A 57,072-nucleotide genomic window follows, 5' to 3' on the forward strand; every position below is an offset into this window, starting at 1 on the left:
TGACCCATGAGAAACAGTCATAAATAATTTGTCCACGAATCGGCTCGAAGACCGAGTCTGTGACCGGTACCGTAACCGCAAATGATTACTGGCTCGCAGCACGAGTTCGTGACAATGTTGCACACGGAGGGGCCACTGCGCAGTGTTGACCTCGACTCACGAGAGACACGGACCGAGACCATCGACGACGTGCTCGAATCGTACATCGGCGGGCGGGGCGTCGCCACGAAGCTCGCCCACGACCGCGTCCCGTTCGACGCCGAACCGTTCGGGCCGGAGAACCGCGTCTACTTCACCACGGGCCCGATGCAGGCGTCGGACATGAGCTTCACCGGTCGAATGAACTGCACCGCCGTCTCGCCGCTGACCGACGGCCTCTGTTCGTCCAACGCTGGCGGCTTCATGTCGCGCCACTTCGCCGACACCGGACTCTCCGCCCTCGAGATAACGGGCGAAAGCGACGAACTCGTCGTCCTCCACGTCACCGACGAGGGAATCGAGTTCGAACCCGTCCCCGACCTCGCAGGTGCGACGGTCCCCGAGACCGTCTCCTATCTCGACGACGAGCACGGTATCGGCGCTGACCAGACCGCGGTCGTCGGTCCCGCGGGCGAGAACCAGGTTCGGTTTGCGTCCATCATGACGAGCGAGGAGCGGGCGTTCGGCCGCGGCGGCCTCGGCGCGGTCCTCGGTTCGAAGAACGTCAAGGCGCTCACCTTCGCCGGTGACTCCGCCCCAGACACCGAGATTCCCTCGACCCAGATGGAGATACACCGCGAGGCCGCCACGGAAGACCACATCATGAAGCAACAGGGCACGGTCGCCGTGATGGACCTCGCCAACGAACTCGAGGGACTGCCCTCGTACTACTTCTCCGAACGGCAGTTCGAGGGCGTCGAGGGAATCAACGGCGACGCGGTCGCGGAGAAGAAGTACAAGAAGGGAACCTGCTCCGCCTGCGCGTTCGCGTGCAAGCTCCCGACGAAGGACGAAGAACGTGGGGTCGAGACCGAGGGTCCCGAGTTCGAGGTCGCGATGGCGTTCGGGTCGAACTCCGGCGTCGACGACATCGTGGACGTGATGAAGTCGAACGAGCTGTGCGACCGGTACGGTCTCGACGCTATCTCCGCGGGGAACACCGTCGCGGCCTACCTCGCCAGCGAGGACGAATTCGGGAACGTCGACCTCGTCCACGACCTCGTCGAACAGATCGCCCACCGCGAGGGTGTCGGGGACACCCTCGCGGAGGGAATCGCTCGAGCTCACGACGACCTGGGTGTCGAGGACTGGACGGTGAAAGGGATGGATTTCGCCGCACACGAGGGCCGCGTGCTCCACGGGCAGGGGCTCTCGTACGCGGTGGCGAACCGCGGCGCCGACCACATGTACGCCGTCTTCTACTCCCAGGAGTACCCGCTCGTCGAGGAAGACGACGCCTATCCCCCCGAGGGCTTCGACGGCAAACCGAAGCGCCTCATCGAGAAGGAGAACCAGATGGCGCTCAACGACAGCGGTGTCGTCTGCAAGTTCTCCCGCGACTTCATGACTCCAGAACGGTACGAGCTGCTGTTCGGTGCAGAGTTCGACGACCTGCTCGCAGTCGGTGACAGAATCGTCCGACTGGAGCGCCACTTCAACAACGAGCGCGGTTTCGACCGGGCGGACGATACGCTCCCGTACGCCGAGCAGCTCGACGGATTCGAGGCGGCACTCGAGGAGTATTACGAGCGACGTGGTTGGACCGACGACGGCGTGGTCCCGTCCGAGAACGTTCCTGCCTGAAGGCCCGACGCCTCAGTCCTCTCTCCTCGCAGTCCCGCGCGTCTGGTACAGCTCTGCGATACCCTGCTCGAAGCGTTCGGCTCCCTGTTCGAGCAGTTCGACCTGCGTCGCTTTCGTCTCCTCGTCGACGGCGTAGGCCGGCCCACTCAGGTTGAGCGACCCATAGACCTCGCCGCGGGGCGATTTCACGGCTTTCCCGACGGCCCAGAAGCCATCGATAGCCTCCCCGTTATTCTCGCCGTAGCCCAACTCGCGGACACGCTCGAGTTCCTCGAACAGTTCGTCCTCGCTCGTGATGGAGTTCTCCGTGGACGCCGGGAGCCCCCAGCGGTCGATGATCTCCCGTACTCTGCTGTCAGGATACTCGGCGACGATGGCCTTCCCCGAGGCGGTCGTATGAACGTGGAACGGACTCCCGTCGATGAGGAACCGTGGTGAGTTCGCGAACTCCAGGTCACCGTAGAGCGAGACCATCCGGCCGTGCTCTTCGACGGCGAAGTCGGCCTCCATGGACGACTCGTTGCCGAGCCAGGAGACGGTCTCGGTCGCGATGCGGTAGTACGCCTTCCGCGTCCGTACGTAGTCTCCCAGGTGGGCGAACTTCGCCCCGAGCTGGTACTGGTTGTCGACGTTCACCACGTACCCGTACTCCGCGAGCGTCGAGAGGTGGGTGTGGACGGTGCTCTTCGCGAGCCCCGTGACCTCCGTCAGTTCGGTCATCGTCGCCCCTTCCAGCTCGAGGATATGGTCGACCAACTCGAGCGAGATGGCGGTCGTCTTGAGCCCGCGCGTGGCGTCGTGTTCACCCATGTCCGTGGACTCGTGGGGTGCCCTATTAGATGTACTCCTCCGGCTCATTGTTCAGCGATAGACGCCACCGGATACCGCGCTGAGTAGATGTTGGAACGCCTGTCCACGGCCCCCATACCTCTGTTCGGGAGAGCCGAATATTTATATCCACACACCCTATGTGAATAACTTGCACATTTATCATGCTAGTTAATTCTGTTCGTCTGACCGCGAAATATTCCTGTGTGGATTCGATTCTACACATTTCGTATATACTGATTCGTGGTTCGGGAACGTGATTTTTGCCGCTTGTCTGAGAACAGGGCCCACACACCGTGAGAGACAGGAACACGCCATGCTCACCAGCATAGTTCGGGAGAGCCGTACATTTAAGTGCGAACGGGTCGCTCGCTTGATATAGGATGCTGTCTGGTTTTCATAGTCCCTGTGCCCATTCTGTTACGATAATATGGGTGTAACAAATTTGTCGTCACAACCACGGTGTCCACTGCCGTGCAGTGTTTGGAACTCGTGGTTGGTCGTGGTCTGCTGACTCGTATCGCGAGAGTACCACTCTATGCTCCACCGTCATCGAGGTCCCGAGACCGGTTCGTCGATATCGTGCCAATCTGCAGTGCGTCCCCATCGAGCTGTGACCGAAAGTGTATGAATCGAATTGTGTTCGTAGATATCAAACAAGCCGCGAGTGATATCGGAGATCGTTCCCACTCATCCTCGTTGTTCACCGGCATGGTAGTCCGGTCCGAACACAATCTCGAAATTATAATGAAAATCCACCGTGAAAGAACTCGGGAGCAACCGACGTTCCCGAGATCCACACGATTCATATTAATTTGCTCATGAAAATTGGTAAAGACCAACTCTATACTACAACAGAGTATTTTGGTTGTTTGTGTTCCTCAAACAAGGTCTGGTCCGAAGTCGAGTGGGAGTTCGATGATACTGGGAAAGATACCTGACGACGCTGCGTGGACGACTCTATCCCGGTCTCACGAGACAGTCGTCCCACTATAGACGTCACTACACAGCTACGCACAGCCGCTGATACGAACACACCCACTGCATTCGAGAACGAGAGAGAATAGCAGGAACCTCGGCCGGGAACCGGGTAGAACACGGCAGGGAGGTAATCCGGTTACGATTTCTTGACGTCCACCAGCTGTCCGATGTACTCGCTCTGTGGTGTAATCTCGAAGCCAGAGACCGAGTTCTGATGTGCGATGTAGAGGTTCGGGTGGAAGATGAACGCATCCGCAGCCGTGCGAGCGATGATGTCCTGTGCTTCTTTGTATATCTCTCGCTGTTCGTCCGGGTCGAACGTCGAGCGGGCCTTGTCGGCGAGTTCGTTCACCCGGTCGTTCGAGTAGCCACGGTATTTGTTCCTCCCGCCATCTTCGTGATACTGGTAGACGTACGAGTCGGCTGCGGTGAGTCCTTTCCAGCCCCAGCTGATCATGTCGTAGCTGAGCTCATCGACCTGCGTGAACGCCTTCTGGTAGGGGATCGACGTCACCGTGAACTCGGTATCGAGGGTGGCCCCGATCTGCGTCGCCGCGATCTTCGCGAACTGGTACCAGAAGCCCGACCCCCAGGTGAGCATCTCGAGGTCCATCCCCTGTATCTCGGAGAGACTGTAGCTCGACTCCTCGATGAGCTCCAGCGACCGTTCGGGGTCGTACTTCTGGTGGTGTGGGAGCTCCGAGTACATCTCGTGGCTCGTCGGAATCGGTCCCGTCGCGTTGACCGCTTCGCCGTTCATCACGTTGTCGATGATGTCCTTGTTCCGGAACCCCTTGGCGAAGGCGAGTCTGACCTTCTCGTCGTCGAACGGCTCGGTGGTGTTGTTGAACATGATGCACCGGAACGCGAGTCCACCCTTGATGGTCGGAAGCGAGATGTCACCATCCTTCCGCAGCGTGTCGAGCGTCTGACTCGGGACGCGGTCGATCATGTCCACGTCCCCGCTCCGCAGGGCAGAGACGGCCGTGCTCTTCTCGGGGATGATAGGGACCTCCACCGTGTCGACGTGTGGAACCCCGTCGACGTGGTAATCGTCGAACTTCGAGAGGACGATCTTCGACTGTTCCTGGTACGACTCGAACTGGTACGGGCCCGTCCCAACCGGCTGAGTCGAGAGGTCCTCCGGGGAACTCCCCTTCGGCATGATGTGGCCACCACTCCGGCTGTTGCCCGTCAGGAAGGACAGCAGCGGAGCGAACGGCATCTCCGTCGTGATGACGACCTCGTGGTCGCCTTCGACCTCGACGGATTCCAGCGTCGACCAGTATGAGTACTTCTGCACGTCCGGCGACGCGTAGCGCTCGAGCGAGAACTTGACGTCCTCAGCTGTCATCTCGCTTCCGTCGTGGAAGGTCACGCCCTCTTTCAGCGTGAAGCGGATGGAGGTGTCGTCGACCTTCTCCCACTCCGTGGCGAGCTGCGGCTGGACACCCATGTTCTCGTCGTAGGTAGTCAAGCCCTCGTAGACTCCGTAGAGGGCACGCATTGTGGCGTCGAGCGATACGTTGGGTGGGTCGAACGTTCTGATGTTCACAGACCCGACCAGCGCTGCCCGAAGTTTCGACGACCCACCACTGGCGGATCCACCCGTCGGCGAGTCACCTTTGGACGTCTGTTCGGACGAGTCACCGCCCATACAGCCCGCAAGCGTTGCGAGCGCGAGACCCCCTCCGATCTGTTTCAGCGTCTCCCTGCGGCTCCGGCTACCAGAAACTGGCCCGTCATCAGGTACCATACTACACGTATCTGTAGCTGCCTGTATAAATAGTTTTCTAGCGAATCGATAGAGGAACGAATCGATTCCCGCTAATCGGTGGTTATCGAGTACCCACCATCGACCGTGAGGACCGAGCCCGTCGTGTACGCTGCTGCAGGGCTGGACAGGTAGATAGCCGCACCGACGAGGTCGGACGGTGTTCCGATGCGCTCTGCAGGCGTCGTGGTCAGGACGTCGGTGTAGACGTCGTCGTTCGCAGGCGCACCCCGCAGCAACGACGTATCGATGAACCCAGGTGCGATCGCGTTGACCCTGACCTCTGGACCGAGGTCCACTGCGGTTGCTCGCACGAGGCCGTTGATCCCGGCCTTGGTCGAGCAGTTCGCAGCGCGCTGCGCCCGGGCGACCTGTGCCGAGATGGAGGAGATGACGACGATGCTCCCTTCGTCGATGACCTCGCTAAAGACCTGGATTGCGCGGTATGCACCGGTGAGTCCGATCTCGAGAGTCCGTTCCCACTGGTCTTCGGGTAACGTGCCGATCTCTCCACCTGCGATCGTCCCGACTGAGTACACGAGCACGTCGACGCCACCCATCGCCTCGACTGCAGCATCTCGAACCGAGACCAGCGAGTCCCGGTCACGAACGTTGCACGTTACTTCGGTAGTCGATGCACCCAGTTCTGACAGTGACGCGGAGACCTCCTCCACCTGCTCCGCGCTACGACCTGTTGCGACGACGTCCGCCCCATCCGCGGCGAACCCGAGTGCGATCTGGCGGCCGATACCACCGGTCCCACCGAGGACGACTGCAGCCCTGTCTCTCACAGACACCGGTGTGTGAGTGTACTCGTTCGGCATGGACGGTCAATCGGCCCTCCGCAAGATAAGTGCTCGGGAGAGACACCCGGACTGGCCGAGGATGCTGTGGATTCGGACATTCGAGGGTCATCTCGGCTCGAATCGGTTCACCAGCACATCCGGTCCCTGCCGGCCGCTTGGGGAGGGGCGTCCACGTTTTATCACTTCGAGTACCAAAACACTTTAGTTCAAGTCCGTGGCCAATTTGCTATGGACGACCGCTCGCTAGAGACTGATGTAGTAGTCGCAGGCTCGGGAATGGCCGGCCTGGTTTCGGCAGTTCGAGCACTCGAGTCCGGTGCTGATGTCATCGTACTCGAGAAAGCACCGCGGCCGGGAGGGAAGACCCGCTGGTCCGACGGTGCGATACTCGTCGACGAAGACGCACAACCGCAGATAGACGTCTACGAACCGCTCTCGAAGGGTATCGACTGGCTCGAATCGCACGGGGTGACCGTCAAGGAGCTCATGCACGAGTACTCCGGGACCGGAAAGCAGATCGACCCCGTGGACTTCATCGAACACATGGTCGGCGTGATAGAGGAGCAGGGCGGAGAGCTCCGCCTCGAAACACCGCTATCGAGTCTCCGCATGGGCGACGACAACTCCATCGCGGGCGTCGTCGCAGAGGGCCCAGACGCCCGGTTCGAGATCGAGGCCAGGAGCGTCATCCTGGCGACCGGTGGTTACGGCGGCAACGAACGTCTCATCGAGCAGTACATCACCGATAACGCGGACAAGTTCGTGCTCCGCTCCGACCCCTGGAGCACCGGCGGTGGCTTCCTCGCCGCACAGGACGTCGGTGCGAAGACGACGACGGGCCTCTCGAAGTTCGACGGTCACTCGATGCTCGCACCGCCGGCGAGCTACACGCCGGACGAGTACATGGAAGCGACCCAGTACTACGGCCCGAAGGCGATTGCAGTAGACCGGAGAGGTCGCCGCTTCACCGACGAATCCGCTGGAGACCTCGAGGGCCCACTCATCCGGGACATGTTGAAGCGAGCCGAGGGTGAGGCGTTCTACATCCTCGACCATCGCCTGTACGACGAGTCGTTCGTCAGCGGTAACGTCGGGGCGATGGTCGAGCGCGCGAGAGAACTCGGCGGAACCGTCCTCGAAGCACCGACGCTGGACCAACTCGGCGACCAGCTCTCCGACCAGGGAGTGAATGGGAAGAAGGCGATAGAGACGGTCGAGGCGTTCAACGCTGCCGTCGAAAAGCCTGGAGAGGAGCCACTGGACCCGCCCCGCGAACGGTTCCGCGACCCGATAGACTCAGCACCGTTCTACGCTGTCGAGGTTCGTCCCGGCATCACCTACACCATGGGTGGACTGGACGTGAACGTGAACGCAGAGGTCCTGTGTCGGACGACGAGCTGTACTGCGCTCTCCGAGCAGGCGACGCTGGACCCCAAGGACGTCTTCTACAACCCGATTCCGGGCCTCTACGCTACCGGAATCGACGTCGGAAACCCGAACGAGCAGTACTACATCGGTCGCCTGTCGCAGGCGCTGGCGAGTGGGAGAATCGCCGGGAAACACGCGGCCGACCGAGCCACTGCCGAGCAGCGATAGGACTCTACCCGCTATCCCATCCTCCTTCATCTCGCACAGTCAGAGGTCGCTCCCCCGTTTCGAAGGAGTCGGACTTATCTAACCCCGTACTGAGACGGTTGATCTAGCTCGACTGTCGTTCTCTCTGTCATCACGCCGTACGTGAGCAGTGGTTTCAGAGTCGTCAAAATCGTTCGAGTGCCGTTCGAAGCGTCTGGGTGACCACTGTTCGCTCTGAGAGTCGTCGTCGGAACAGGAGAGGCTGGTCAGCGAACCTCGCCGTCAGGAATCGTAGAGGTGGCAGGCGACTCGCTGGTCTTCGACGTCCTGTAGCTCCGGGTTCCTCCCTTCGCACTCCCCGCCGATGTACTCTGGGCATCGCGGGTGGAACTTGCACCCGGACGGCGGGTTCGTCGGGTCCGGAGGTTCCCCCTCCAGGACCGTCTTGTCCGCGATAGACCGTCGTTCCTCGGGGTTCGGAATCGAGTCGAGGAGCGAGCGGGTGTACGGGTGCTGCGGGTTCTCGAAGATCGCTTCGGAGCTCCCGATTTCTGCGAGTTCACCGAGGTACATCACGGCCACACGGTCGCTTATGTGCTTGACGACCTTCAGGTCGTGCGCGATGAAGAGGATGCTCAGATCGAGCCGTCGCTGGAGGTCCTTCAGCAGGTTGATTATCTGTGCCTGCACGCTGACGTCCAGCTTCGAGACGGGTTCGTCGGCGACGATGAGGTCCGGTTCGACGGACAGCGCACGTGCGATACCGATCCGTTGGGCCTGCCCGCCGGAGAGATCTCTGGAGTTGCGCGATTTGAACGACGGGTCGAGGCCGATGGTGTTCAGTAGTTCGTCCACCCGCTCGTCCAGTTCGTCCCTGGGAACGATGTCGTGTTTAACAAGCGGTTCCCGGAGGATCTGCCCGATCGATTTTCGCGGATTGAGGCTCGAGAACGGGTCCTGGAACACGAGCTGGATGTTCCGCCGTTGTCTGGCTCGCTCAGGTGAGTCGATGTCGGTTATATCGACGCCATCGTACTCGATAGACCCCTCGGTCGCTTCCAGGAGTCCGACTATCATCTTGCCCGTCGTCGTCTTTCCGCATCCGCTCTCTCCGACGAGTCCGAGAACCTCACCCTGGCGTATATCGAACGAGACGCCGTCGACTGCCCTGACGGCCTCCGTCGGCCGCCAGAAGTCGAGGATGCTATCGTTCTGTGTGAAGTGTTTCTTCAGCCCCGAAACTTCGAGTATCGGGGGTCGTGCTTCGGTCTCTGCGTGCGTTCTCTGGGTCTGTTGGTTACTCATCGAAGTTCACCTCCTCCTGCTGTGAGGCAGAACCATCCGATGGGTACAGATGGCATGCCGTCGTTCCGTTTCCGACCGTCCGCATCTCCGGGTCGATCTCGTGGCACTCCTCGGTCGCCGCGGGACACCGCGGGGCGAATCGGCACCCCGCCGGAAGGTCCAGCGGAGAGGGGACGGTTCCATCGATCTGGGTGAGGAACTCCTCGTCGCTGTCCAGCCGCGGAATCGAACGGAGCAAGCCCTGCGTGTAGGGGTGCTTCGGCGCATCGAAGATGTCCTCTAGCGGCCCCTCCTCCACGATCCGACCGGAATACATCACGATGACGCGGTCGCAGAGTTCGGAGACCACGCCGAGATCGTGGGTGATGAACAGGATCGTCGTCCCGAGCTCCTGCCGCAGCTTCCAGAGCAGCTTCAGTATCTGGGCCTCGACCGTGACGTCGAGGTTGGTGGTCGGCTCGTCCGCGATGATCAGGTCCGGCTTGCAACCGAGGACCATCGCGATGAGCGACCGCTGGAGCATCCCGCCCGAGAACTCGTGCGGGTAGTCCTCACGACGTTCGCTTCCACCCGGGATACCGACGTCGGTGAACAGCTCGGCGATCGCTTCGTCGATCTCATCGCGCGGGTGGGCGGCGTCGCCCTTAAGTCGGGAGAACAGCGATGGGAGGTCGCTCTCGAGGTCGGTGTTCTGCTCGACGATGTTCCGCAGCTGCCACCAGACGGTCTTCGTGGGGTTGAACGAGTTGGACACGTTCTGGAAGACCATCCCGGTATCTCGCCCACGTGCCTCCCTGAGCCGCTGTTCGTCGAATTCGAGGACGTTCTCTCCCCTGAACTCGATGGTGCCATCGGTGATTTCACCCGGGCTCCGGATGAGCCGCAAGATCGACTTCGCAGTGACGGTCTTTCCGCTGCCACTCTCACCGACGATACCGACGATCTCGCCTTCGTCGACGTCGAAGCTGACGCCATCGACGGCAGTGACGTCCCCCTGATTCGTCTTGAAGACCGTGCGCAGCCCGTCGACGCTGAGGATCCGCTCGCTCATTCTTTCGCCTCCCCGACCTCCTGTTCGAGGCTCGGATCGAGCGTGTCGCGCAGGCCGTCGCCGATGAGGTTGAACGAGAGGATCATCACGGTCATATAGAGCCCGGTCATGACGATTATCCAGGGCGCATTGGTGATGAACTCACGTCCAGCGGCGAGTATCAGCCCGAGAGAGGCGTCGTCCTTCGCGACACCGAGGCCGAGGAACGACAGCCCGGCTTCGACGATGATCGCGTAGCCTGCGAGGATCGTTCCCTGGACCATCACGGGCGTCAGGATGTTCGGGAAGATGTCCGAGCGCATGATCCTCCTGTCAGAGAAGCCGAGACACTTCGCTGCGTCGATGAACGCCTCCTCTTTGACGGTCAACGTGCTCCCACGGCTTATCCGAGCGAAGTTCGGCGAGAAGACAAGGCCGATGGCGACGACGACGCTCACCAGTCCACCACCCAGGGCCGGTGCGAGCATCAGTGCCAGGACGAAGCTCGGGAACACCATCAGCGCGTCGATGATCCGCATCAACAGCTCGTCCAGTCGGCCGCCGAAATAGCCGGCAGTGACGCCCATACTGGCCCCGATAGTGAACGCCATCAGGACGCCCGAGACACTGATCATCAGGCTGACTCGGCCACCGTAGAGGACACGGGCGAAGACGTCTCGACCGAAGTTGTCCGTGCCCATCGGGTGGTCGATCGACGGTGGATGGTTCGCGTTCTGGAGGTCCATCTCGCCGGGGTCGTACGGAGAGACCACTGGCGCGAAGACGATAGGCAGTATCGTCGCGAACATCAGGACGAGCCCGATGGCGAGGAGGCGGTTGTTGCGAACGATACGATGTGCTCTCGTGAGCGATTGCGAGATTCGGAGGTTCTCTGATGCAGTCATTGGTATCAGTTCAGTAGTTCACCCGCGGATCGAGCACCGCGTAGGCCACGTCGACCAGGAGATTCGATGCGATGACGAACACGACGAACACGAGTACCGTACTCTGTATCACCTGGAAGTCGTACGCGAAAATCGCCGACGCCAGTAGCCGTCCACTCCCGGCGATTCCGAACACCTCCTCGATGATGACGGCCCCGCCCAGAAGATATCGGATCTGGACACCGAGGACCGTGACCACGGGGATGAGGGAGTTACGTAGCCAGTACTGTACGAACACCTGCTTGCGGTCGATTCCGAACGCCTCCGCGACTTCGAGGTACTCTTCGTCACGCTTTTCGAGCATCTCCGACCGTAACATACGCGCCAGAACCGCCGAGATGGGTAAGCCGATGGTCAACGAAGGGAGCAGGATGTGTCGTAGTCCCTCCACCGGGTGAGCCCACGGTGAGACGTACTCGAACGACGGGAGGAGGTTCAGATTGACCGAGAGGATGATGATGAGCATGTAGCCGAGCCAGTAGTTGGGCATCGACACACCCAGCACCGAGATCGATGTCGCGATATAGTCGGGGAAGCGCCCGTGATACGTCGCGGCGATCGTGCCGGCGACGACAGCGATGACGATGGCGAACAGGAGGGCGAAGAGCCCCAGCGTCAGGGTCACCTGTAGCCGACCGATCAGCATCGGCAGGACCTCCGCGCCGGAAGAGATGACGATCGACTGACCGAGGTCTCCCTGCAGCACGCTCGTTATCCAATCGATATACTGCATCGGGAGCGACTGGTCGAGTCCGAACTTCCGTTCCATCTCTCGAATCGTCTCGTCCGATGCTCCTTTCCCGAGCATGATGACGACTGGATTCCCCGGTCCAACCCGTACCAGGAGAAAGATCGCGATCGTCGCGATGAATCCCACGGGGATAACTGTGAGAAGTCGCTTGAACACGTATCTCCACAAGTCTGTGCGCATACTTTTTAAAAAGCCAACGCATAGCCTATTGAAGCTTTTGGTCAATCATGATATATGTCTGGGGCTGGTTACGGAACCTGCCAGGGCGTGGGTTGTATGGAAATCCACGATACTGTCTGGTCGGAAGGTATAACCAGAGGAGTCCCATCTCTGGGGCCAATGCGCATCGGTATCATCGGCGGCGGAATCTATGGATCTGCCATCGCGTACTTCCTGCAACGGTTCGGGGCCGACGACGTGGTGCTCTTCGAGAAGGGAACAGCTGGTGGTATCTCCACAGCACGGTCCGTCGGCATCGTCCGACACCACTACTCCAACCGGAACCACGTGAAGATCGTCAAACGTGCCCGTGAGATACTGGAGAACCTCGAGGACCACGTCGATCGCGATGGGGGGTTCAGGAACAACGGTTTCGTTGCGGTCGCCGGGGAGGAGAACGAAGCTGCGTTCAGGGACGTCGTTCGTCTGCAACAGCAGGTGGGCCTCGACGTGGAACTGCTGTCACCGGACGAACTCGCATCGTCTCTGCCCGGACTCTCTCCCGACGACGTAACCGTCGGTGCGATCGAGCACGAAGCGGGCTGCGCGGACCCGTACCAGGTCGCCACCGGCTTCTTACAGAAAGCGCAGGAGCTCGGCGCAGACGTACGGACGAACACGGAAGTCGTCGATATCCGCACGGACGAGGGTGAAGTGACCACTGTCCGCACACCGACAAACGAGTATCAGGTGGATCTCCTGGTCAACGCGGCCGGGCCGTTCGGCGGGCACATCGCCCGGATGGTCGGGTGTGACCTTCCCATCAGCTGGCACGGAGCGACGATCGCCGTGCTGGAATCGAGTGAAGAGTACTCGTCGAACTATCCTTCGTTATCCGATATGGACTCGGGGCTGTACACGAAGCCCGAACCGAATGGTCGCTTCGTCGCCGGCGGTTTCGGTCGGAAGGACATCGCCGACCCGCGGCACGGTTCGGGGTCGGTCTCGGGAGCTGAACTTCGACACCTCTCGTCTCTTATCGAGCACCGGCTTCCTGGGTACGACGATGCACAGGTCGTCACCACGTGGACGGGAGTGGTCACCGATACTCCCGATGGGTACCAGATACTCGGTCCGTCGACGGCGTGTGAGAACTTCTACAACGCCGTCGCCGGGAACGGTCACGGTTTCAAAGAGGCGGCAGCACTGGCTGAATCGATTGCACAGGATATCCTGGGTAGGACGCCCCGGTTCGACCTGACCCCATACAGGCACGAGCGGTTCGCTGTCGGTGACGAGTTCGTCAGTCGATACTCCGCCGACTGGCTCGGATGAGTAAGTAAATAGCCATATTTGATGTACACAAACGATTCTCGGGTGTAAGTCGAGTATGACCGTCCGAGTCGTGTGGTGTCACGTCCATATTTAAGCAGTTACATCGCTACGTGTGTAATCCTCGTAATGAATCTCTCGATGGATTTCTTCCGACCATCGACCAGAACAGGAAGTTGAGTGTGCTGAGAGTCGCGTTAACGGCCTTCCCCTCAGATTTTTCGTGACATCGAGAGAGTCCTGTGTCGAGGCGGTTGATACCCCAAGCTGGCTATCAATTGTATCTGGGACCGTATATTGTTTGAGTATTCCAAACATATTTATCGTCACGGGTGCCTTCTCGACCATGGGCGGAACCGACGAGAACGGAACGCGGAAGATCAAATCGGTCATCACCGCGAACGAGATACTCCGACTACTCGTAGAGAGAGGTGATCTGAGCGTTACCGAGTTGGCGACGGCGCTCGACGTAACGAAAGGGACTGTATCGGTCTATCTGTCGACGCTGCGGGAGACCGGCCTCGTCGTCGAGACCGAGAGAGGACACAGACCGAGTCTTCGATTCCTCGATATCGGCAATCTCGTCCGTGAAGAGTTCCCACTCTACAAGCACGGTAAGAGCGTGGCAGACCAGTTGGCGCTCGAAGTCGGTCACGTGGTCCACCTCGCCGTCGTCGAGCAGAACCTCGCGGTCGTCATCTACATGACCGAGTTCGGCAATCCAGCCATCCAGTCGATTACGCCCATCGGAACGACCGCACATCTTCACTCGACTGCGATCGGGAAGGCGATGCTCGCACAGCTCCCCGAGAGCAGGGTCGACGCGATAATCGAGGAACAGGGACTGACGAAGCATACCGAACAGACGATTACCGACAAGCCGACGTTGATGGCGGAGCTGGAACAGATTCGCGAGAGAGGGTACGCGGTCAACGACCAGGAGAACGCCGTCGGGTCGTGTTCGGTCGGTGCCTTCGTCCGTCAGCCGAACAGTTCGATGCTCGGCGCCATCTCGACGAGTGGCTATGCGACGACGTTCACCGACGAGTACATCGACGAGATCGCTCCGATAGTCATGGAGAAAGCGAACGAGATAGAGGTCAACCAGTCGTAAAATATTGAATCCGCATACATGACATGAGGTAGAATGTATGTAAACCGGACACTCATTCATTGGCCAGATATCGAATAGTAAATGCAGAGATTGAGAACCTATTCGCATCTACTTCCTCTGGGTTTCCAGTATCACTGACCAGTTATACTGAACGGCAACATTTTATTTTTGCCAATTCTCTTTCTATCCATTTCTATAGGTAGTCAAGACTGTGCCACGGAGCCAAGCTCAATCTGGCGGGAATCACTGATGCTGCTTGGGCAGGGACACCAGTACCCGATCTCCCAACCCGTTATCAGTGCGACACCACGAGCAGACCGATGACCGAGGGGAATCCGAGCTGCTGCGGTGGGTCACGCGATGACGAACCAGACGGATACTCTCCGGACTCGATAGATGGTGAAGAGTGGTCTGAATCACACGACAGCCGACGGACCAATTCCGCGACAGCAGAGGACGAACGAACCAACCGAGGCCTCGGAATCTTCGCCAGCACTGGTGCGACCTCGACGAAGGTGCCGGATGTCCTCATAGCATCACACAGACACCCGATACCTTCTGAGAGCACTTCCGCCGCCAGCGAAGGTCGATCCCGGACCGACAGACAGTAGCAAGGATTATGCCATCCGCGTTAGAGAACCCGAACGATGGCTACCACTCCCCTGGCACTCGCCGAAATCGACTCCGACGCTGAGACACACTCTGTCGTCGATGGCGAGGATGCCCAGCTCGTCGCCGGATCGTGCCGAACCGGGTCGATTGGTCGTGACTTCGCGGCCGAGTTCGGCTGCGCTCACTCCGCGAACGTAGCCAATATGCGTGACTGGACCTCCTTCCACGTCCGGCCCGAAGACAGGAAGGTCGTCGACGTGAACGAGTCCGCAGCCACCGACCAGCCGGTCAGTCTGGAACGAGGCAGATGAAGACTGCTATCAACCTCTACAGCGTCAGAGACCTCGAGGAACCGATGGAAGCCCTACTCGAACGAGTCGCTGACGCGGGCTACGACGGGGTGGAGTTCGCCGGTGGATTTCGCGACGCGACGCCGACAGCGGTGGCCGAGACGCTCGACCGTCTGAACCTCGAAGTGGCCGGTGTCCACGTCGGCATCGAAGACCTCGAATCGGACTTCGGGGCGGCGTACGAAACGTACGCCGAGACGCTCGGGGCTCCGAGTGCCGTCGTGCCGTGGCTACCGCCAGAGGCGTTCTCGGATACCGAGTCGGTCGCATCGACCGTCGACCGGCTCGCCTCCCTCACCGTGACGGCCGACGCGTACGACTGGCCGCTTCACTACCACAACCACGACCACGAGTTCCGGGCCGTCGACGGGACGCGCCCCATCGACCGGCTGCTCGAGTCGGTCCCCGGTCTCGGCTTCGAGATAGACGTCGGCTGGGTCGCGACGGCCGGCGCCGACCCGGTCGAGTACATCGACCGGTACGCCGACCGTATCGAGCTGGTCCACATGAAGGACATGGCAACCGAGAGCGGAGCGTTCCGCGAAATCGGTCAAGGAGACGTCGACATGGCGGCCTGTGCGGAGGCTGCCGAGTCCGCCGGTGCGGAGTGGCTCATCTACGAACACGACGAACCCGAAGATCCCGCAGCCTCTATCGAGACTGGTTCGGGGTTTCTCGAAACCCTCTGAAGGTAACCGAGCGTTCAGTTTCCTTCCCCAGCTGGGGCGACGCCCCGGGCCCTGGCGGAGGACTCTTGTAGACGGTACAACAACAGTCGATGAAATGAGCCCCTCCATCACGGTCTGGAACGAATACCGTCACGAACGGGAAGACGACGCGGTGGCTGACATCTATCCTGAGGGAATCCACGGTACCATCTCACATGCGCTCGAGGAACGAGGATTCGAGACACGGACAGCAACGCTCGATGAAGGGCCGGATCATGGCCTCACCGAGGCGGTCCTGTCACAGACGGACGTGCTCGTCTGGTGGGGGCACACCGCACACCACGAGGTCAGCGACGAGGTGGTTGCCCGTGTCGAACGACACGTCCTCGAGGGGATGGGATTGATCGTCCTCCACTCGGCACATCACTCGAAGCCGTTCACGGCACTAATGGGTACGAGCTGTGACCTGAAATGGCGGGAGGCCGCCGAGAAGGAACGGCTCTGGGTCGTCGAGCCCAGCCATCCCATCGTCGATGGCATCGAGGAGTACATCGAACTTCCAGAGACGGAGATGTACGGCGAACACTTCGATGTTCCCCAGCCCGACACTCTCGTCTTCACGTCCTGGTTCGAAGGAGGCGAGGTCTTCCGCTCCGGGTGCTGCTACACCCGGGGACAGGGACGGATCTTCTACTTCCGCCCAGGCCACGAGACCTACCCCATCTATCACGACGACGATGTCCAGCAGGTCCTGGCGAATGCGGTCGAGTGGGCAAAGCCGTTAGCTGATGGTCCCGATATCGTCCGGGGGAACACCACGCCGCTCGAGGGTGCCGAGTCTGTCACCGACGAGTCAGCCGACTGAGCCGGTCTCAGCGCTGGGCGTCGACGACGGCCACGCTCGCCAGGTTGACGATGTCCTTGACCTCGTCGCCGCGCTGGAGCACGTGGACGGGTTCGTCCATACCGACGAGCATCGGGCCGATGGCCTCCGCCCCGCCGAGTCGCTGGAGGAGCTTGTACGCGATGTTCCCCGCCTCGAGGTTGGGGAAGACGAGGACGTTCGCGGGGCCGTCCAGCTCCGAGAACTCGTACGTCTCGGTGAGGATGTCCTCGACGACGGCCGTGTCGGCCTGCATCTCGCCGTCGACCTGGAAGTCGACGGTCGGGTCGTCGCGAAGCAGCTCCGCGGCACGACGCGGCTTCCGGGTCCCCTCGTTCTGGACCGAGCCGAAGTCGGAGTACGAGAGCAGTGCGGCGCGGGGTTCGACGTCGAATCGACGCGCCAGTGCGGCCGTGTGCTTCGTCACCTCGGCGAGGACGGTCTCGTCGGGGTCCTGATTAACCGTCGCGTCCGCACAGAAGACGACCCGGTTGTCGAAGGTGAGCATGTAGACGCCGGCCGCGTACTCGGCGTCGTCCGCGGTCCCGATGACCTGCAGCGGCGGCCGGAGGGCGGACGGGTAGTGGTTGGTCAGCCCCGTGAGAAGCGCGTCGGCGTCGCCTTGACGAACCATCATGCTCCCGAAGTAGTTCGCGTCGCGCTGAATGAGCTCGCCGGCCTCGCGCCGGGTCAGACCCTTTCGTGCCCTGCGCTCGTACAGTTCGTCCGCGTAGTGGTCGTAGCCCGCATCGCGCGGGTCGACGACGGTGGGCTCGAACTCAAGACCCAGGTCCGCGGCGGTCCGGCGGATCTTCGACCGGGGACCGATGAGGACGGGTTCTGCGAGCCCCTGCGAGTCGAGCTGGGCGGCTGCGCGGACCATCTTCTCGTCGTCCCCGTCGGCGAGGGCGACGCGTTTCGGGTCCCGCTTGGCCTTGTTGTAGACGATGCGCATCATCTCGCGGCTCTTACCGAGCCTGGCCTCGAGCCGTTCGCGGTACGCCTCGAGTTCCAGGTCGGTCCGGGCCGCGCCCGACTCCATCGCCGCTCCAGCGACCGCTGGGGCGACCTCGAACAGCACCCGCGGGTCGAGCGGCTTCGGGATGAGGTACTCGGGGCCGAACTGGAGCGCCTCGTCGCCGTAGGCCTTGACGACCGCGTCGGGAACGTCCTGTCTGGCGAGGTCGGCCAGCGCCTCGGCGGCGGCCCGCTTCATCGCCTCGTTTATCTCGGTCGCCCGCGCGTCGAGGGCTCCCCGGAAGAGGAACGGGAAGCCGAGGACGTTGTTGACCTGGTTCGGATAGTCCGAGCGCCCCGTCGCCATGATGACGGTGTCGTCGCGAGCACCCTTGGCTTCCTCGTAGCCGATCTCGGGGTCTGGATTGGCCATCGCGAAGACGATTGGGTCGTCGGCCATCGACCGTATCATCTCCTGGTCGACGATGCCGCCGACCGAGAGGCCGACGAACACGTCCGCGCCCACCATCGCCTCTGCGACCCCGCCGGCCGGGACGTCCTGTGCGAACCGCCCGTTGTACTCGTCGGCGTTTCCGTTCTCGACCCGCTCGGTGGTGATGATGCCGTCGATGTCGCACATGGTGACGTTCTCGACGGGTACCCCGAGCGAGACGAAGAAGTTCGCCGTGGCGACGGCGGCCGCCCCCGCCCCCGCGAACGTCACGGAGAGGTCGTCGAGGTCCTTTCCGACGATGTCTGCGGCGTTGAGGAGCGCGGCGCCGGAGATGATGGCGGTCCCGTGCTGGTCGTCGTGGAAGACGGGGATGTCCATCCGGTCACGGAGACGTTCCTCTATCTCGAAACAGTCCGGTGCGGCGATGTCCTCGAGGTTGATACCGCCGAACGTCGGCTCCATCGCGGCGACGGTGTCGACGAACTGGTCCACGTCGTCGATGTCGAGCTCCACGTCGAAGACGTCGATGTCGGCGAAGCGCTTGAACAGGACACCCTTGCCCTCCATGACGGGTTTCGACGCCTGCGCGCCGATGTCACCGAGGCCGAGGACGGCCGACCCGTTCGAGACCACGCCGACGAGGTTGCCCTTCGCGGTGTAGTCGTACGCCGCGCCGGGGTCGGCGGCGATGTCGCGGCAGGGGGCGGCCACGCCCGGCGAGTAGGCGAGCGAGAGGTCGTGCTGGGTGTTGGTCGGTTTGGTCGTGGATATCTCCACCTTCCCCGGTGGGTCGGCGCGGTGGTATTCCCGGGCGTCGTCGTCGAGCGTCATTCTTGACTCTACTCTCGAGCGAACGGTAGAAATGTGTGGCGAACCCGCGTCACGCGACGTGTCACGATGGGGGAGAAGCGAACCGACATTTGCCACCGACAGCACTTATTAAATCCCTCGGTATGTATCACCTCACCATGGCAAATCGTCGTGCCTGGACAGCCGTGTTGTTCCTGTTCGTCGCCTGTCACGGCGTCCTGCAACAGGCACGGGGAGCGCTCTTACCGAGCTTCGAGAGCGAGTTCGTCGTCACACAGGACCTGCTCGGAATGGTCGGCCCGGCGGGGACGCTCGGGCTCCTCCTCGCCGTGATGGTGGTCGGGATGCGCTCGGGTTCCCTCGACGTCAAACGGATGCTCATCCTCGGGACCGCGGCCACGGTCGTCGGGTCGTTCCTCATCGGCGTGACCTCGTCGTTCGTCACGCTGCTCGTGTTCCTCTTCGTCCAGGGTGCGAGCATCGGAACGGTTCGCGCGCTCGACCGACCCTTGCTCAGCCACCTCTATCCGGACGGTCGGGGGCGCCTGTTCAACCTGTACGCGCTGCTGTGGGCGGTCGGCGCGACGACCGGCCCGCTGTTCGTGAACGCGGTCCTGAAGACCGCCGACTGGCGGCTGGTCTACACGTTGATGGGACTGGCGTTCCTGCCGCTTCTCGTCGCCATGTGGCGTTTCGACCTCCCGTCGGAGTCGTGGTCGGAGGCGTCGATATCGGTCGAGGGACTCCGGGGCGTTCTTCGGAAACCTGCCATCCTGGGCATGGTCGCCGCGCTCGTCTGTAGCGGCGCCATCGAGGGGACTGTCTTCACGTGGCTCCCCTTCTACGCGTCGCAGTTCATGCCGCGGTCGTCGGCCAACGTCCTCCTGTCGAGCTTCCTCGTCATGTACATCCCGGCACGCCTCATCTACAGCGTGCTCGTCGACCGGTTCCATCAGCTCGACCTCGTGGCAGTCGTCGGCCTCGCCTCGCTTCCGCTACTCGTCGTCGCGTTCGTGCTCCGCATCGAACCACTCTTCCTCCCCGCCGTGATGAGCCTCGGGTTCTTCGTCGCCGGTTTCTTCCCGACGCTCTCGGCGTTCGGCGTCGACTCGACCCCGGCGTTCAGCGGCCCCGTCAACGCAATCGCAACCGGGGCGAACTTCCTGGGAATCACTGCTGGACCGTTCGTCGTGGGGATTCTCGCGGGGCAGGTCGGTATCACGCAGGCCATGCCGGTCATCGTCGCCGTCATGGGCGGCCTGGTCGTAGCGACGGTCATCACCCGCCTCACGGTCGACGAGTCTGGCCACTCTCACGCGAGCGAATCACTGTGACCGGCAATCTGACCGGCCATCCCCGACTGTGCGCCGACCGAAGACCAACCGAATAACTCCCGGCAGATCCGGGCCGTCCGATATTGTCTCCATCGCAATAGCTACAACCCGGGGTACCGTTCACTATTGCTGTATGCAACCAGTCCGCATAGCGGGCGTAGCGGTGACTCCGTTCGGCGAGCACCCGGAACAGACGGGGAGAGCGCTGTTCGCCCAGGCGACACGTGGGGCGCTGGCAGACACCAGTGTGCCGCGTGAGGACATCGACGAGGTACTGTACGGCAACTTCATCGGCGAGGTCACCGAGTCGCAGGGACATCAAGGGCCGCTCGCGGCCGAAGTCGCCGGGACGACCGCGGCGGCGACCAGGTTCGAGAGTGCCTGTGCGTCCGGCGGGGTCGCGATGCGAGCCGGGGTCCGCGCGATACGGAGCGGCGACGCGGACGTCGTCCTCGTCGGCGGGATGGAACGGATGAGCAACGTCGACGTGAACGAGGCGACCGACGCGCTGGCACTGGCCGCCGACGACCTCCACGAACGTCGCGTCGGGATGACCTTTCCGGCCGCGTACGCGCTGTTGACCGAGGCGTACTTCCGCGAGTACGGCGGCTCCCGGGAGGACCTGGCGGCCATCGCGGTCAAGAACCACGACAACGCGCTCGACAACGAGAACGCCCACCTCAGACACGAGATCACGGTCGACGACGTGCTCGATGCACCGTCCATTTCCGACCCCATCGGACTGTACGACGCCTGTCCCATCAGCGACGGGGCGGCAGCCGTCGTCCTGGTCAGCGACGAGTACGCCGAGGAACACGACCTCGACGCGCCGGTCGCAGTGACGGGGACGGGTCAGCGGAGCGACACGCTGGCGCTCCAGCGCCGGGCGAACCGGGCCTACACGGCCGCGACGGAACAGGCAGCATCCGACGCGTACGACCAGGCGGGTATCACCCCAGCGGACGTCGACCTCGTCGAACTCCACGATTGCTTCACCATCGCGGAGGTCCTGGCGCTCGAAGCGCTCGGGTTCTACGAACCGGGGGCGGGTATCAGCGCGGCCGCCGACGGCGAGACGACCCGAGATGGACAACTGCCGGTCAACCTCTCGGGGGGACTCAAGGCGAAGGGACATCCGGTCGGCGCGACCGGCGTCGCCCAGATCGTAGAGCTGACCGAACTCCTTCAGGGCGAGCACCACCACAGCGACGCGGTGTCCGACGCCCGGGTCGGCCTCGCCCACAACGCCGGTGGCACCGTCGCGAGTGCAGTCGTGCACGTGTTGGAGGTGGTCGCATGAACGAACGAAGTGAGCGAATGCGAGTACGCCGGGCCGAAGGTCCGGAGGTAGTCGCAGAATGAGCGAGCCCAGCGACCACGGCGGAGACGCCGGGTTCGACGAGTTCCTCGACGCAGTCGCGTCCGACGACGGCTACTATCTTCGCTGTGCGTCCGGCCACGGCGCGGTCCCGCCCACGCAGCGCTGTCCGGTGTGCGGCGACGAAGCGCTTACCCCGCATCCTCTTTCCGAGGCCGGCGAACTCGAGGACGCGACGACGGTCCACGTCGCCCCGACCGGCTTCGAGGACGAGACGCCGTACGTCGTCGGCATCGCTCAATTCGGCCCGGTCACGCTCACAGGGAGAGTTCGCGGGCTGGACGCGAACGCCGGCACGACCGGAACCGCGGTCGTCCCCACCGTAGAGGACTCCCCGACCACTGGGAAACGGCTCCTCGTGTTTCGGCCGAGGGAATAGCACTATACCACCCGCCCACACAACCATCCGTATGCAGAAACCACTTCGAGATACGAGCCCGATGGTCGCCGACTCCGCCTTCGTCTCCGAGATGGCCTACCTCGTCGGCGACGTCGCAGTCGACGAGCGAGCGAGCCTCTGGCCGTTCGTCTGCCTCCGGGGCGACGGCGCACCCGTCGACGTCGGCAAGGAGACGAACGTCCAGGAGTTCACCATGCTCCACGGCGCGACCCTCGGCGACGAAGTGACCGTCGGCCACAGCGCGGTCGTCGACTACGCGACCATCGAGGACCACTCACTCGTCGGGATGCAGAGCTCCGTGCTGCGGGGTGCGACCGTCGAGTCGAACTGCATCGTCGCGGCCAACTCGGTCGTCCTGCAGGACCAGACGATTCCAGAGGGCCACCTGGCGTACGGGACGCCTGCGAAGACGAAGCCCCTGAGTGAGGCCCAGCTCGACGAGATATCGCGAACGCACGAGCACTACGTCGAACTCGGCCAGGAGTACAGGGACGAAGGGCAGTTCGAGTAGCGACTGATTCTCCGTCCTCACCGGCCCGTCGCAGGCACTACCGGCATCCGGGCCTCTTATAGTGTGGGATGCCGTCACAGTAGGACAGACGCCATGTCAGACCAGCCCACGGACTCTGCAGCGATAGCGCATCAGCCGTCACAGGCCTTCGTCGAGTCGACGAACGTCTGGACGTTCATGCAGGAGTACGATATCGACGACTACGACGAGCTCATCGAACGGACCACGAGCGAGGTCGACGGGGTCCCCGAGTCAGGGGTCGACTGGTTCTGGGACGAACTGGTCGACTACCTGGATATCGAGTTCTACGAGGAGTACGATTCGGTCAGAGACGATAGCGGGGCGCACCGCGCCACGGAAGACGCGAGCGGTGAAACCGCGAGCATCGGCGGACCACAGTTCACTGACTGGTACCACGGCGGCACCATCAACACCGCCCATAATGTCGTCGACCGTCACGCGGAACGCGACAGCGAGACGCGGAACAAGGTGGCACTCATCTGGGAAGGCGAGCCGGGAGACGTCTCCGCGAGCAGCGCGAGCGGAGGCTCGTCGGGCCGGCGGTCCGACGGTGTTCGAGAGATAACCTATCACGAGCTTCATCGCCAGGCGAACAAGGTCGCGAACTACCTCGAATCGGCCGGCATCGAGACCGGTGATACGGTCGGCCTCTACATGCCGATGGTCCCCGAGGTCGTCTCCATCCTCTACGGCTGCTTCAAGGTCGGCGCCATCGCCGTTCCCATCTTCTCCGGCTTCGGGGTGGACGCCGCCGCGACCCGCATCGCCGACGCGGAATGTTCGGTCCTGTTCACCGGCGACGGGTTCTACCGCCGCGGCGGCGAGATACAGCTCAAAGGGGCCGCCGACGAGGCCATCGAGGAGGCCGGCTACGTCGAACACACCGTCGTCTACGACCGCCTCGGTGGGTCCGACGCGGAATCTAGCGTCGACGTGCCCTGGACCGACGGGCGAGACGAGTGGTGGCACGAGGTCGTGGAGACCCAGGACGACGCCTACGACACCAAGGAACTCGATTCGGGTCAGGCGTCGATGCTCCTCTACTCCTCGGGCACCACAGGGACGCCGAAGGGCATCGTCCACACCCACGCCGGCGCACTGATGCAGTGCGCCAAGGAGCTCCACTTCGGCTTCGACCAGCAGCCCGCAGACCGGTTCTTCTGGGTCTCGGACATCGGCTGGATGATGGGCCCCTGGACGCTCATCGGGAACCACGCGTTCGGCGGGACAGTCTTCATGTACGAGGGCGCACCCGACCACCCCGAGCCCGACCGGTTCTGGGAGATGATCGACCGGCACGACCTGACGCAGTTCGGTATTTCGCCGACTGCCATCCGCGCCCTGCGAAAGCATGGGGACGACTGGGTCGAGAAGCACGACCTCTCCAGCCTGCGTATCCTCGGCAGCACGGGCGAGCCGTGGGACCCGGAGTCCTGGCAGTGGTTCTACGAGAACGTCGGCGGCTGCGAGGCACCCATCATCAACATCTCCGGCGGCACGGAGATCTGCGGCTGCTTCCTCATGCCGATGCCCATCAACGACCTCAAACCGTGCAGCCTCGGCGGGCCGGGGCTCGGCATGGATATCGACATCGTCGACGCAGACGGTGAGAGCGTCCGCGACGACCACGAGCGCGGCTATCTCGTCGCGCGCGACTCCTGTCCGAGCATGACGAAGTCGCTCTGGTCCGGCGACGAGCGTTACCTCGAGGAGTACTGGAGCACCTGGGACGACCTCTGGGACCACGGCGACTGGGCCCAGCAGGACGAGGACGGCTTCTGGTTCCTCCACGGCCGTGCCGACGACGCCCTCAACGTGGCCGGCCGGAAGGTCGGGCCCGCGGAGATAGAGGGCGTCCTCTGCGAACACGAGGACATCAACCAGGCCGCGGCCGTCGGCGTCCCCGACGACACGACCGGGACCGCCGTCGTCGCGTTCGTCATCACCGAACCGGGCGTCGAGCCGAGCGACGAACTCGCCGGCGAGCTCCGCGAACTCGTCGGTGCGGAACAGGGCAAACCGTTCCGTCCCCGCGAGCTTCTGTTCGTCGACGACCTCCCTCGCACGCAGTCCGGGAAGGTCATCCGGCGGGCGGTCGAGGCCGTCTATCGAGGGGAGGACCCGGGCGACCTCTCGTCGATGGAGAATCCGGCGGCACTCGACGATATCGAGTCGGTTGTACAGTGAGACGGTAGCGGTCGCTGTTCGGTCTATTTTCGGGAGAAGCGGCGAGACGGTGAGCGGCCGGGAGGCCGCACGGTGGATAGCTGTGGTGGGTGCTGGAACAGACTCGTCTCGGCCGCGCGCACGGATTCGGGTTGGCTGTCGTTTTCGTGTCTGTCCGGTTCGTCAGCTGGTTCGCTCCGCGTACGGCGTGACGCCAGCCTCGTCCATACGGTTCAGGAACCGCTCACGGCGCTCTCTCCGCTCGTCTTCGGCCATCCGCTCCTGTGTCCAGACCTGGCCGCTGGTGTCCTGGTGGACGTCGACCGTCTCGACACCGTCGAGCGCTTCGACGCGCTCGATGATCTCGTCGTTCATGTCGATGAAGTACGTACAGAGCTGCGAGGTCAGCAGCAGCGTGACCTCGACGTGGCGGCCGCCGTCTCGCGTCTCGATGTCCTCGACGAGACCGAGGTCGAGGATGCTGACCGGGTGGTTGCTCATGCAGCTGCACGGGTCGAGCACCTGGTCGAGTTCCGCCTTGATGGCGGACTTGAGCGGGTCGTCGAACTCCTGGTCGGCGGTGATGTGGCTTGTCGTGCTCATGCGTCGGTGTCGTAGGTGGACCACGGGTCGGCCGGGAACGCGTCGTCCTCACGGAGTTCCCGCCGCTTCTGATCCCACTTGTCGCCCTCTATCTGGTTGCGCACGTCCTCGGGATCCTTCCCCAGGATGCGGAGTGCGTTCCCGCCGAGGATCTTCTCCTTGTCCTCCTGGGTGACCTCGGGGTAGTCCTGGTTCATGCGGAGGTCCTCCGGCATCTCGAAGTTCCAGATGCCCTCGATGGGCGGCTGCGGGTGCAGCGCGGTCGCCCCGCTCGCGAACAGGATGCGGTCCGGGCCGGCCCAGTACAGCATCTCGCCGAGCGACTCGGCGAACTTGCGCGGGCGCGTGTTGACCATACAGGCCGTGTTCTCGAGGTTCGCCCAGACGTTCTCGTGGCTCGCCATCGCGAACACTGTCTCCTCGAGGAACGAGAAGCCCGCGTGGATGATCTCGAAGTTCAGGTCCGGGAACGACAGTGCCGCGTCCTCGACGTCGGCCATCCGGAAGTACCGGACCGGCGCCGTCGCGAACGGGATGAACTTGTGCATCGCCACGGTGTCGACGTCGCTGTCGGCAGCCGCCTCGAGGATGGGCCAGACGGCGTCCTCGGTGAGCTGCAGCGAGAGGTCCTGCCCGTTCTGGTAGCGCGACGGATAGAGCTTGATGCCCTTGACGAAGTCCTTCGACGCGTAGTGGTGGACCTGCTCGACGGCGTCGTCTTCGAGCGGGTTGATGTCGACGTACATCGACGTTCGGGTCGGGTTCTGCTCGCAGAACTCGAACCCTTTCTCGCGCGAGACGTATCCGTCGTGGAAGTAGTCGTCGAGCGGCAGCGAGTGGTACACCGTGTAGTCGATCTGACTCTCGAGGAAGATGAGCCGGGCCAGTTCCTCGGGCGAGTGGTCACGGTAGAAGACCTCTTCCGACGGGACGTGGCTGTCCGGTAGAAGTTTCGCGCCGAGTTCGTAGGTCTCGTCGTCCCACCGCTGGGCGTGTGGATGCTTGTGGTTGTCGGGTGTGTGGTTGAAACAGTGACTGACCGAGTCAACCACTAATGCGCCAGACTCTAGCATACAGTGTGTTGATTCCCGACATACCGTATTAAAGTTATGGATGTTTCCAAACATTGTCGGGTCACACTACTTGCATCTCCTCGACGTGGGGCCGGGCAACACTTATTGAATCACAGTCGGTTGGTACGATGAAGCATGAGTGGTAGACTCACGGATAGCGTAGCACTGGTGACCGGTGCCGCATCGGGCAACGGTCGAGCCATCGCACGCCGCTTCGCGGAGGAGGGCGCGAGCGTGACGGTCGCGGACCTTCAGGAAGAACCGCGACTCGGAGGCGAGCCGACGCACGAACTCATCGAATCGGACGGCGGTGACGCCCAGTTCGTCCAGACCGACGTAACCGATGTCGACGCCCTTCGTCACGCCGTCGACCGAACCGTCGAGGCCTTTGGCTCCCTCGACGTCATGGTGAACAACGCCGGCGTCGACCGACAGCTCCCCGTCGAGGAAGCGAGCGAGGAGGACTTCGAGTTCCTCATGGACATCAACCTCAAGGGCGTCTACTTCGGCTGTCAGGCAGCTGTCGAGGTGATGCTGGAGCAGGACGATGGCGGCCGAATCGTCAACATGTCCTCCATCGCCGGCATCCGCGGGCTGCCGAACTCCTCGCTCTACTGCACCTCGAAAGGCGGGGTCACGAACCTCACGCGTCAGCTCGCCGTCGAACACGGCGAGAACGACATCCGCGTCAACGCCCTCAATCCCGGCCTCATCGAGACGGCGATGACCCAGGAGGACGGCGACACCGCGGGTGGCCTCCTCGAACAGACTCCCCTCGGCCGCGCTGGCCAGCCCGACGAGGTCGCCGACGCTGCCCTGTTCCTCGCGAGCGACGAGTCGTCGTACATGACCGGCCACAACCTCGTGCTGGACGGCGGGTTCACGGCCTGAAGAACGCGCCTGCCGGTAGCGGCTGTCGGAACGAAGTTGCGCCTGTCGTAACGATTTTGTAGCGCGTTCGAGACTGTACTCTGTGTATGCTTCACACTGAGGGGCCCCTGCTGTCCATCGACTGTGGGGACCGCACGACCACCACCGAGAACATCGACGAACTGCTTACGGCGTTCGTCGGCGGCCGGGGTGTCGCGACGAAACTCGCGCACGAGCGCGTGCCGTTCGACGCGGACCCGCTCGGGCCCGAGAACCGGGTCTACCTGAGCACCGGCCCGATGCAGGTCTCGAACATGAGCTTCACCGGCCGCATGAACTGCACGAGCGTCTCTCCGCTGACCGGCGGCCTGCTCTCGTCGAACGCCGGCGGCTTCATGTCCCGGCACCTGGCGGACACGGGCTACGCAGCCGTCGAGTTCACCGGTGCCAGCGACGAGCTGGTCATCGTCCACGTCTCCGACGACGAGGTTCGGTTCGAGGACGTTCCCGAACTCGAACAGGCCACCGTCCCGGAGACGGTCGACTACATCGAATCTGAGCACGGCCTCGACGCCGAGCACACCGCCTGCATCGGGCCTGCCGGCGAGAACGGGGTCCGGTTCGCCTCCATCATGACCACCGAGAGCCGGGCGTTCGGCCGCGGCGGACTGGGTGCAGTGCTCGGGTCGAAAAACGTCAAGGCGGTCACGTTCGACGGCGACTCCCGCCCCGAGATAGAGATTCCGCCGGTCCAGATGGACGTCCACCGAGACGCGGCGACCTCGGACAGCCTGATGAAGCGCCAGGGGACGACCAACGTCACCGACCTCGCGAACGAGGTCGAGGCGCTGCCGACGCGGTACTTCTCCGAACTCTCGTTCGAGGGCGTGGAGGGAATCAACGGCGACAGCGTCGAGCAGAAGAAGTACAAGAAGGGCACCTGCTCCGCCTGTGCCTACGCCTGCAAGCTGCCCACGAAGGACGAAGAGCGCGGGGTCGAGACCGAGGGTCCCGAGTTCGAGACGGTCATGTCGTTCGGGTCGAACGCCGGCGTCGACGACGTCGTCGACGTGATGAAGTCGAACAGCCTCTGCGACGAGTTCGGGCTGGACACCATCTCCTGCGGGGACGTCATCTCCGCGTACCTCGCGAGCGAGGACGAGTTCGGCAACACCGAGCTCATCTTCGACCTCGTCGAGAAGATCGCCTACCGCGAAGACGTCGGCGACCTGCTGGCGGAGGGCGTCGCCCGCAGTCACGAAGAGCTCGGCGTCGAGAACTGGTCGGTGAAGGGACTGGAGTTCGCCGCCCACGACGGCCGGACGCTCCACGGCCAGGGGCTCTCGTACGCGGTGGCCAACCGCGGTGCCGACCACATGTACACCACGCTCTACTCCTGGGAGTATCCGCTGGTCGACAGCTCCGAGGCGCTGTCGAAGCACGGTCTGGAGGACAAGGCCCCGTTCGTCGTCCGCCAGGAGAACGCACGGGCGTTCGAAGACTGCGGCATCGTCTGTCGCTTCGCGCGCGGGACGATGACCGTCGACCGGTACGAGGCCCTGTTCGACGGCGACTACGACGACATGCTCGCCATCGGCTCTCGCATCGTCGAACTCGAGCGTCACTTCAACAACCAGCGCGGCTTCGACCGCACAGACGACCGCCTCCCGTACGAGCTCCCAGACTTCGAAGCGGCACTCGACGAGTACTACGCGGAACGCGACTGGAACGACGACGGCACCGTTCCCGACGACCACGTCTCAGCACTCCCGGCGGACGACTGACGCTGACTGCAGCAGACGTCGTCTCCCTACGTACGGTCGCGAGGATTGACAGAAACGAACGCTTTTGTGCATGGTCCGTGTTACTACGCCCCATGAGGGTTGCAAATTACTACGGCCCGGGAGACCTCCGTGTCGAATCGGTCGCCGAACCCGACCTCGGTGCCGACGACGTCCGGATCGAAATCGCCGCCTGTGGCATCTGCGGAACCGACCTGCACGAGTACGAAGACGGCCCAGACCTGATACCGGGCGAGGGAGACAACCACCCGCTGACGGGGGTCTCCTTGCCCATCCCGCTCGGCCACGAGTTCAGCGGGACCGTCACGGCAGTCGGGAACGACGTCACTGGCGTCGAAGTGGGCGACGCAGTCACGGTCAACCCCGCGATGGTCTGTGGCGACTGTCGGTACTGTGACGAGGGGCGTCACAACCTCTGTGAGTCAGTCGCGAACGTTGGCCTCTCGGCCGAGAGCGGGGGGTTCGCTGACGCCGCGGTGGTGCCCGCAGCGAACGTCGTCCAGCTCCCCGAGAGCGTCCCCGTCGAATACGGCGCACTCGTCGAACCGTTCAGCGTGGGCGTCCACGCGACCCGACGCTCCGGGATGCAGACCGGCGACAGCATCGCCGTCTTCGGTGCCGGCCCCATCGGAATCTCCATCGTCCAGGCCGCGAGAGCAGCTGGCGCGACGGAGGTGTTCGTCTCCGAGCCACGCGCGAAGCGACGGGAGATAGCCGAGTCCGTCGGTGCGACGACCACGCTCGACCCAACAGCGACTGACGCCGTAGAGGCCATCACCGACGCGACCGACGGTGGCGTCGACGTGGCGTTCGAGGCGGTCGGCATCGAACCGACGTTCAAGGCCGCCATCGAGGCGACGAAACGCGGCGGACAGATAACCTGCGTCGGAATCTCCGACGACGACGTCGGGCTGACCCCGAACGAACTGGTCGTCGTCGAACGGACCATCAACGGCTCGAACGGCTACCTGAGCGGTCCGCTCGCAGACCGCGAGTTCGAGATGGTCACCAGTTTCCTCGAATCCGGGGAGTTCGACCCGGAGCCGATGATAACCGCCCGTATCGATCTGGCGGACATCGTCGAAGATGGGCTCGAAGAACTGCTCGACCCCGAGAGCGAGCACGTCAAGATTCTCGTGGAGCCGTGACGATGACTGCAGACGACATTCCCCGGCTCGGTTTCGGCACCGTCGGCGTGACCGACCCGGCGACCATCGAGACCGCGCTCGACATCGGGTATCGACACATCGACACCGCGCAGTGGTACGAGAACGAGGACGTCGTCGGCCAGGGCATCGCCCAGGCCCCTGTTCCTCGAGACGAGGTGACCGTCGCGACCAAGGTCCTCCCCGAGAACCTCGGTGCCGACGACGTCCATCGGACGACCGACGAGAGCCTCGAGCGACTGGGACTGGACAGCATCGACGTCCTCTACGTCCACTGGCCGACGAACGCGTACGACCCTGAAGCGACGCTCGGTGCGTTCGACGAGCTCTACGACGCGGGCAAGATCCGTGGAGTGGGCCTGAGTAACTTCACGCCCGCACTGCTCGACGACGCGCGCGAGATACTTGACGCACCCGTTCTGGCGACACAGGTCGAGATGCACCCGCTCCTCCACCAGGAGGAACTGGTCGAGTACGTCCAGCAGGCGGGGATGCAGCTGGTCGCCTACTCGCCGCTGGCGCAGGGGCAGGTGTTCGACGAGCCGGTCCTGCAGGAGATAGCCGCCGCCCACGACGTCAGCGTCGCACAGGTCAGCCTCGCGTGGCTGTTCAGCAAGGACGACGTCGCCGCCATCCCGAAGGCATCGGGAGACCACATCGCGGACAATTACGCCGCACTGGACCTCGAACTCACCGACGACGACATCGCCCGCATCGACGCGATCGACCGTGAGGTCCGGACCGTCGACCCCGACGACGAGGAGAAGGTCGACCGGACGCCGTGGGCCGAGTAACGCACCGCTCGACTCGCTGAACCCGAATCTATTTGCTGTTGTGTGCCATCTCTTGGCACTGAATGTCCGCAAACCCATATCCGCGTGGCCTCGCCCACGTCGGACTCACCGTTCCGGACCTCGACGAAGCGATCGACTGGTACTGCGACGTCCTCGGCTTCAGCCACGTGAAGGGACCAGACGAGATAACCGCGAACGAGGGCTACGGCGGTCGGCAAGCCGCGAACCTCCTCGGCGAGTTCGAGACGATGCGGTTCGCACACCTCGCGACCGGGAACCAGATCGGCATCGAACTGTTCGAGTTCACGTCGACCGGGGACGCGTCGGAGCCCGACCCGACGCGAGCTGGGCTGTTCCACCTGTGCGTCATCGACCCGGACGTCGAAGGGCTCGCCGCCCGCATCGACGAGAGCGGCGGCGACCACTACTCCGACGTGTGGGAGATATTCGAGGACGACGACGAGTACACGCTGACCTACTGCAAGGACCCGTACGGCAACCTGCTCGAGATATACTCGCACAGCCACGAACGCATCTACAGCAATCAGGACGACTAGCGACTCACGCACCGGACCTGCCGAACGAGACCGAGATGGCGGCACCGAGTGTGTGCCGGCAGAACGACACTCTGTCCACTATTCTTCGACGACGGTGACGCGACGCTCTCCAACTGTAGAGCACGTTGGAGCTGGTAGCGTGGTGATGGCCGTGGCGACAGACGTGCATGACCGAGCCAGGAACGTACGTGATAGAGCCAGAAACGTGCGTTGACCCAGCGACCAGCTCGACCGGGGCGACAGAACAGAAACGGTGAAAGTCGAACTACGGTCGACAGCGGTACGATGGAGCGCCCGGTGCGCTCACTTCACCACGTCTATCTTGCGGCGGTCGATGGACAGCGCGACTGCCGCGACGACGACCACGCCCAGGACGATCTCCTGGATGAACGGGTCGACCGCGGTGAGGTTCATGCCGTTCTGCAGCACCGCGATGACGAGGACGCCGAGGAGCGTCCGGTGTGGGCCGCCCACACCGCCGGTCAGTGCGGTACCGCCCATGACGATGGCTGCGATGCTCGGCAGGAGGAACCCCTCGCCCATCTGGGCCGAGCCCGAGGAGATACGGGCGGCGAGTAGCGCGCCGGCGACCCCGCAGAGCAGCCCCGAGAGGATGAACGGGTAGATCTTGTAGCGGTCCACCTTCGCGCCGGCGAGTTCGACGACGCGCTCGTTCTCCCCGAGTGCGTAGCAGTACCGGCCGAACTTCGTCCGCCACGCGAGGAAGACGGTGAAGCCGTAGAACAGCAGGCCCCACATCACGAGGTTCGGGACGCCGGGAATCCATTCGCCGGTGGCGATGTTCCTGACCGTCTCGCTCCGGAACGTGATGGACGACCCGTCGGTCACGATGAGCGCGAGACCGCCCATTATCGACAGGGTCCCGAGGGTGACCAGGAACGACGGAACCTTGAGCTTCGTGAACACGAGGCCGTTGATGGCGCCTGCGACCATTCCCACGAGGACGGCGATGAGCAGTGCGAAGACACCGTAGTCTCCGACGAGGACGGCCGCGACGACGCCGGTGAGCGTCACGAGCTGTGCGACCGAGAGGTCGATGCTCTGTTGCAGGATGGGGAACGTCCCGGCCAGCGCGACGAGCAACAGGAACGCACTGTTCTTCGCGACGTTGCTGACGAGGTTTCCGTAGGTGAGGAAGTTCTCCGACTGCAGGGAGAAGATCACACCGAGGACTATCAGCATGGCGAACGGGCCGACGTCGATGATCCAGTCCTGAAGTGTCCGCTCCTCTCGTTGCTCGGCTATCCACTGCGAAATCGCGTTTGCGTTCGTGCTTCCACTCATTGTTAGATCATCCGCTGTATCAGTTGTTCTTCGGTCGGTTTGTTACCCGGCGATGCGTCGAGGATGTTCTCGTCGAGCCGTCCCTTCCGCATGACCGCGATGCGGTTCGACATCCCGATGACCTCTTGCAGTTCGTCGCCGATGAACACGATAGAGACGCCCTTCTCGGTGAGTTCGCGGCAGAGGCGGTACACCTCCTCCTTCGCGCCGACGTCCACGCCTCTCGTGACGTTGTCGACGACGAGCACCGACGATTCCTGTGCGAGCCACCGTGCCAGGACAACCTTCTGCTGGTTCCCGCCACTCAGTCCGTGGACGAGGGCGTCCCGGCTCGGCGTCTTGATGTTCAGTTCGTCGATGGCGTCGTCGGTCATCTCCTTCTCCCCGTCGAGGTCGAGCAGGGGTAGCTTTCCGTTCATGGTTCGCACGGCGGCCAGCGAGGTGTTCTTCACCACGGACTGGAACAGCAACAGCCCCTCCGACTTCCTGTCCTTCGGGACGTAGCCGACGCCGGCCTCGACCATCTCGGAGACGGAGCCGGTCTCGACGACGGAGCCGTCGATCTGGACCGTCCCTTCGGTCGCCGGGAGGTCCCCGGCTAACATCCTGCCGAGGCGCTCTTTCCCGGAGCCTTCGACGCCGACGATGCCGAATATCTCTCCCTCGCGGACGGAGAACGAGACCGGGCCGATGTCCTCGTGCTCCGTCCGAAGGTTCTCGACGCGCATCGTCGGCTCGCCGAGGGATTCCTGGTCGCGCTGGTCCGGAATCTTGTAGTATTCGGACGAGCTCTCACGACCGACCATCTTCTCCTGGAGCAGGTCCTGGGTCGCGTCGGCCGATGCGACCTCGTGGACCAGTTCACCGTCTTTGAGGACGTACACGCGGTCCGTGACCTCCAACACCTCGTCGAGTTCGTGAGACACGAAGACGAACGTCGCCTGGTCACGGAGGTCGTCGATACGTTCGAACAGCAGTTCGCGTCCAGCCTCCTCGAGCCCAGCCGTGGGTTCGTCGAGCAGGATGACAGGATTGTCGGATTTACTGGAACGGTGGAACGCCTTCGCGATCTCCAGCATCTGCCGTTCGTTGAACGAGTAGTCCTTGACGTACTTGTCCACGTCGAGGTCGATACCGAGGTCGTCGACGAACTCCTGAGCCGCCGCACTCATCTCGCTCTGCTTGAGCACACCGAGACGGGACGACTCACGTGCGAGGAACAGGTTCTCGTAGCCCTTGAGGTTCGGAATGACGTCCTGTTCCTGGTGGACCAGAGAGACGCCGTACTCGGCCGCCTCCCGTGGACTCGACAGGGAGACCGACTCGCCGTCGATGGTTATCTCCCCGCCGTCCGGCTGCAACACCCCGGTGAGGATGTTGAGAAGCGTGCTCTTTCCAGCGCCGTTCTCGCCCACGAGACCGACGACCTCACCCTTGTCGATGTGGAGCGAGACCCCGTCGAGGGCGGTGACGTGCCGGAAGGACTTCGAGATGTCGTGGACACGGAGGCTCGACGTCCCCTCCGGTGGGTCGGAGAACGTGTCGTCGGGTGCTGCGGTTTGTGTCATCTTATTTGCCATGGTTCTCACAGAGCGAGGTAGTGGTGATCACTCGAGGGGGTTGGTCTGGTAGTGGTCCGCGTACATCTTCTCGACCTCGTCCAGTGCGGCCGAATCGGAGTACACGGACGGTATCTCGTAGCCGCTCGGACGATTATCTTCCTTCCAGCTGAGAAGCCCCGGCGCGACCATGTCCTCCTTCCGGATGGGGACGAGCGAGTTCTGCGGGTCCCAGCTGTCCTCACCGGCCTCGACGACGGACATCTTCTTCCAGTCGTACGGCGTGGAGTCGCCCTCGAAGATGAGTTCGTTGAAGTTGCCCGCGTCGATGACGGGGAGCGTCTCTATCATGTCGAAGTCGCTCGTCTCCTTCACGAGCAGAGGACTGCCGTGCAGCATCATCCGCTCGCCGGGCTTCGGCCTCCACCCGTTGGCGAAGTCGTGCGCCTTGACCAGACACCAGCCACCCTGCCACGGACCGAGCGAAGACACGGAGGCGGTGAACCGGCCCTCTTCGACCAGCTGTAGCGCCTCCGGAATGCCGTCGATACCGACGACCTCGACGTCGAGGTCGTTCTCCTCGGCGATGGTGAGCGCTCCGAGACCGACGGCGTCGTTCTGTCCGAACACGCCGTCTATCTTGTCCCCGAACTGGGAGACGAAGTCGGACATGACCTTGCGGGCCTCGGACTTCACCCAGCGACCCTGCTGGGGCGGTGCGAGGAGATTGATGTCCGGGTACTCCTTCATCGCCTTCTCGAGACCGAGGTTACGACCGGTGTTGGCGGCGTTCCCGCGCACGCCCTCGATGTGGACGATGTTCCCGCTTCCGCCCATCGATTCGAAGAGCGCCTTCGCGGCGGTGTAGCCGTTGTTAATCGCGTTCGGCATGAAGAACTGGACGAACTCGTCGCCGGCGTCCTGTGGAGTATACCACTTGTCGATGGTCCAGAGCATCGTCAGCGGGACACCGGCATCGACTGCTGCCTCGGCGATCGGGGGGACACCGGAGTTCGTGAACGCCTGCCCCATGATGAGGTCGACGTTGTTCGCGATTCCGGAATCGACCTGCTGAATCTGTTTACTCAGTTTACCCTCGTTGAGCTGCACGTTCGTCTCGTACCCGAGCGCGGCTGCAGCTTCCTTGTAGCCCTTGACCCAGGAACCCCAGTACGCGTTGGAGAGTCGCGTGATGGTCGCCATCGATTTGCCACCACCACCACCGCCGCCACCGGAACTTCCACCGTTACCGCCGCCACCGCCGCCATCGCCGCCACCGCCGCCGCTACCTCCGTCACCGCCGAGGCAGCCAGCGAGTCCGCCGAGGCCAACCGTTGCCCCGCCGAGTGCAGTTCTACTCATGAATCTCCGCCGTGATTGGTTCCTGCTATCTCGTGCCATGCTTCGAACAATACGTAGATTCGAGGGGTAGCATTTATAATTTATGTATATGTTATTATGGTTGGCGGTATGTACCCGACGGGGGTGAGCGAATACGGGGGTACAGGATACACCGGAAGAAACGAGTTACGAGGTCGGACCTGCCAGGCTGATGGTCAATACATCACCTTCCCGGCAGAGACGTTGATGTCCTGCCCGGTGATGCGGTTCGCGTCCTCCGAACAGAGGAATGCGACGACGCCCGCGATGTCTTCCTTCTGCACGAGCTCGTTCCGCGGACTCTCTGCTTCAGCATCCCCACGAACTGCTTCGTAGGTCCGTCCCGAAGCCTCCGCCTTGGCCTCGAAGACCCGTTTGATTCGAGGACCGTCGACCGACCCCGGACAGATCGCGTTGACGTTGATGTCGTGCTTGCCGACCTCCGCGGAGAGCGTCCTGGTGAACCCGATGAGGCCCATCTTCGTTGTCGCGTAGGGAAGTCGCTGTGTGAGCGGCCGCTTCCCGGTCACCGATGCGATGTTCACGATACGTCCGTACGACTGCTCCTTCATCGCGGGCAGTACCTGTCGGCACATGTAGAACGGTCCGCGGAGGTTGACAGCGAGCGTCTGGTCCCAGTCGTCGGGGTCGACCGACTCGCATTCCGCGGTCGGCCCGGCGATACCCGCGTTGTTGACCAGAATCTCGATGGTCTCGAACTCTGCGAGTGCCTCGTCGACCGTCGATTCGACGTCCTCGAACGAGCGAAGGTCCGTCTGGATAGTGTGGGCACGTACGCCCTCAGCCTCGACGAGTTCCGCCGTCTCGGCCATCTCCTCGGCGTCGATGTCCGCGATCACGACGTTTGTACCCTCTGCAGCCAGCGCACGACAGATAGCACGTCCGATTCCTCGACCGCCACCGGTAACGATGGCAGTGCTTCCTGATACCATATATCAAAAGCTACGAGAGACGTGATATAAAGATTGTGTATATATTCATAGAGTATTTTCGATTGCCGAACCCTCGGAACCACCCAAAATTATAAATCTTGGATACCCGCTGGTTGTAGCATATGCCGTACCGTGGCTACAGCGACTACTTCGAGAAGAAGCTCGTCATCAGCGTCGCAACGACCGGCGGCCATCAGGGGAAGGAGGCGAACCCGAACCTGCCAGAACAGCCAGAGGAGATAGCCCAGGACCTCGCAGAATGCGAGGAGGCGGGAGCGTCGATCGTCCACATCCACGCCCGTGACGAAGACGGAGACGGGACGAAGGACGTTGCGCGCTTCCAGGAGATTCGCGACTGCATCGACGAGTACTGTGACGACATCATCGTGAACTTCACCACCGGAGGCGGCGGAATCTACTCACGGGAAGAACGGATCGCACCGATACTCGAGACCGAACCCAGACCGGAATTGGCGACCATCGACCTCGGTCCCATCAACTTCGGGCAGACGAGAACGGCGGTGAACACGCGCGAACAGAACGAGGAGTACGCCGAGCGGATGCGCGATGCCGGTGTGAAACCCGAGCTCGAGCTGTTCAACCCAGGCCAGATTCCCGAGGCGGACCACCTCATCGAGGAGGGGCTCCTCGACGCACCCTACTGGGCGACGGTCATCTTCGGGATGCAGAACGGGATGCCGCCCGGTCCACGAAACCTGATCAACTTCGTCGACAACCTCCCGGACCCCGTCGAGTGGCAGGCCCTCGCCGTCGGGAAACACCAGCTACCCATGACGACCGCGGCGATCACGATGGGCGGTCACGTCCGCGTCGGTATGGAGGACAACATCTACTACCGCAAGGGGGAACTCGCGGAAAGCAACGCACAACTGGTCCGACGGACGGCCAGGATCGCAGAGGAACTCGAACGTCCGATCGCTACACCGGCCGAAGCTCGCGAGATGCTCGGCCTGTAAGCAGCTGTCTCGCTCTACTCTGACTTCTACTAATACTTCTGACGTCAACAGGACCGTCGGGTCGGCCGTGTATCCCACAGAGAAGCCGTCTACCGTCGTCATGTGCCCCGTTCACACGTCACGAATCGCTGTTCCTCCGATGGACCTGTGGAGTGACGCGATTCACAGGCCATCGCCCCACGTGGCGTGACAGGCCCGCAAACGCACGTATTCGGTATCGTGAATGGTGTGCCCATCTGGAATCGTCAGGTTACGATTCCCGTGGTACTCGTCGACTCGTTAGCTCTCTTTATCAGGTCAGAACAGCTAGCAGACATCCACTGGATTTTACCGATAATTCGTGTACAATACGGTCGAAATACACCTGAATCCCCACATATCGGAGCTTCCAATGAAATTACTACTATTGTACGTAATTCGCTTCACCATAATCTTATATACGGAGTAGCCGTCGGAACCGGTGACTGACCGGCTCTGTGCACGGTGATAGCTACCATAGGACGGGGATGGTCGCATCCATTCGGCCAGGGTGAATATTATAACCCCCCTTCCCATTGGCATAGGCATGGGAACGCAAGGTACCGGACGAACGCTGCAAACTACGCAGACATCACTCGAGGTCATCGAGAAACTGCGAGAGATGGACGGCGGCCGCGTCACCGAGATCGCCGAAGAGATGGGCATCGCTCCCAGTACGACGCACGCACATCTTACCACGTTGAAGGACAACGAGTACGTCGTCAAGAGCGGCGACGTGTACAACCTCAGCCTCAAGTTCCTCTCGTTGGGGAACTACGTCGGCACCCGAAAGGAGGCGTATCGGACCGCGGCGTCGTATACAGAGCAACTCGCACAGGAGACCGAGTGTCGGGCGGTGTTCGTCGTCGAAGAGAACGGTCGAGGCGTCTACATGCACACGGGCTCGGGGAAACACGCCGTCTGGAAGTACTCGACCATCGGCAAACGATTCCATCTCCACCAGACCGCCTCTGGGAAGGCTCTGCTGTCTGAACTGCCCGAGAGTCGCGTTCGAGAGATCGCGGACGAGTGGGGACTCCCCGGGCGAACCGAGAACACGATCACGGATATCGACACGCTCCTCGACGAATTAGCGGAGATTCGCGAGACCGGAATCGCGTTCAACGAGGAGGAACAGCTCGACGGCGTGAAAGCGGTCGGCGTCCCCGTGATGGGGCCGGACAACCGTGTCGTCGGAGCCTTCAGTGTCGCGAGTCCGGCGAACAGGGTGGACGAGAACCGTTTCCGGAACGAACTCCCACAGATACTCCTGGGCGTCGCGAACGAGTTCGAACTCGAGATATCGCTCTCCTGAGTCCGGCCACATTCACCGTTACACCAATATATCCGTAACACCGTCCGTAGCGGTCTCCGCATTCACGAGGGCCGAATGCGGTGAGACGGGCCCGTGATGGCGTAGAATAGAGCCAGTTTGAACCCTCGCGCCTCCATCAGGACTGGCCCATATTCTACCGAGGATGGGCTGCGACGACGCTCGTCGCTGACCTCCAACTTTTATGTATCGCATTCACCTACCCAGACGTAATGACCGATTCACAGGACGAGACCTCGACGACACCGAACAACAAGGTGGACCGCGTCATCCAGAAGTACGACCTCGGTGACGTCGGGGCAGAGCTGGAACGCCGGTGGCTGGGCGAGGAGGGCGACCAGCTGAGTGTCAGGGACCTCGCGGCCCTGTTCAACAAGCGGATTCTCCGGACGCAGCTCGAGTCGAGTGACGTGTTCACCGTCGGAGAGAACGTCGACCACATCTACCAGGGGCTCACCGCCGACGGGGACTCGGGGCAGGAGGACCAGACCATCATCAGGGCACGGCTTGAACAGAGCGGCGTCGACGTCGACGAGCTCGAGTCCGACTTCGTCTCCCACCAGACCATCTATCGATACCTGAAGAACCAGCGGAACGCGGAGCAAGCGGAACCCACCGACGAAGAGCGAATAGAGAAGGCCGAGCAGACGATACAGCGGCTGCGGGGCCGGACAACAGCCGTCACCGAACGGTCGCTCGAGGGATTACAGAAGAGCGGGAGTATCTCGCTCGGTGAGTTCAGCGTCCTCAACGACATCCAGGTGTTCTGCGAGCGCTGCGGCCGCAGCTACGACGTCGCCGACCTGCTCGAACGCGAGGGGTGCGCGTGCGAGACGGGATGATGTTACAACAATATACACGTAACATCTGAGACAGGGGCTGGTGGTGGGAATAGTTTTAAATAACTTCGGTATTAAGAGACTGACATGGCTCAGGTTTCGAAGTCTGATACTACTGTGCGTCTCAACGTGCAGAACATCGGTGGGATCTCCGAGACGAACGTCGAGTTCGAACCGGGCGTCAACGTCCTCTCCGGACGGAATGCGACGAACCGGACCTCGCTCCTCCGCTCGATAATGGCAGCACTCGGGAGCGACGACGTCTCGATCAAAAGCGACGCCGAGGAAGGGTTCGTAGAGCTCGAAATCGGCGACAGAACCTACTCCAGACATCTCTATCGAGAAAACGGTACCGTCCGGATGGAGGGTGACCCGTACCTCGAGGACGCCGAACTCGCGGACCTCTTCGCGTTTCTTCTCGCGACGAACGAGACCCGGCAGGCGGTCCTGACCGAACAGAACCTCCGGGAACTCATCATGCGGCCGGTCGATACCGACGCCATCAAGAACGAGATATCTTCGCTCGAGAACGAAAAGAAGCGCGTCGACGACCGGCTCGAGGAGCTCTCCCAGCTCAAACAGCAGCTTCCCAAGCTCGAGAAGAAGCGGGCGGACATCGAAGACGACATCGACGCGAAGGAGTCCGAACTCGAGGAGAAACGCGACGCCATCGAGTCCGCCGACAGTGACGTCAGCGAGTCCAAAGAGGAGAAGGAAGCACTCGAATCGAAGATGGACGAGCTCAGCGACGTCCGGGGTGACCTCAACGACTGTCGCCAGGAGATAGAGGTTCAACAGCAGAGCCTCGAAGCACTTCGCGACGAGCGCGAGACGCTCGAGAACGACGCCGCGGACCTTCCGGACGAGCCGACCGGCAACATCGACGAAATCGACGCCGAAATCGACCGGCTCCGCAAGCAGAAGCAGGGCCTCCAGTCGGAGGTCAGTACCCTCCAGCAGATCATCCAGTTCAACGAGGACAACCTCGACGGAACCAGCTCGGACATCCTGCAGGCGCTCACCGCCGACCACTCCGACTCGGGCGGGGCTCTCACGGACCAGCTGGTCGAGGACTCGGAGACGGTCGTCTGCTGGACCTGCGGTCACGAGGTCGACCGCGAGGACATCGAGGCGACCATCGACCGGCTGAAGGAGCTCCGCAAGGAGAAGATGAGCCAGACGCGGGCCATCGACGACGACATCGACGAGCTGGAGAACGAGCGCATCACCTACGAAGAGAAGGAGCGCCAGCGCAAGCAGGTTCACGAGCGGCTCCAGCGGACCCGAGAACAGATAGACTCGCGCGAGGAGAAGATAGAGCGACTCGAGGACGAGCGAGAGGAACTCGAGGCTCGGCTCGAAGCCGTCGAAGACGACGTCGAGTCGCTGCAGACCCAGAAGGACGACACGATCCTCGCGCTGCACAAGGAAGCGAGCCAGCTGGAGGTCGAGCTGAACCGTCTGGAGCGCCAGCGCAACCAGGTGGACAGGGAGATCGAAGACATCGACGAGGCCGTCGAAGAACGCGACGAACTGGAGGAACGACGCGAGGAGATAAACCAGGAACTGGCGGACCTCCGGACGCGTATCGACCAGATAGAGGCCGAGGCCATCGAGTCGTTCAACGAGCACATGGATACCGTTCTCGACGCGCTCGGCTACGAGAACATCGCCCGCATCTGGATCGAGCGGAACGAGCGCGAGGTCCGCGAGGGTCGGCGGAAGGTGACCAAGCGCGAGTTCGAGCTGCACATCGTTCGTGAGTCCGAGTCCGGCGCCGCGTACGAAGACACCATCTCGCACCTCTCCGAGAGCGAGCGAGAGGTCACCGGGCTGGTGTTCGCCCTCGCCGGCTACCTCGTCCACGACGTGTACGAGGAGGTCCCGTTCATGCTCCTCGACTCGCTCGAGGCCATCGACTCCGACCGTATCGGAAAGCTAATCGACTACTTCGAGGACTACCCAGACTTCCTCGTGGCCGCCCTGCTGCCGGAGGACGCAGAGGCCGTCGACGCATCCAATCCGCGCATCAGCCAGATATAGGTCCGGCCCAGCGGCCGAATATCCCTTCCTTCCGTCGTTCCGGTCGACCCCGGTAGAATGAGAGAGTGTTCGATGACATCGAATTGCTCTGGCCGCGGTGCTTCGTCATCGGGTTCTACAATCCTGAGCCGCCTCGAATCCGCTGCCGTACTGGGTAATGCCGTCGACCGGTTCAGATCGATTCTATCACGTCGAACGATGACGAATCAATGCAGACCGGCTATTACGCTGGACCACATCGGATGAGATAGCATGACCGATCGCACGTCCGGCTCGATCCGGAGCGACGAGACGCTGTTCAGCATCGTCGAGGTGCTCGAGGCGCTCGGCGAAGCCGGCGTCACCGAGATAGCAGACCGGGTCGACGTCTCGAAGAGTACCGTACACGGCCACCTCAGTTCGCTCAGACAGAACGGATACGTCGTTGCCGACGACGGGCGGTACCGTCTCAGTCTTCGGTTCCTCCAGCTCGGGGAGCACGTGCGGACCCAGACGGGAATCTACGACCTCGCGCGCCCGCACGTCGACGACCTCGCACGCGAGACGAACGAACTGGCGAACCTTGCGGTCGAGGAGGAGGGCCGCGGTGTGTATCTCTATCGGACCCAAGGGGACCAGACCGTCCAGTTCTCGACCGATGCCGGCGACGTCCACCAGCTCCACTGCAGCGCCACCGGGAAGTCGATGTTGGCGCACCTTCCCGAGGACCGGGTGGACCAGATACTCGACAGGCACGGCCTTCAGGCCCACACCGACCAGACGATTACGGACCGCGACGTGCTGCGGGAGGAACTCCGTGACGTCCGCGAGCGGGGTGTCGCGTTCGACGACGAAGAGTACGGAGAGGGACTGCGCTGTGTGGGAGCGCCGATACGAGGTGCGGACGGGACAGTTCTCGGCGCAATCAGCGTCTCTGGGCCCGCGACGAGGATGTCGGGAGAACGGTACCGCGAGGAGCTACCCGACCTGCTCCGCCGGGCGGCGAACCTCATCGAGATAAACCTGAAGCAGTATTGAGTAGCTGTTCGACGTGGTCGAACGGATTCTGGGGACGGTCAGTAGTTGTAGTAGACCGTCTTCGTCGTGGTGTAGAAGTCCAGGCCGGCGTCGCCCTGCTCGCGGTACGTCTCGCTCGAGGACGCCTTCATCCCGCCGAACGGGACGTTGAGCTCCAGCCCGGTCGTCTTCTCGTTCACCTTGACGACGCCCGCTTCGACCTCGTCGACGAACCTGTTCGCCTCGGTCAGGTCCTGGGTGACGATACTGGCCGAGAGGCCGTACTGGGTGTCGTTCGCCACAGCGACGCTCTCCTCGAAGTCCGAAACGGGGATGACGGCGACGACCGGACCGAATATCTCCTCCTGGGCGATGCGCATCTCGGAGGAGACGTCCGAGAAGACGGTCGGTTCGACGAAGTAGCCGTCTTCGTACTCGCCCGATTCTAGGGCGTCACCACCGGTTTCGAGGGACGCACCCTCGTCCTTCCCGACGTCGATGTAGGTCATGGTGTCGTCGAGTTCGCTGGCGCTGACCTGAGGACCCATGTCGTTGTCCTCCAGCCCTGGGCCGATGGAGAGGGCCTCGGCGTAGGCGACCAGTTCGTCGACGAACTCGTCGTAAACCGACTCGTGGACGATGGCTCGAGACGTGGCGGTACAGGCCTGCCCGGTGACGTCGAAGGCACCGCTTCCCACGATCTCGGCGGCTTCTTCGACGTCGGCGGACTCCGAGACCACGGTTGGGTTCTTCCCACCCATCTCGAGCTGGACCCGCTTCTGGTCCTCGGCAGCCTGCTCGTAGACGACGTCACCGACCTGTCCGCTCCCGGTGAAGGAGACGGCGTCGACCGCCTCGTGCGTACAGATGGCCGTGCCGACCTCGCTTCCCGGCCCGGTGACGAAGTTCAGGACCCCGTCCGGGAGTCCGGCGTCGTCGAGCGCCTCGACGAGCTCCTTGGCGACGGTCGGTGCCAGCGAGGCCGGCTTGAGGACGACGGTGTTGCCGGTGACGAGCGCCGGCGCGAGCTTCCACGCCGGGATGGCGATGGGGTAGTTCCACGGGGTAATGAGCCCGGCCACCCCGAGGGGTTCACCGACGGTGTACAGGGTGGTACCGGAACCGCTCGACGCTTTGACGTCACCGCCGAGATCGCGGGCCTTCTCCGCGTAGTAATAGAAGATGTCGATGGCCCGCTGTACCTCGCCCGAGGCTTCGGGACGTGCCTTCCCCTCCTCGCGCACGAGAGTCTCGGTCAATTCGTCCTTCTTCGACTCGAGCTGCTGGGCGGCCGTGTTCAGGATGCGGCCACGCTCGGGGGCTGGCGTCGCAGCCCACTCGTCCGTCGCTTCGGCCGCCGCTTCGATGGCGCGCTCGGTATCGGCCGCGTTCGACTGCTGGAACCGCGCGACCACGTCGTCCGGGTCGGCCGGGTTCTCGACGGCGAACGTCTCGCCCGTTTCTGAGTCTGTCCACTCACCGCTAACGAAGTTGCCGACGGTCTCTGGCATGCACACCAAGATGCACAGTTCTCCTATTTATTCGTGTTCCTGTCGGTAACAATCTCTGTCGCTCTGCGGCTTCGTGTGCGCATGTGTGAACGGGCGCGTGAAAGACTCTATGCCCCGATTTTTGTCGTTTTAGCTCACAGCTTGCCCAAGTTTTTTGTGTCAGGCCTCGAAACTGCTCCGGTGAGTCATGAGCGGAACAGTAGTCGTACTCGGCGGTTCCGGAGCGATGACCTCGTCCTGTGCATACGACCTGCACAAGACGAGTGGTTTCGACGAAGTCGTCGTCGCAGACGTCGACGAAGCCAACGCACAGAAGCTGTTAGACACCATCGACGACGAACGGTTCAGCTACACCGACGTCGATGCTACCGACACCGACGACCTCGTCCGCGTCCTCGAGGACGCCGACTACGTCGTCAACGGCCTCCCGTACCAGTTCGAGGACAACGTCCTCGACGCCATCGTCGAGGTCGGCGACATCACGGGCGTCGACCTGAACGCGTTCGACTTCGACCGCATCCTCGCCCGGTCGGAGGAGTTCGAAGAAGCGGGTTGCGCCCTGTGGTTCTGTAACGGTGGCGTGGTCAGCACCATCATGCTGGGGATGCTCGCCTGCCAGGACATGGACCAGGTGAGCGAGGTCGACTTCTACTGGGGGATGTGGCGGCTGCTGACCCAGACGACCGCGGGCCTCACCGACACGGTCACCTACGAGCACGACCCGGCCGTCGACGAGCGCGTCGTCTGGCAGGACGGCGAGGTCACGAAGGACCTGCCACCGTTCGGCCTGCGCAAGGAGTTCAGCTTCCCGGACCCGGTTGGAACCCAGGAGACGTACGTCATCACTCACCCGGAATCCATCACCTTTCCGTGGTCGGACATCGCCCAGGAGAAGGGCGTCGAACGCATCGTCACCCGTGGCGTCTGGCACCCCGAGTGGCAGGATTACGAGGAGACCCTGCTCAACGCGGGGCTGTTCGACGCCGACCCCGTCGAGGTCGACGGAGCCGAGGTCGACGCGCTCGAAGCGATGCAACAGGCGATTATCCAGCAGGGCGCGGAGGACGAGTGGCGTGACCCGAGCGAACTCTCACCGGAGACGGACTGGACGCCCCAGACCATCCTCTCGGCAGAGGTCGTCGGAACCGCCGGTGACCGCGGTGCTCGTTCGGTCTACCACATGACCCAGCCGTTCCCGTTCTTCGACGGGAACGACATCACGCTGATGCGCGAGTACGGCTGCTACGTCGGCGTCCCGCTGTCGGTGACGCTCCAGCTCATGGCTGCGGGCGAATCATCCGGATCGGGCATCTTCACCACCGAGACCAGTGGCGTCTCGCCAGAGAAGTACTTCGCCGCCATGGAAGAGCGTGGCTTCGAACTCGTCGAGGAGACGACGCCGGCGAAGTGATGGACCCGTGCCGGTGAAGTGACGCGACCGTCAATGTGAGGAGAGCGCCATCGTGACGTCGCGACCGGAGTCGTATTGCCTGCAGAACGAGTCTGTCCCTTTCTGGCGCGCTGTCACTGCGCACCGTAGTTCAGCTCGACGATGTTGATCGCCGAGAGGAGCTTGTTGGTCAGTTCCGCTTCGACGTCCTCTTCGCGCATCCGGTGTGCCGGTCCCGAGACGCTGATGGCTCCGAGGACAGCCCCGTCGTCGTCGGAGATAGGCGCTGCGTAGGACATCATCCCCAGCTTGTACTCTTCGCGTTCGAAGCTGAGTCCCCGCTCTCTGATAGTGGATAGTTCTTCGAACAGCTCGTCGCGGTCCGTGATGGTGTTCGGAGTTCGTGCTGGCATCCCGTGCTGGTCGAGTATCTCGTCCACCCGGTCCTCGGGCAGGTGCGCCAGCATCGCTTTGCCCGTAGCAGAAGAGTGCAGGTGGAAGTGCATCCCCGGGAAGGTGTTGTACTTGATGCTCTGGCTGCTCCAGGCAGCGTCGAGACACACCGCCCGGCCGTCCTCCTCGACGACGAGGGAGACGAGTTCACTGCTCGATTCGTCCGCGAGGCGTTCCATCTCGGGTTTGGCGATCTCGTAGAGTGGATCTCGGGCACGCTCTTTCGCCCCCAGTTCGAGAAAGCGGAGGCTGAGACGGTACCGCTGGTCCTCCTTGACGACGTACCCGAGCTGGCGGAGGGTACTCAGGTAGTCGTGAACGACGCTCTGGGGCCTGTCCAGCTCGTCGGCGAGCTCCGTCACCCTCGCACCACCCGTCTCGTCGAGTACCTCGACCAGCCCATCCATAGTCAAGAGCGATTTTATCGGCCGGTTCGCTTCGTCTCCCATGCGATATACATTCACATGCCAGTCACAAATATATTCGGAATTGTCGAATTCGATGCAGACGACCGCACGGCCCATCTCAGGTACGACCATCAGAACCCCACTGAGGATTCTGGACGTTCATCCAGTGTTCGAGTCGGGACTGCTATGGTCGGCCCGTTCTCTCCAGTCTGTCGTGTCGTCTCTCTACTCAGTTGTCGAGAGGCAACCTTCGCGATAGTCGAATGACAGCGCGATTTTAATAAACAGCAGTTCTGTCCGTAGAGACCCCCTCGATGGCCTACACAGCGACTAGCGAAGTATAATACATTAGAAAATTTTTTCCAAATTGGATAATGTTTATGTACAACAACCATGTACGTCAATCCGGACACCATGACAACGCCTCACCAACGAGTGGGCGAGCAGTCGGCTCCCGAGAGCGAACTCTCGTTGATCGACTGTGATATCCATCAGCGGTGGAAGGACGATGCGGAGTTCGTCAAGTACCTGCCGGAGCGGTACCAGAGGGACGGCATCGTAACGCCGACCCTGCTGTACCGGAACCCGGGTGGGTTCCTCAAACAGGACGAGGTTCCGGAAGACGGTGGCAAGCCAGGTTCCGACCTGGAGAAGATAGCGTCCGATCACCTGGACGAGTACGGCATCGACTACGCCATCCTGACCGGGAACTCCTGGCTCAATCTCGGTGCCGTGCCGAACCGGGACTACGCCGCGGCACTCGCCGACGCGTACAACCAGTGGCTCATCGAAGAGTGTCTGACCGTCGACGACCGGTTCATCGGCTCCATCTACGCCGCTCCGAAGAACCCGGAGGCGTCTGCCGAACAGATTCGAGAGTACGGTGACCATCCACAGGTCAAGCAAGTCCTCATGCCGGGCGGCTCCGAGGACCCGTACGGCCGTCCTCGCTACTGGCCAATCTACGAGGCAGCAGCGGAGATGGACCTCGCTGTCGGGGTCCACCCGTTCTCGGAGGGCCACGGCGTCGCAAACGCGCCGACCGGTGCCGGTCACCCCAACACCTACATCGAGTGGCACACGCTGCTCGGCGCGTACTACATGGGCCAGCTGGCGAGCATCGTGACCGAGGGCGTGTTCGTCGAGTATCCCGACCTCCGGTTCGCGTTCATCGAGGGTGGCTACGGCTGGCTCCCCCACTTCATGTGGCGCCTCGACAAGAACTGGAAGGGACTGCGGTCGCAGGTCCCGTGGCTGGAGAAGAAACCAAGCGAGTACATCCGCGAGAACGTCTGGTTCGCCAGCCAGCCCATCGAGGAGCCGGAGAAACCGGACCACCACAACCAGATACTGGAGATGATGCACGCCGAGGACATCCTCGTCTTCGCGAGCGACTACCCGCACTGGGACGGCGACGACCCTACCTGGGGGCTTCCGCCGATGGACGAAGAGATGGAGCGTGCCATCAGGTACGAGAACGCCGCGGAGCTGTACGACCTGCCGGTCGAATCGGGTGAGCGCTAGATGGAGAAACGCTTTGAAGTCTGTCCCGCCGACGAGATCCAGCCCGGCGAGCGCCACATCACGGAGCTCGACGGGTTCTCCATCGGCATTTTCAACGTCGACGGCGAGTACTTCGCGTTGAAGAACGACTGCCCACACCAGCGAGCCCCGCTGTGCAAGGGACCGGTCACCGGGACGACGACGTCGGACACGCCCGGCGAGTACGAATACGAACGGCCTGGCGAAATCGTCCGGTGCCCGTGGCACGGCTGGGAGTTCGACATCAAGACTGGCGAGTCCATCTTCAATCCGCACGAGGTGAAAGCGAAGACGTACGATGCGACGGTCGAGGAGACGGAGGGGGTACTGGCCGACGGCAGTGGCTGTGACAGCTGCGACGTCGAGATGGATGGAGATGAACCACCGGTCGCGACCTACGACGTCGAAGTCGAGGAAGAGACCGTCGTGGTGTACATGTAAGAGGGGTTTACGATATGAGAACTGAATCAAACGGAATGTTCGGAGAGTTCAGAGAGGAGATCGATCCGCCAGTCTTCTGGGGAGGCGCAATCCTGACGATCGTCGCCATCGCCATCGTTGGCCTCTGGCCGAAGGCAGCAGCCAGGGAGCTGACCAAGGTCAACGAGTACCTCTGGCAGAACCTGAGCTGGGTCTACCTCGGCATCATGTTCGTCTGCGTCGCGTTCTGCCTGTGGTTACTGCTTGGTCCGTGGGGACGCATCAAGCTCGGCGGCCCGAACGAGGACCCCGAGTACTCGTTCTTCGCCTTCTTCGCGATGCTGTTCTCGGCAGGGCTCTCGACCGGGCTCGTCTTCTTCGGGCCCGCCGAAGCGCTGTTCCACTACTCGTCGGGACCACCGTTCCTCGGCGCCAGCGCGAGCTCGTCGGGCGTGATGCCCGGTGCCGTCCAGTATACGCTGCTCCACTGGGGTATCTCCCCGTGGTCCGCGTACCTCATCGTGGGCGTGACCATCGCGTACTTCGTCCACCGTCGCGGTGCCCCGATCAAGCCGTCCACTATCTTCGCGCCGTTCATCGGCGTCGAGAACCTCGACAAGAGCTGGGTGAAGCCGCTCGACGTCGGAATCGTCGTCCTCTCGGTTGGTGGCGTCGCCGTCTCTCTCGGCTTCGTCGTGACGCAGTTCCTCACCGGCCTCAGCTACAACTGGGGCATCCAGGTCGGTGACGTCGGTATCTTGCTGACCACCGTCGGCCTGACCATCGGGTTCACCATCTCGGCCGCGCTCGGCGTCGACAAGGGTATCCGCCGCATCTCGCACTTCAACATGGGCCTGTTCGTCACCCTGCTGGTCGTGGCCTTCCTCGCGGGCCCTACCGGCTTCCTGATGAACCTCGGTACGGAAGCCTTCGGTGGCTACGTGGGTGACTTCGTCGAGATGAGCCTCTACGCGAACGTCGCCAACGGCGCCAAGTGGGTCGGTGGCTGGACCGTGTTCTACTGGGCCTGGTGGTTCTCGTTCGCCCCGATGATCGGCATCTTCATGGCGCGTATCAGCCGCGGTCGGACCATCCGGCAGGTGGTCTTCGCCGGGCTCGCCGGAACCTCTGCAGCGTCGTTCCCCTGGTTCATCGTCATGGGCGGCTCCTCGCTGTGGGTCCAGCACAACGGCAAGGCCGACATCCTCGGTGCCGTCGGCGACTACGGCACCGAAGTCGCCGGCTTCCCGCTGTTCGAACAGATCGTCCCGTTCGGACTGGGCGGCGTCTTCTCGGCGCTGTACCTGCTGCTGGTGCTGACGTTCCTCATCACCACCGTCGACTCGACGACGCTCAGCCTCGCGATGTTCACGACCGGCGGCGACGAGAACCCCTCCACCGTCAACCGTGTGACCTGGGGTGCCCTGGTCGGCCTCCTCACGTCGCTGCTCCTCATCGTGGGCGGACTGCCTGCACTGAAGGACATGATAGTGCTCGTCGGCCTACCCGTCGCACTGGTCTGCCTGCTGTGCTTCGTCGGCCTGACCAAGGAGTTAGAGGCACGTCACCCCGTCCTGCTCACCGAACGCGAGCCGAAGCGAGAGGATAGCGGGTCCAGTGTGTCGAAACCGACCCGGGGTCCGCAGGACACGACGATGGTCTCCGAGGACTGAACACGGCCAATTAGACGAGGAACTATCCGTTACAGGCCCCACGAACGAACACTCCGTCTTTCTCACCTGCTTCCAGACGCATTGACCACCGGCTGGTCGACGTTCAGCATCACCTTCTGCGTGACGCTTCCGAACAGTACCTTTCCGGCCGGCGACCGTTTCCTGCCACCGATCACGAGGTAGCGAGCGTCCACGTCGTCTGCGTACTCGGTGATGTTCTCACCGGGGTCGCCGACCCGGACGGCGATCTCTACCGGATAGTCGATGTGTGCAGTCGCAGCTGACACGATGCGTTCTGCCTCCTGCTGAACCTCGTAGTTCTCGGTGAGTTTCTCTTCGTACATCGTGACCTCGAGGACGTCGACGAGCCTCGAACGGTCGAACACGTGGAGACAGTGGAGCTCGTCGTCGAACGCGGCCGCCAGTTTCGCCGCCTCGACCGCGACGTCCTGTGCCCGTTCCGAGTCGTCGATTGCTGCCACGACGGTCATGTCTCACGGTTCGACCGCGGGAAGTAAGAATTTCGCGGTCGCAGACAACTCACCGTGCGAGGAGCACGACGGCGACGACGGCGAAGGCGATTCCAGCGATGTTCTCCTTCCCCAGCGACTCGTTCAGGAAGACGAAGCCGAGAATAGTCGTCAAGAGGAGGTACATCCCGCTGATCGAGGTCGCGATACTGACCGACCCTTCGGACAGGGCGGTGTAGTACGCGAGCGTTCCGAGCCCGAGACAGAGGCCACTGAGTATCGCGAGCCAGAAGCCGTCGGTCGCGATGGTGACCGAGCTACCGGTGTTGAAGACGATGTATGCGCCGACGGCGACGAGCCCGGCGACGTACGTGTAGACGACCGCCTGCTCGGGTGGGATGTTTCGCGTCGCGAGCTTGGCGAACATAGCCCAGCCCGCGTAGAGCACCATGGCTGCGCCTGCGAAGAGTACTGTCGCTTTCGACATTTCGTGTGTCAACACCACACAGCCGAGCGACAAAGCCGTTACGACGGAGTCAGCGTTCGCCAACAGTACGGCGGGCGTAGCCGAGTTCGCCGATACCGTCCCGTCGACTGCCAGCAATACTTGCCCCACAGTATAGCTATTCACCACTTCCCTGCGAGAAATAGACAAGCCTCGTCATGAGAGATTTCGCCTCCGGTTACGCCGGGCGCCAGCTATCGCTCCACGCTCTCGGGCTGGTCGTCACCCTTTCTGGCGTCCTCGTCGTCGCACCGCTACTGCCGGCCATCATCGAGACCTTCGGAATCTCACCGGCGACCGCCGGCGTCTCCATCTCCGTTCTGTGGGCGACGAACGCCCTCGTGCAGTACCCCGGTGGACGCTACGCCGACCAGCTGCCGTCGGCGGTCGTCCTCCTCGCGAGCCAGTCACTCCTGATCTTCGGCTTCCTCACGCTGGCCCTCTCGACGACGTTCCCCCAGTTCGTCCTCGGCCTCACGCTCGTCGGGACAGGTTACGGGACCTTCGAACCAGCCGGGATGGTCCTCCTCGGCGACCTCTTCGACGAACGCCGTGGACGCGCCTTCGGCATCCGTGACGCTGCGGTCAACCTGGGAAGCACTCTCTCGGCCGCCCTCGCCGCAGTCGTCCTGACCTACGCGACCTGGCGGGCCGCGTTCGTTCCCATCGCGGTGTTCCTCTTCCTCGTGGCTTTTTCGCTTCACCGGACTACTCGGGAGACGTACAGGACCTCGTCCGTCGACCTCGACCTGCGTACGACAGCGCGCAGATTGGTCGAGACGCCCCAGGCGGGCGCTCTGATCGCCGTGACGGCACTCAGCCTGTTCGCCTGGCAGGGGACCGCGAGCTTCCTCCCCACGTTCCTGCAGGCCGAGAAGGAGTTTTCCGAACTCGGGGCGACGCTCGGGTTCGCGGGACTGTTCCTCGTCGGGACAGTGACGACGCCGTTCGCTGGTGCACTCGGGGACCGGTGGTCGCACCTCCGGGTCGCTGCAGTGACGACAGGCTTCAGCATCGTTGGTCTCGGGACACTCGTCGTCGCCCACCGGCGTCTCCTCGTCGTCGTCGGGCTGTTCGTCTTCGCCGTCGGGCTCACAACGTTCTGGCCGGTCATCTACGTCCACCTGGTCGAGCAGCTGTCTAGCGAAACGGTCGGCGGCGACCTCGGTGCTCTTCGGACCGCTTACTTCGCACTCGGCAGTCTCGGTCCGTCGTACGTCGGACTCGTCGCCGCAGAGTACGACTACTCGCTCGCGTTCGCGAGTCTACTGGTCTGCTTCGTGCTGACTGGTATGGTCGTGCTCTGGTTGTCTGAACGGTAAGTTCCGCCAGAAAATTCCTGTAGCGGTCCCGAGTGAGTGGGTTCTGTTGATTCGGTCGAATCGTTTGTTCCGGTGGCCCTCCGGCCCGTGTAGTCGCAACTTCCATACCCACCCAATCCATATCGCGGTATACGATTTATCACTTGCCAGTACAGCCTGTGAATCGCTTTTTACACCGAACAGAACAACTCAGTTAGTCGGTGTGCCAACGACAGTGACCAGAAACACCACCTGGGCAGCTTGACAAAAGACACAAGACTGGGAGACACAATTAGCTATTCACGTAATCGCTCAAGAGACACTCCCAGACCGTCACTTTCGGAGGATTCGCTGTCACCCCGTAGCGACTCCACCTCCTCACGCACAGACCGCCGCTGGACCCCTCCGTAGCTCTCCTTCGTCGTCTGCTGGCTCTTGTGCCGCAGGAGTTCGGTAGCCACACCAGGCCGGTCGATGAACAGGTCTCGCCCAATCGCCCGCCTGCCGCCGTGCGGTTTGAGGTAGTCGCCGTCGACGTCGACACTGGCGTCGTCACAGAGTCGCTGCATCAGGTTCCGAGCGCCGTTGGTCGAGATGGCAGGGATCTCGACGTCGTGAGTGATGACCAGCTCCTCGACGTCCATCCCCCGGTCCAGAAGACGCTCGACACGGTCGTCGCCGAGCTGTTCGCGTGCGTATCGCGACAGTGTCGGGCGGTTCCGCGTCGGCAGCAGGGGCCAGCTGTCGGGAACATCGCCGTGCTGGGACACCAGCTCCCGGCGGAACAACTCGAGAGCAGCACGGACCTGCGACGGGATGGGCACGTCGTTCCGTCGCTGGTCCTTGCCGAGCACCCACATCGCGGCCTCGTCCGACTCGTCCTCGGGGAGCTCGATATCGCCCCACGTGACGCCGTTCCGCCGGGAGTCACGGGAGACGGAGACGAGTTCGCCGATCCTGGCCCCAGTATCGCAGAGCAGGGTGACGAGCAGGTGGTTTCGGACTCGCTCTCGGCGCACGGAGGGCGGGGCGAGCGGCGACTCGTAGGCGCTCGAGACGCGTGCCCGGGTGTATCGACGGAGCCGTTCTCGCTCGTCTGCAGGCCAGTACTGCCGTTCGACCGCTCCTCTACTCGCGTCCATCGAGGCGTCAGGCAGCGGTTCTCGGGCGGTTCGCGTCTTCGCGGGGTTGTCGTCGCGCATGCCCTCGCGGACGGTCCACTCGAGGAACGCACGGAGGACCGCCCAGTAGTTCTCGACCGTCGACGCCTTCAGGTCGGTCTGCCACCAGTCCTGCTCGATTCGGGGTTCCCTGTCAGGGTCTGCACAGTCCCGCCAGAGCCGTGCGAGCTGTCTAAGGGTTCGGGCGTCGACGGCCTCGACCGTGGTCACGCCGTGCTCTGCCGCCAGATACGCCTGGACACGGGTGAGGACGCTCCGACCGTGGGTCGAGAATGCGCCGGGAGCGTCGGCATCGCCGCGTCGCTTGTCGTCGAGGTAGATGTCGAGTGCATCGGCGAGTTCGGTCATGTGGTTTCCGGGGCCTTAATCCCGGGTGTGACGGACTGAGAGTGCGGTTCCATCGGGTTGTCTTCGTGGTACAGCGGCCACCCACTAATAGTTGATGTGTCTTATCGGTATAAGACACAGCAAATCTATTATCGGTGTATCGTTCGAATTCAGCCAGTACACCGAATGGAACGGCGATACGGGAGATTATACAGTGTATGTCGCTATACGAAATGTATGAGGATGGAAGTTGAGACTACACTCGCAGTACACGGGCGAGAGAGCCTGTACTCCGTGTTCTTCGCCCCTCAATCGAACAGGTCGGTGATTCTGGTCGCAGTGTATCGCAGTAGGTCGGAATCTCGGTCCGAGATAGATAGCACCCGAATCTTATTCACCAGTCGGTCGTTCGCCAGTAAAGGCGTCGGACCAGTCGGTGATGGTTCGCTTGAGCGCACCGGTCGTACTCCCGAGGTTCAGCATCTGGTACCCGTTCTCTGCCTTCTCGTTGACGTCATCCATGCCGAATCCGAGGCCGCCGACGGGAACTCCCGCTTCGACGGCGCTCGACCGGACTGTTTCTACGGCGTCCTGCACCGCAGGATGTTCGATTTCCCCAGGGTGTCCCAATGAAACCGAGAGGTCGAGCGGACCGATGAAGACGAATCCCAGTTCTGGCACCGACAGAATTTCGTCGAGATTCTCGACAGATGCCTCCGTCTCGATGGTCACACCAACGAGGGTCTCGCGGTCCTCGCTGTCGATGTACTCATCGTCGAGCCCCCAGCGGCTGGCCCGGGGCGACCCGAGTCCCCGGTCACCAGGGCTCCCATCGTAGTGGAATCGAGCGGATTTGACCGCCTCACGTACCTCTGTTGCCGTCTCCACGCGTGGGAGAAAAACGTTCCTGACCCCGAGGTCGAGAGCCTTACGAACGAGCGTGGGTTCCGTGTCGGGGAGTCGGACGAGCAGGTCGACGTCCGTCCGTTCGGCTGCGCGTAGAAGATTCTCCATCCGATTCGCGTCCCACGGATCTGGCCCACCATGTTCGAGATCGATCCAGACGAAATCCACGCCGAGTTCACCGTAGAACTCCACGAGCGTGGGACTGTACGTGTTGTCGAGCAGGCCGAGCGCAACGTCCCCGCTCTCTAAGGTTGCTGCGAGGTCGTTCGTCACCGCTGGATTGTCCATACGTGTCCCTTCTGGTCCAGGCGTGAAACATCTACCGCACCGATGACAAATAACCGTCTGTCTCGAACGTGGAAGGAGTACGTTCGAGAGAACTGCGACACACTACGTTATGTACCCGAGATGTTTACTTCGACGTGCGTCCACACAGTTATCCAAATCCGACGCCTACTTCTAGGGATGTCAAACGACAAGCGAGGCCGGGACGGTATCGCAGACGACGAACCGCGACAACGGCCAGGACGAGCGGAAGAGAAGGTACGTGACCGCGCCCGTGAAGACAGTGCGATGAGCGGTAGTCTTGGAGGTCGGCTTGGTGACCTCGATGAGGCACTCGAGACCCACAGCTATCCAACCACTACAAACGAATTAGTCGATGCTTACGGAGACTACGAGATAGAGACGCAGGGAGGAACAGAATCTCTCGAAGACGTGCTTTCCCGAACCGGGAACCAGACGTACGACTCCGCCGACGATGTTCGAAGCAGAGTGCTGGGATTGGTACATCGCTGATTCTGGCGTCTCGGTATCGACTATCGTCCTGTCGACCGCTGGCCTGCTCATCTCTATCGGGCCCTGGGTGTTCTCGGCCAGCACCACTTCGGTTACCAACTACTGGTATCGCTTCTCTTCGCCACGACGGCACGCGACGCGAGCGTGTCCGGAATTTGGGGCTCGGGATAAACGAGCCCGACGGAGGTGCGAACGAAGAGGCTGGAGAAGAACAGTGATAGCTCGTTGTGTTCCCGTACGCGGCCCGGTAGAACCCGCGGTATCAGCCGCCAGGCAGTTTACGACTATCGGCGTCGGGGAGTGATATTCTCCGATCACTCCTCGTCGCGGGATTCGTACGTGTTTTCGGATACGTCGTCGGCGAAGAAGCCGAACATCTCGTCGTCACGCAAGAGATAGTCGTTTTCGAGCATCTCCGAGACCGTCCGGCCGAGGGTGTCGAGTTCAGACTCGATCTCGTCCGCGACTTCGGTGTCGAGTCCGTCACGAGCCGCTTGCGAGAGCCTCGGCGACTGGTAGCCCACCTCGTCTCTCGTGGCGTCCCAGTAGAAGTCGAATTCGTCGATAAGTTCGTGCTCGAGGACCATCTCGAAGGTGTCCACGGTCAGCCCAGTATGGGCCGCCCACTCCTCGAAGGCATCGTTCCACGCGCCGCTCGCCAGAATCGACGCAATCTCCTCCCGACGATAGTCGTCTTCCGGATACTCGACGGGGTTATCGATTGCTTCGTACTCCCCCCTGGGTTGGGGCCCGTGGAGCGACGGCGAGTCCGGAATCGTAACGTCGAGAGCCATACTGTATCTTGGCTGTTCGAGAGCAAATACACTCCGCCTCTCGCGTCTTCGATTACGGTCTACACCATGGGGTGAAGCCTCGACTCACTTGTTCGTACCGTTGGGGCGTTTTCCATTGGGTGACGTTCCCGCGCCAGAGCAGTTCAGAGAGGGTCGGTGGTGGATGGTGCGCGTGGCGTTGCCGGGGTATGGACATCGCGA

The 57,072-nt window shown here is 62.4% G+C and carries 49 protein-coding genes; 28 read left to right on the forward strand and 21 right to left on the reverse strand.

The genetic code is table 11. From position 1 onward, the window contains the following. Window positions 1-114 precede the first annotated feature (114 nt). The gene (locus ACSC1Y_RS15265; protein WP_435335795.1) at window positions 115-1,782 is read left to right on the forward strand and encodes an aldehyde ferredoxin oxidoreductase family protein; all 1,668 of its coding nucleotides are present in this window, start codon (window positions 115-117) and stop codon (window positions 1,780-1,782) included. Between the two features lie 12 nt (window positions 1,783-1,794). On the opposite strand, the gene ACSC1Y_RS15270 is transcribed toward ACSC1Y_RS15265, so the two are convergent. The 3 genes from ACSC1Y_RS15270 to ACSC1Y_RS15280 all read right to left on the reverse strand — a co-directional run bounded on the left by ACSC1Y_RS15270 (window position 1,795) and on the right by ACSC1Y_RS15280 (window position 6,189). Continuing rightward, window positions 1,795-2,592: an IclR family transcriptional regulator gene (locus tag ACSC1Y_RS15270; RefSeq protein ID WP_435335796.1), complete on the reverse strand. Its 798-nt coding sequence runs from the start codon at window positions 2,590-2,592 to the stop codon at window positions 1,795-1,797. Between the two features lie 1,135 nt (window positions 2,593-3,727). Next, entirely contained in the window at window positions 3,728-5,347 is a 1,620-nt protein-coding gene (locus tag ACSC1Y_RS15275; protein ID WP_435335797.1) for an ABC transporter substrate-binding protein, read from the reverse strand. Window positions 5,348-5,418: 71 nt separating this feature from the next. Beyond that, window positions 5,419-6,189, reverse strand: a complete 771-nt coding sequence (locus ACSC1Y_RS15280; protein WP_435335798.1) for an SDR family NAD(P)-dependent oxidoreductase — start codon at window positions 6,187-6,189, stop codon at window positions 5,419-5,421. A 210-nt stretch (window positions 6,190-6,399) separates the two neighbouring features. Here ACSC1Y_RS15280 and ACSC1Y_RS15285 point away from each other — a divergent pair, with 210 nt between their 5' ends. Beyond that, window positions 6,400-7,767, forward strand: a complete 1,368-nt coding sequence (locus ACSC1Y_RS15285) for an FAD-dependent oxidoreductase (protein ID WP_435335799.1) — start codon at window positions 6,400-6,402, stop codon at window positions 7,765-7,767. A gap of 261 nt (window positions 7,768-8,028) precedes the next feature. On the opposite strand, the gene ACSC1Y_RS15290 is transcribed toward ACSC1Y_RS15285, so the two are convergent. The 4 genes from ACSC1Y_RS15290 to ACSC1Y_RS15305 are packed head-to-tail and all read right to left on the reverse strand — an operon-like array spanning window position 8,029 to window position 11,956. Then, window positions 8,029-9,051, reverse strand: coding sequence for an ABC transporter ATP-binding protein (locus tag ACSC1Y_RS15290; RefSeq protein ID WP_435335800.1), 1,023 nt, complete (start codon window positions 9,049-9,051; stop codon window positions 8,029-8,031). After that, window positions 9,044-10,102, reverse strand: a complete 1,059-nt coding sequence (locus ACSC1Y_RS15295) for an ABC transporter ATP-binding protein (RefSeq protein WP_435335801.1) — start codon at window positions 10,100-10,102, stop codon at window positions 9,044-9,046. Before ACSC1Y_RS15295 ends, ACSC1Y_RS15290 begins: the two co-directional genes overlap by 8 nt. After that, entirely contained in the window at window positions 10,099-10,986 is an 888-nt protein-coding gene (locus ACSC1Y_RS15300) for an ABC transporter permease (protein ID WP_435335802.1), read from the reverse strand. Before ACSC1Y_RS15300 ends, ACSC1Y_RS15295 begins: the two co-directional genes overlap by 4 nt. 10 nt (window positions 10,987-10,996) lie before the next feature. Then, window positions 10,997-11,956 (reverse strand): ABC transporter permease, encoded by a 960-nt coding sequence (locus ACSC1Y_RS15305; RefSeq protein WP_435335803.1) that lies wholly within the window; start codon window positions 11,954-11,956, stop codon window positions 10,997-10,999. 159 nt (window positions 11,957-12,115) lie between these two features. Between ACSC1Y_RS15305 and ACSC1Y_RS15310 the strand changes: the two genes are divergently transcribed. The 5 genes from ACSC1Y_RS15310 to ACSC1Y_RS15330 all read left to right on the forward strand — a co-directional run bounded on the left by ACSC1Y_RS15310 (window position 12,116) and on the right by ACSC1Y_RS15330 (window position 16,876). Further along, window positions 12,116-13,270: an NAD(P)/FAD-dependent oxidoreductase gene (locus tag ACSC1Y_RS15310; RefSeq protein WP_435335804.1), complete on the forward strand. Its 1,155-nt coding sequence runs from the start codon at window positions 12,116-12,118 to the stop codon at window positions 13,268-13,270. Window positions 13,271-13,613: 343 nt separating this feature from the next. After that, window positions 13,614-14,381 (forward strand): IclR family transcriptional regulator, encoded by a 768-nt coding sequence (locus tag ACSC1Y_RS15315; RefSeq protein ID WP_435335805.1) that lies wholly within the window; start codon window positions 13,614-13,616, stop codon window positions 14,379-14,381. Between the two features lie 647 nt (window positions 14,382-15,028). Beyond that, window positions 15,029-15,304 carry a hypothetical protein gene (locus ACSC1Y_RS15320; RefSeq protein WP_435335806.1) on the forward strand — a complete coding sequence of 92 codons (276 nt, stop codon included), beginning with the start codon at window positions 15,029-15,031 and terminating at the stop codon, window positions 15,302-15,304. Further along, window positions 15,301-16,032 (forward strand): sugar phosphate isomerase/epimerase family protein, encoded by a 732-nt coding sequence (locus tag ACSC1Y_RS15325; RefSeq protein WP_435335807.1) that lies wholly within the window; start codon window positions 15,301-15,303, stop codon window positions 16,030-16,032. The genes ACSC1Y_RS15320 and ACSC1Y_RS15325 overlap by 4 nt, the downstream gene beginning before the upstream one ends. A 94-nt stretch (window positions 16,033-16,126) precedes the next feature. Then, window positions 16,127-16,876, forward strand: a complete 750-nt coding sequence (locus ACSC1Y_RS15330) for a ThuA domain-containing protein (RefSeq protein ID WP_435335808.1) — start codon at window positions 16,127-16,129, stop codon at window positions 16,874-16,876. A gap of 7 nt (window positions 16,877-16,883) precedes the next feature. Here the strand turns inward: ACSC1Y_RS15330 and ACSC1Y_RS15335 are convergent, their stop codons facing one another. Continuing rightward, the gene (locus tag ACSC1Y_RS15335) at window positions 16,884-19,136 is read right to left on the reverse strand and encodes an NADP-dependent malic enzyme (RefSeq protein ID WP_435335809.1); all 2,253 of its coding nucleotides are present in this window, start codon (window positions 19,134-19,136) and stop codon (window positions 16,884-16,886) included. A 137-nt stretch (window positions 19,137-19,273) separates the two neighbouring features. Between ACSC1Y_RS15335 and ACSC1Y_RS15340 the strand changes: the two genes are divergently transcribed. The 5 genes from ACSC1Y_RS15340 to ACSC1Y_RS15360 all read left to right on the forward strand — a co-directional run bounded on the left by ACSC1Y_RS15340 (window position 19,274) and on the right by ACSC1Y_RS15360 (window position 24,946). Then, window positions 19,274-20,449 (forward strand): MFS transporter, encoded by a 1,176-nt coding sequence (locus ACSC1Y_RS15340; RefSeq protein WP_435335810.1) that lies wholly within the window; start codon window positions 19,274-19,276, stop codon window positions 20,447-20,449. A 133-nt stretch (window positions 20,450-20,582) separates the two neighbouring features. Then, window positions 20,583-21,749 carry a thiolase domain-containing protein gene (locus ACSC1Y_RS15345; protein WP_435335811.1) on the forward strand — a complete coding sequence of 389 codons (1,167 nt, stop codon included), beginning with the start codon at window positions 20,583-20,585 and terminating at the stop codon, window positions 21,747-21,749. 58 nt (window positions 21,750-21,807) lie between these two features. Beyond that, window positions 21,808-22,206 carry a Zn-ribbon domain-containing OB-fold protein gene (locus ACSC1Y_RS15350; protein ID WP_435335812.1) on the forward strand — a complete coding sequence of 133 codons (399 nt, stop codon included), beginning with the start codon at window positions 21,808-21,810 and terminating at the stop codon, window positions 22,204-22,206. 31 nt (window positions 22,207-22,237) lie between these two features. After that, complete coding sequence (locus ACSC1Y_RS15355) at window positions 22,238-22,738, forward strand: gamma carbonic anhydrase family protein (RefSeq protein WP_435335813.1); 501 nt, start codon at window positions 22,238-22,240, stop codon at window positions 22,736-22,738. Between the two features lie 93 nt (window positions 22,739-22,831). Further along, a complete protein-coding gene (locus tag ACSC1Y_RS15360) occupies window positions 22,832-24,946 on the forward strand; it encodes an AMP-binding protein (RefSeq protein ID WP_435335814.1) in 2,115 nt (704 codons plus the stop codon). A gap of 162 nt (window positions 24,947-25,108) precedes the next feature. Here the strand turns inward: ACSC1Y_RS15360 and ACSC1Y_RS15365 are convergent, their stop codons facing one another. Together ACSC1Y_RS15365 and ACSC1Y_RS15370 are read right to left on the reverse strand one after the other, a co-directional pair. After that, window positions 25,109-25,528 carry a metal-sulfur cluster assembly factor gene (locus tag ACSC1Y_RS15365; protein ID WP_435335815.1) on the reverse strand — a complete coding sequence of 140 codons (420 nt, stop codon included), beginning with the start codon at window positions 25,526-25,528 and terminating at the stop codon, window positions 25,109-25,111. After that, window positions 25,525-26,601, reverse strand: coding sequence for an amidohydrolase family protein (locus tag ACSC1Y_RS15370; protein WP_435335816.1), 1,077 nt, complete (start codon window positions 26,599-26,601; stop codon window positions 25,525-25,527). Before ACSC1Y_RS15370 ends, ACSC1Y_RS15365 begins: the two co-directional genes overlap by 4 nt. Before the next feature lie 135 nt (window positions 26,602-26,736). On the opposite strand from ACSC1Y_RS15370, the gene ACSC1Y_RS15375 reads away from it, so the two are divergent. From ACSC1Y_RS15375 to ACSC1Y_RS15395, 5 genes are all read left to right on the forward strand, one after another. After that, window positions 26,737-27,492, forward strand: a complete 756-nt coding sequence (locus ACSC1Y_RS15375; protein WP_435335817.1) for an SDR family NAD(P)-dependent oxidoreductase — start codon at window positions 26,737-26,739, stop codon at window positions 27,490-27,492. An 86-nt stretch (window positions 27,493-27,578) separates the two neighbouring features. Then, the gene (locus ACSC1Y_RS15380; RefSeq protein ID WP_435335818.1) at window positions 27,579-29,255 is read left to right on the forward strand and encodes an aldehyde ferredoxin oxidoreductase family protein; all 1,677 of its coding nucleotides are present in this window, start codon (window positions 27,579-27,581) and stop codon (window positions 29,253-29,255) included. A 92-nt stretch (window positions 29,256-29,347) separates the two neighbouring features. Then, window positions 29,348-30,421 carry a 2,3-butanediol dehydrogenase gene (locus tag ACSC1Y_RS15385; RefSeq protein ID WP_435335819.1) on the forward strand — a complete coding sequence of 358 codons (1,074 nt, stop codon included), beginning with the start codon at window positions 29,348-29,350 and terminating at the stop codon, window positions 30,419-30,421. Between the two features lie 2 nt (window positions 30,422-30,423). Then, on the forward strand, window positions 30,424-31,233 hold the full coding sequence (locus tag ACSC1Y_RS15390; protein WP_435335820.1) for an aldo/keto reductase: 810 nt from the start codon (window positions 30,424-30,426) through the stop codon (window positions 31,231-31,233). A 62-nt stretch (window positions 31,234-31,295) separates the two neighbouring features. Next, complete coding sequence (locus tag ACSC1Y_RS15395) at window positions 31,296-31,790, forward strand: VOC family protein (protein ID WP_435335821.1); 495 nt, start codon at window positions 31,296-31,298, stop codon at window positions 31,788-31,790. Between the two features lie 303 nt (window positions 31,791-32,093). On the opposite strand, the gene ACSC1Y_RS15400 is transcribed toward ACSC1Y_RS15395, so the two are convergent. The 4 genes from ACSC1Y_RS15400 to ACSC1Y_RS15415 form a co-directional block, all read right to left on the reverse strand. Continuing rightward, entirely contained in the window at window positions 32,094-32,993 is a 900-nt protein-coding gene (locus ACSC1Y_RS15400) for an ABC transporter permease (protein ID WP_435335961.1), read from the reverse strand. Window positions 32,994-33,097: 104 nt separating this feature from the next. Then, the gene (locus ACSC1Y_RS15405) at window positions 33,098-34,663 is read right to left on the reverse strand and encodes a sugar ABC transporter ATP-binding protein (RefSeq protein ID WP_435335822.1); all 1,566 of its coding nucleotides are present in this window, start codon (window positions 34,661-34,663) and stop codon (window positions 33,098-33,100) included. 39 nt (window positions 34,664-34,702) lie between these two features. Next, the gene (locus tag ACSC1Y_RS15410; RefSeq protein WP_435335823.1) at window positions 34,703-36,016 is read right to left on the reverse strand and encodes a sugar ABC transporter substrate-binding protein; all 1,314 of its coding nucleotides are present in this window, start codon (window positions 36,014-36,016) and stop codon (window positions 34,703-34,705) included. A 194-nt stretch (window positions 36,017-36,210) separates the two neighbouring features. Then, on the reverse strand, window positions 36,211-36,987 hold the full coding sequence (locus ACSC1Y_RS15415; protein WP_435335824.1) for an SDR family NAD(P)-dependent oxidoreductase: 777 nt from the start codon (window positions 36,985-36,987) through the stop codon (window positions 36,211-36,213). 122 nt (window positions 36,988-37,109) lie between these two features. Here ACSC1Y_RS15415 and ACSC1Y_RS15420 point away from each other — a divergent pair, with 122 nt between their 5' ends. The 5 genes from ACSC1Y_RS15420 to ACSC1Y_RS15440 all read left to right on the forward strand — a co-directional run bounded on the left by ACSC1Y_RS15420 (window position 37,110) and on the right by ACSC1Y_RS15440 (window position 43,214). Next, window positions 37,110-37,964, forward strand: coding sequence for a beta-keto acid cleavage family enzyme (locus tag ACSC1Y_RS15420; RefSeq protein ID WP_435335825.1), 855 nt, complete (start codon window positions 37,110-37,112; stop codon window positions 37,962-37,964). A 565-nt stretch (window positions 37,965-38,529) separates the two neighbouring features. After that, window positions 38,530-39,297 (forward strand): IclR family transcriptional regulator, encoded by a 768-nt coding sequence (locus ACSC1Y_RS15425; protein ID WP_435335826.1) that lies wholly within the window; start codon window positions 38,530-38,532, stop codon window positions 39,295-39,297. 230 nt (window positions 39,298-39,527) lie between these two features. Continuing rightward, entirely contained in the window at window positions 39,528-40,157 is a 630-nt protein-coding gene (rdfA, locus tag ACSC1Y_RS15430) for a rod-determining factor RdfA (RefSeq protein WP_435335827.1), read from the forward strand. Window positions 40,158-40,241: 84 nt separating this feature from the next. Beyond that, window positions 40,242-42,197 (forward strand): archaea-specific SMC-related protein, encoded by a 1,956-nt coding sequence (locus tag ACSC1Y_RS15435; protein WP_435335828.1) that lies wholly within the window; start codon window positions 40,242-40,244, stop codon window positions 42,195-42,197. A 252-nt stretch (window positions 42,198-42,449) separates the two neighbouring features. After that, window positions 42,450-43,214: an IclR family transcriptional regulator gene (locus tag ACSC1Y_RS15440; protein ID WP_435335829.1), complete on the forward strand. Its 765-nt coding sequence runs from the start codon at window positions 42,450-42,452 to the stop codon at window positions 43,212-43,214. A gap of 38 nt (window positions 43,215-43,252) precedes the next feature. Here ACSC1Y_RS15440 and xacF read toward each other — a convergent pair whose 3' ends face one another. Then, window positions 43,253-44,704 carry a 2,5-dioxovalerate dehydrogenase gene (xacF, locus tag ACSC1Y_RS15445; RefSeq protein WP_435335830.1) on the reverse strand — a complete coding sequence of 484 codons (1,452 nt, stop codon included), beginning with the start codon at window positions 44,702-44,704 and terminating at the stop codon, window positions 43,253-43,255. 187 nt (window positions 44,705-44,891) lie between these two features. Between xacF and ACSC1Y_RS15450 the strand changes: the two genes are divergently transcribed. Further along, window positions 44,892-46,115 carry a saccharopine dehydrogenase family protein gene (locus ACSC1Y_RS15450; protein WP_435335831.1) on the forward strand — a complete coding sequence of 408 codons (1,224 nt, stop codon included), beginning with the start codon at window positions 44,892-44,894 and terminating at the stop codon, window positions 46,113-46,115. Window positions 46,116-46,228: 113 nt separating this feature from the next. On the opposite strand, the gene ACSC1Y_RS15455 is transcribed toward ACSC1Y_RS15450, so the two are convergent. After that, window positions 46,229-46,996: an IclR family transcriptional regulator gene (locus ACSC1Y_RS15455; RefSeq protein WP_435335832.1), complete on the reverse strand. Its 768-nt coding sequence runs from the start codon at window positions 46,994-46,996 to the stop codon at window positions 46,229-46,231. Between the two features lie 372 nt (window positions 46,997-47,368). On the opposite strand from ACSC1Y_RS15455, the gene ACSC1Y_RS15460 reads away from it, so the two are divergent. The 3 genes from ACSC1Y_RS15460 to ACSC1Y_RS15470 are packed head-to-tail and all read left to right on the forward strand — an operon-like array spanning window position 47,369 to window position 50,589. Beyond that, complete coding sequence (locus ACSC1Y_RS15460) at window positions 47,369-48,478, forward strand: amidohydrolase family protein (RefSeq protein WP_435335833.1); 1,110 nt, start codon at window positions 47,369-47,371, stop codon at window positions 48,476-48,478. Beyond that, entirely contained in the window at window positions 48,479-48,937 is a 459-nt protein-coding gene (locus tag ACSC1Y_RS15465) for a Rieske (2Fe-2S) protein (protein ID WP_435335834.1), read from the forward strand. Window positions 48,938-48,972: 35 nt separating this feature from the next. After that, window positions 48,973-50,589: a BCCT family transporter gene (locus ACSC1Y_RS15470; protein WP_435335835.1), complete on the forward strand. Its 1,617-nt coding sequence runs from the start codon at window positions 48,973-48,975 to the stop codon at window positions 50,587-50,589. A 62-nt stretch (window positions 50,590-50,651) separates the two neighbouring features. Here ACSC1Y_RS15470 and ACSC1Y_RS15475 read toward each other — a convergent pair whose 3' ends face one another. Together ACSC1Y_RS15475 and ACSC1Y_RS15480 are read right to left on the reverse strand one after the other, a co-directional pair. Then, window positions 50,652-51,080: a universal stress protein gene (locus ACSC1Y_RS15475; RefSeq protein ID WP_435335836.1), complete on the reverse strand. Its 429-nt coding sequence runs from the start codon at window positions 51,078-51,080 to the stop codon at window positions 50,652-50,654. Window positions 51,081-51,129: 49 nt separating this feature from the next. Continuing rightward, a complete protein-coding gene (locus ACSC1Y_RS15480; protein WP_435335837.1) occupies window positions 51,130-51,510 on the reverse strand; it encodes an EamA family transporter in 381 nt (126 codons plus the stop codon). 212 nt (window positions 51,511-51,722) lie between these two features. Here ACSC1Y_RS15480 and ACSC1Y_RS15485 point away from each other — a divergent pair, with 212 nt between their 5' ends. Next, window positions 51,723-52,886 (forward strand): MFS transporter, encoded by a 1,164-nt coding sequence (locus ACSC1Y_RS15485; RefSeq protein WP_435335838.1) that lies wholly within the window; start codon window positions 51,723-51,725, stop codon window positions 52,884-52,886. Between the two features lie 275 nt (window positions 52,887-53,161). Here the strand turns inward: ACSC1Y_RS15485 and ACSC1Y_RS15490 are convergent, their stop codons facing one another. Beyond that, window positions 53,162-54,394 carry a tyrosine-type recombinase/integrase gene (locus ACSC1Y_RS15490; protein ID WP_435335839.1) on the reverse strand — a complete coding sequence of 411 codons (1,233 nt, stop codon included), beginning with the start codon at window positions 54,392-54,394 and terminating at the stop codon, window positions 53,162-53,164. Window positions 54,395-54,763: 369 nt separating this feature from the next. Beyond that, window positions 54,764-55,567 (reverse strand): HpcH/HpaI aldolase family protein, encoded by an 804-nt coding sequence (locus ACSC1Y_RS15495; RefSeq protein ID WP_435335840.1) that lies wholly within the window; start codon window positions 55,565-55,567, stop codon window positions 54,764-54,766. A 177-nt stretch (window positions 55,568-55,744) separates the two neighbouring features. On the opposite strand from ACSC1Y_RS15495, the gene ACSC1Y_RS15500 reads away from it, so the two are divergent. Continuing rightward, on the forward strand, window positions 55,745-56,077 hold the full coding sequence (locus ACSC1Y_RS15500) for a DUF5789 family protein (RefSeq protein WP_435335841.1): 333 nt from the start codon (window positions 55,745-55,747) through the stop codon (window positions 56,075-56,077). A 314-nt stretch (window positions 56,078-56,391) separates the two neighbouring features. Here ACSC1Y_RS15500 and ACSC1Y_RS15505 read toward each other — a convergent pair whose 3' ends face one another. Further along, entirely contained in the window at window positions 56,392-56,871 is a 480-nt protein-coding gene (locus ACSC1Y_RS15505; RefSeq protein ID WP_435335842.1) for a DUF7992 family protein, read from the reverse strand. Between the last annotated feature and the right edge of the window lie 201 nt (window positions 56,872-57,072).

The sequence above is a fragment of the Haloarchaeobius lipolyticus genome (genome assembly GCF_051208015.1).
GTDB lineage: Archaea > Halobacteriota > Halobacteria > Halobacteriales > Natrialbaceae > Haloarchaeobius.

Coding starts and splice junctions, on each gene's coding strand:
- ACSC1Y_RS15265 (WP_435335795.1), top strand. CDS start 115: ATGTTGCACACGGAGGGGCCACTGCGCAGTGTTGACCTCGACTCACGA.
- ACSC1Y_RS15270 (WP_435335796.1), bottom strand. CDS start 2,592: ATGGGTGAACACGACGCCACGCGCGGGCTCAAGACGACCGCCATCTCG.
- ACSC1Y_RS15275 (WP_435335797.1), bottom strand. CDS start 5,347: ATGGTACCTGATGACGGGCCAGTTTCTGGTAGCCGGAGCCGCAGGGAG.
- ACSC1Y_RS15280 (WP_435335798.1), bottom strand. CDS start 6,189: ATGCCGAACGAGTACACTCACACACCGGTGTCTGTGAGAGACAGGGCT.
- ACSC1Y_RS15285 (WP_435335799.1), top strand. CDS start 6,400: ATGGACGACCGCTCGCTAGAGACTGATGTAGTAGTCGCAGGCTCGGGA.
- ACSC1Y_RS15290 (WP_435335800.1), bottom strand. CDS start 9,051: ATGAGTAACCAACAGACCCAGAGAACGCACGCAGAGACCGAAGCACGA.
- ACSC1Y_RS15295 (WP_435335801.1), bottom strand. CDS start 10,102: ATGAGCGAGCGGATCCTCAGCGTCGACGGGCTGCGCACGGTCTTCAAG.
- ACSC1Y_RS15300 (WP_435335802.1), bottom strand. CDS start 10,986: ATGACTGCATCAGAGAACCTCCGAATCTCGCAATCGCTCACGAGAGCA.
- ACSC1Y_RS15305 (WP_435335803.1), bottom strand. CDS start 11,956: ATGCGCACAGACTTGTGGAGATACGTGTTCAAGCGACTTCTCACAGTT.
- ACSC1Y_RS15310 (WP_435335804.1), top strand. CDS start 12,116: ATGCGCATCGGTATCATCGGCGGCGGAATCTATGGATCTGCCATCGCG.
- ACSC1Y_RS15315 (WP_435335805.1), top strand. CDS start 13,614: ATGGGCGGAACCGACGAGAACGGAACGCGGAAGATCAAATCGGTCATC.
- ACSC1Y_RS15320 (WP_435335806.1), top strand. CDS start 15,029: ATGGCTACCACTCCCCTGGCACTCGCCGAAATCGACTCCGACGCTGAG.
- ACSC1Y_RS15325 (WP_435335807.1), top strand. CDS start 15,301: ATGAAGACTGCTATCAACCTCTACAGCGTCAGAGACCTCGAGGAACCG.
- ACSC1Y_RS15330 (WP_435335808.1), top strand. CDS start 16,127: ATGAGCCCCTCCATCACGGTCTGGAACGAATACCGTCACGAACGGGAA.
- ACSC1Y_RS15335 (WP_435335809.1), bottom strand. CDS start 19,136: ATGACGCTCGACGACGACGCCCGGGAATACCACCGCGCCGACCCACCG.
- ACSC1Y_RS15340 (WP_435335810.1), top strand. CDS start 19,274: ATGGCAAATCGTCGTGCCTGGACAGCCGTGTTGTTCCTGTTCGTCGCC.
- ACSC1Y_RS15345 (WP_435335811.1), top strand. CDS start 20,583: ATGCAACCAGTCCGCATAGCGGGCGTAGCGGTGACTCCGTTCGGCGAG.
- ACSC1Y_RS15350 (WP_435335812.1), top strand. CDS start 21,808: ATGAGCGAGCCCAGCGACCACGGCGGAGACGCCGGGTTCGACGAGTTC.
- ACSC1Y_RS15355 (WP_435335813.1), top strand. CDS start 22,238: ATGCAGAAACCACTTCGAGATACGAGCCCGATGGTCGCCGACTCCGCC.
- ACSC1Y_RS15360 (WP_435335814.1), top strand. CDS start 22,832: ATGTCAGACCAGCCCACGGACTCTGCAGCGATAGCGCATCAGCCGTCA.
- ACSC1Y_RS15365 (WP_435335815.1), bottom strand. CDS start 25,528: ATGAGCACGACAAGCCACATCACCGCCGACCAGGAGTTCGACGACCCG.
- ACSC1Y_RS15370 (WP_435335816.1), bottom strand. CDS start 26,601: ATGCTAGAGTCTGGCGCATTAGTGGTTGACTCGGTCAGTCACTGTTTC.
- ACSC1Y_RS15375 (WP_435335817.1), top strand. CDS start 26,737: ATGAGTGGTAGACTCACGGATAGCGTAGCACTGGTGACCGGTGCCGCA.
- ACSC1Y_RS15380 (WP_435335818.1), top strand. CDS start 27,579: ATGCTTCACACTGAGGGGCCCCTGCTGTCCATCGACTGTGGGGACCGC.
- ACSC1Y_RS15385 (WP_435335819.1), top strand. CDS start 29,348: ATGAGGGTTGCAAATTACTACGGCCCGGGAGACCTCCGTGTCGAATCG.
- ACSC1Y_RS15390 (WP_435335820.1), top strand. CDS start 30,424: ATGACTGCAGACGACATTCCCCGGCTCGGTTTCGGCACCGTCGGCGTG.
- ACSC1Y_RS15395 (WP_435335821.1), top strand. CDS start 31,296: ATGTCCGCAAACCCATATCCGCGTGGCCTCGCCCACGTCGGACTCACC.
- ACSC1Y_RS15400 (WP_435335961.1), bottom strand. CDS start 32,993: ATGCTGATAGTCCTCGGTGTGATCTTCTCCCTGCAGTCGGAGAACTTC.
- ACSC1Y_RS15405 (WP_435335822.1), bottom strand. CDS start 34,663: ATGACACAAACCGCAGCACCCGACGACACGTTCTCCGACCCACCGGAG.
- ACSC1Y_RS15410 (WP_435335823.1), bottom strand. CDS start 36,016: ATGAGTAGAACTGCACTCGGCGGGGCAACGGTTGGCCTCGGCGGACTC.
- ACSC1Y_RS15415 (WP_435335824.1), bottom strand. CDS start 36,987: ATGGTATCAGGAAGCACTGCCATCGTTACCGGTGGCGGTCGAGGAATC.
- ACSC1Y_RS15420 (WP_435335825.1), top strand. CDS start 37,110: ATGCCGTACCGTGGCTACAGCGACTACTTCGAGAAGAAGCTCGTCATC.
- ACSC1Y_RS15425 (WP_435335826.1), top strand. CDS start 38,530: ATGGGAACGCAAGGTACCGGACGAACGCTGCAAACTACGCAGACATCA.
- rdfA (WP_435335827.1), top strand. CDS start 39,528: ATGACCGATTCACAGGACGAGACCTCGACGACACCGAACAACAAGGTG.
- ACSC1Y_RS15435 (WP_435335828.1), top strand. CDS start 40,242: ATGGCTCAGGTTTCGAAGTCTGATACTACTGTGCGTCTCAACGTGCAG.
- ACSC1Y_RS15440 (WP_435335829.1), top strand. CDS start 42,450: ATGACCGATCGCACGTCCGGCTCGATCCGGAGCGACGAGACGCTGTTC.
- xacF (WP_435335830.1), bottom strand. CDS start 44,704: ATGCCAGAGACCGTCGGCAACTTCGTTAGCGGTGAGTGGACAGACTCA.
- ACSC1Y_RS15450 (WP_435335831.1), top strand. CDS start 44,892: ATGAGCGGAACAGTAGTCGTACTCGGCGGTTCCGGAGCGATGACCTCG.
- ACSC1Y_RS15455 (WP_435335832.1), bottom strand. CDS start 46,996: ATGGGAGACGAAGCGAACCGGCCGATAAAATCGCTCTTGACTATGGAT.
- ACSC1Y_RS15460 (WP_435335833.1), top strand. CDS start 47,369: ATGACAACGCCTCACCAACGAGTGGGCGAGCAGTCGGCTCCCGAGAGC.
- ACSC1Y_RS15465 (WP_435335834.1), top strand. CDS start 48,479: ATGGAGAAACGCTTTGAAGTCTGTCCCGCCGACGAGATCCAGCCCGGC.
- ACSC1Y_RS15470 (WP_435335835.1), top strand. CDS start 48,973: ATGTTCGGAGAGTTCAGAGAGGAGATCGATCCGCCAGTCTTCTGGGGA.
- ACSC1Y_RS15475 (WP_435335836.1), bottom strand. CDS start 51,080: ATGACCGTCGTGGCAGCAATCGACGACTCGGAACGGGCACAGGACGTC.
- ACSC1Y_RS15480 (WP_435335837.1), bottom strand. CDS start 51,510: ATGGTGCTCTACGCGGGCTGGGCTATGTTCGCCAAGCTCGCGACGCGA.
- ACSC1Y_RS15485 (WP_435335838.1), top strand. CDS start 51,723: ATGAGAGATTTCGCCTCCGGTTACGCCGGGCGCCAGCTATCGCTCCAC.
- ACSC1Y_RS15490 (WP_435335839.1), bottom strand. CDS start 54,394: ATGACCGAACTCGCCGATGCACTCGACATCTACCTCGACGACAAGCGA.
- ACSC1Y_RS15495 (WP_435335840.1), bottom strand. CDS start 55,567: ATGGACAATCCAGCGGTGACGAACGACCTCGCAGCAACCTTAGAGAGC.
- ACSC1Y_RS15500 (WP_435335841.1), top strand. CDS start 55,745: ATGTCAAACGACAAGCGAGGCCGGGACGGTATCGCAGACGACGAACCG.
- ACSC1Y_RS15505 (WP_435335842.1), bottom strand. CDS start 56,871: ATGGCTCTCGACGTTACGATTCCGGACTCGCCGTCGCTCCACGGGCCC.